40 protein-coding genes and 1 riboswitch are annotated in these 43,402 nt (G+C 44.3%); of the genes, 3 read left to right on the top strand and 37 right to left on the bottom strand.

Translation table 11 applies throughout. The annotated features are described in order from the left end of the window. Positions 1-391: 391 nt before the first annotated feature. Positions 392-1,375 carry a rhodanese-related sulfurtransferase gene (locus ACMZ6Z_RS05000; protein ID WP_416131509.1) on the bottom strand — a complete coding sequence of 328 codons (984 nt, stop codon included), beginning with the start codon at positions 1,373-1,375 and terminating at the stop codon, positions 392-394. 253 nt (positions 1,376-1,628) lie between these two features. Between ACMZ6Z_RS05000 and ACMZ6Z_RS04995 the strand changes: the two genes are divergently transcribed. After that, the gene (locus ACMZ6Z_RS04995; RefSeq protein WP_416131505.1) at positions 1,629-1,934 is read left to right on the top strand and encodes a hypothetical protein; all 306 of its coding nucleotides are present in this window, start codon (positions 1,629-1,631) and stop codon (positions 1,932-1,934) included. Positions 1,935-2,058: 124 nt separating this feature from the next. On the opposite strand, the gene ACMZ6Z_RS04990 is transcribed toward ACMZ6Z_RS04995, so the two are convergent. The 33 genes from ACMZ6Z_RS04990 to ACMZ6Z_RS04830 all read right to left on the bottom strand — a co-directional run bounded on the left by ACMZ6Z_RS04990 (position 2,059) and on the right by ACMZ6Z_RS04830 (position 40,279). Further along, positions 2,059-2,712 (bottom strand): TIGR01906 family membrane protein, encoded by a 654-nt coding sequence (locus ACMZ6Z_RS04990; protein WP_416131504.1) that lies wholly within the window; start codon positions 2,710-2,712, stop codon positions 2,059-2,061. 32 nt (positions 2,713-2,744) lie between these two features. Then, the gene (locus ACMZ6Z_RS04985; protein WP_416131503.1) at positions 2,745-3,512 is read right to left on the bottom strand and encodes a TIGR01457 family HAD-type hydrolase; all 768 of its coding nucleotides are present in this window, start codon (positions 3,510-3,512) and stop codon (positions 2,745-2,747) included. A gap of 261 nt (positions 3,513-3,773) precedes the next feature. Beyond that, positions 3,774-4,523 (bottom strand): acyl-ACP thioesterase domain-containing protein, encoded by a 750-nt coding sequence (locus ACMZ6Z_RS04980; protein WP_416131502.1) that lies wholly within the window; start codon positions 4,521-4,523, stop codon positions 3,774-3,776. A gap of 11 nt (positions 4,524-4,534) precedes the next feature. Then, on the bottom strand, positions 4,535-5,677 hold the full coding sequence (gene hemW / locus ACMZ6Z_RS04975) for a radical SAM family heme chaperone HemW (RefSeq protein ID WP_416131501.1): 1,143 nt from the start codon (positions 5,675-5,677) through the stop codon (positions 4,535-4,537). A gap of 87 nt (positions 5,678-5,764) precedes the next feature. Further along, positions 5,765-7,084 carry an accessory Sec system glycosylation chaperone GtfB gene (gene gtfB, locus ACMZ6Z_RS04970; RefSeq protein WP_416131500.1) on the bottom strand — a complete coding sequence of 440 codons (1,320 nt, stop codon included), beginning with the start codon at positions 7,082-7,084 and terminating at the stop codon, positions 5,765-5,767. After that, positions 7,068-8,585, bottom strand: coding sequence for an accessory Sec system glycosyltransferase GtfA (gene gtfA, locus ACMZ6Z_RS04965; RefSeq protein ID WP_416131499.1), 1,518 nt, complete (start codon positions 8,583-8,585; stop codon positions 7,068-7,070). Before gtfA ends, gtfB begins: the two co-directional genes overlap by 17 nt. A 31-nt stretch (positions 8,586-8,616) precedes the next feature. Then, positions 8,617-9,837 carry a tRNA uracil 4-sulfurtransferase ThiI gene (gene thiI, locus ACMZ6Z_RS04960; RefSeq protein ID WP_416131498.1) on the bottom strand — a complete coding sequence of 407 codons (1,221 nt, stop codon included), beginning with the start codon at positions 9,835-9,837 and terminating at the stop codon, positions 8,617-8,619. A 14-nt stretch (positions 9,838-9,851) separates the two neighbouring features. Further along, a complete protein-coding gene (locus ACMZ6Z_RS04955) occupies positions 9,852-10,994 on the bottom strand; it encodes a cysteine desulfurase family protein (protein ID WP_416131497.1) in 1,143 nt (380 codons plus the stop codon). 437 nt (positions 10,995-11,431) lie between these two features. Then, on the bottom strand, positions 11,432-12,394 hold the full coding sequence (locus tag ACMZ6Z_RS04950; protein ID WP_416131496.1) for an ABC transporter substrate binding protein: 963 nt from the start codon (positions 12,392-12,394) through the stop codon (positions 11,432-11,434). A 510-nt stretch (positions 12,395-12,904) separates the two neighbouring features. Beyond that, a complete protein-coding gene (locus ACMZ6Z_RS04945) occupies positions 12,905-14,410 on the bottom strand; it encodes a CHAP domain-containing protein (protein WP_416131495.1) in 1,506 nt (501 codons plus the stop codon). Between the two features lie 127 nt (positions 14,411-14,537). Then, positions 14,538-15,890 (bottom strand): glutathione-disulfide reductase, encoded by a 1,353-nt coding sequence (gene gorA, locus ACMZ6Z_RS04940; RefSeq protein ID WP_416131494.1) that lies wholly within the window; start codon positions 15,888-15,890, stop codon positions 14,538-14,540. Between the two features lie 195 nt (positions 15,891-16,085). Continuing rightward, positions 16,086-16,625 (bottom strand): bifunctional pyr operon transcriptional regulator/uracil phosphoribosyltransferase PyrR, encoded by a 540-nt coding sequence (gene pyrR, locus ACMZ6Z_RS04935; protein ID WP_416131493.1) that lies wholly within the window; start codon positions 16,623-16,625, stop codon positions 16,086-16,088. 62 nt (positions 16,626-16,687) lie between these two features. After that, positions 16,688-17,587, bottom strand: a complete 900-nt coding sequence (locus ACMZ6Z_RS04930) for an RluA family pseudouridine synthase (protein WP_416131492.1) — start codon at positions 17,585-17,587, stop codon at positions 16,688-16,690. Next, positions 17,571-18,035, bottom strand: coding sequence for a signal peptidase II (lspA, locus tag ACMZ6Z_RS04925; RefSeq protein ID WP_416131491.1), 465 nt, complete (start codon positions 18,033-18,035; stop codon positions 17,571-17,573). Before lspA ends, ACMZ6Z_RS04930 begins: the two co-directional genes overlap by 17 nt. Positions 18,036-18,044: 9 nt before the next feature. Beyond that, on the bottom strand, positions 18,045-18,950 hold the full coding sequence (locus ACMZ6Z_RS04920; protein ID WP_416131490.1) for a LysR family transcriptional regulator: 906 nt from the start codon (positions 18,948-18,950) through the stop codon (positions 18,045-18,047). A gap of 541 nt (positions 18,951-19,491) precedes the next feature. Beyond that, a complete protein-coding gene (locus tag ACMZ6Z_RS04915; protein ID WP_416131489.1) occupies positions 19,492-20,049 on the bottom strand; it encodes a histidine phosphatase family protein in 558 nt (185 codons plus the stop codon). Positions 20,050-20,312: 263 nt separating this feature from the next. Continuing rightward, the gene (locus ACMZ6Z_RS04910) at positions 20,313-21,263 is read right to left on the bottom strand and encodes a nucleoside hydrolase (protein WP_416131508.1); all 951 of its coding nucleotides are present in this window, start codon (positions 21,261-21,263) and stop codon (positions 20,313-20,315) included. A 253-nt stretch (positions 21,264-21,516) separates the two neighbouring features. After that, positions 21,517-21,933: a F0F1 ATP synthase subunit epsilon gene (locus ACMZ6Z_RS04905; protein ID WP_416131488.1), complete on the bottom strand. Its 417-nt coding sequence runs from the start codon at positions 21,931-21,933 to the stop codon at positions 21,517-21,519. A gap of 12 nt (positions 21,934-21,945) precedes the next feature. Continuing rightward, positions 21,946-23,352, bottom strand: a complete 1,407-nt coding sequence (gene atpD, locus ACMZ6Z_RS04900; protein ID WP_416131487.1) for a F0F1 ATP synthase subunit beta — start codon at positions 23,350-23,352, stop codon at positions 21,946-21,948. Positions 23,353-23,465: 113 nt separating this feature from the next. Further along, a complete protein-coding gene (locus tag ACMZ6Z_RS04895) occupies positions 23,466-24,338 on the bottom strand; it encodes a F0F1 ATP synthase subunit gamma (protein WP_416131486.1) in 873 nt (290 codons plus the stop codon). A gap of 15 nt (positions 24,339-24,353) precedes the next feature. Then, positions 24,354-25,859, bottom strand: a complete 1,506-nt coding sequence (gene atpA, locus ACMZ6Z_RS04890) for a F0F1 ATP synthase subunit alpha (RefSeq protein WP_416131485.1) — start codon at positions 25,857-25,859, stop codon at positions 24,354-24,356. Positions 25,860-25,874: 15 nt separating this feature from the next. Beyond that, on the bottom strand, positions 25,875-26,411 hold the full coding sequence (locus ACMZ6Z_RS04885; RefSeq protein ID WP_416131484.1) for a F0F1 ATP synthase subunit delta: 537 nt from the start codon (positions 26,409-26,411) through the stop codon (positions 25,875-25,877). Continuing rightward, positions 26,411-26,908, bottom strand: coding sequence for a F0F1 ATP synthase subunit B (gene atpF / locus ACMZ6Z_RS04880; RefSeq protein ID WP_416131483.1), 498 nt, complete (start codon positions 26,906-26,908; stop codon positions 26,411-26,413). The genes ACMZ6Z_RS04885 and atpF overlap by 1 nt, the downstream gene beginning before the upstream one ends. A 14-nt stretch (positions 26,909-26,922) precedes the next feature. Further along, complete coding sequence (gene atpB, locus ACMZ6Z_RS04875) at positions 26,923-27,636, bottom strand: F0F1 ATP synthase subunit A (RefSeq protein WP_416131482.1); 714 nt, start codon at positions 27,634-27,636, stop codon at positions 26,923-26,925. A 47-nt stretch (positions 27,637-27,683) separates the two neighbouring features. Beyond that, complete coding sequence (locus tag ACMZ6Z_RS04870) at positions 27,684-27,887, bottom strand: F0F1 ATP synthase subunit C (protein WP_416131507.1); 204 nt, start codon at positions 27,885-27,887, stop codon at positions 27,684-27,686. A 520-nt stretch (positions 27,888-28,407) separates the two neighbouring features. Next, positions 28,408-29,841 (bottom strand): glycogen synthase GlgA, encoded by a 1,434-nt coding sequence (gene glgA / locus ACMZ6Z_RS04865; protein WP_416131481.1) that lies wholly within the window; start codon positions 29,839-29,841, stop codon positions 28,408-28,410. Further along, positions 29,838-30,971 (bottom strand): glucose-1-phosphate adenylyltransferase subunit GlgD, encoded by a 1,134-nt coding sequence (gene glgD / locus ACMZ6Z_RS04860; protein WP_416131480.1) that lies wholly within the window; start codon positions 30,969-30,971, stop codon positions 29,838-29,840. Before glgD ends, glgA begins: the two co-directional genes overlap by 4 nt. Continuing rightward, positions 30,961-32,100 carry a glucose-1-phosphate adenylyltransferase gene (locus ACMZ6Z_RS04855; protein WP_416131506.1) on the bottom strand — a complete coding sequence of 380 codons (1,140 nt, stop codon included), beginning with the start codon at positions 32,098-32,100 and terminating at the stop codon, positions 30,961-30,963. Before ACMZ6Z_RS04855 ends, glgD begins: the two co-directional genes overlap by 11 nt. Before the next feature lie 62 nt (positions 32,101-32,162). Beyond that, positions 32,163-34,040 carry a 1,4-alpha-glucan branching protein GlgB gene (gene glgB / locus ACMZ6Z_RS04850; protein WP_416131479.1) on the bottom strand — a complete coding sequence of 626 codons (1,878 nt, stop codon included), beginning with the start codon at positions 34,038-34,040 and terminating at the stop codon, positions 32,163-32,165. A 123-nt stretch (positions 34,041-34,163) separates the two neighbouring features. After that, complete coding sequence (pulA, locus tag ACMZ6Z_RS04845) at positions 34,164-36,431, bottom strand: type I pullulanase (RefSeq protein ID WP_416131478.1); 2,268 nt, start codon at positions 36,429-36,431, stop codon at positions 34,164-34,166. Then, the gene (locus tag ACMZ6Z_RS04840; RefSeq protein WP_416131477.1) at positions 36,418-37,452 is read right to left on the bottom strand and encodes a diacylglycerol kinase family lipid kinase; all 1,035 of its coding nucleotides are present in this window, start codon (positions 37,450-37,452) and stop codon (positions 36,418-36,420) included. Before ACMZ6Z_RS04840 ends, pulA begins: the two co-directional genes overlap by 14 nt. A 113-nt stretch (positions 37,453-37,565) precedes the next feature. Continuing rightward, positions 37,566-39,524, bottom strand: a complete 1,959-nt coding sequence (gene ligA, locus ACMZ6Z_RS04835) for an NAD-dependent DNA ligase LigA (protein WP_416131476.1) — start codon at positions 39,522-39,524, stop codon at positions 37,566-37,568. 248 nt (positions 39,525-39,772) lie between these two features. After that, positions 39,773-40,279, bottom strand: coding sequence for a QueT transporter family protein (locus ACMZ6Z_RS04830; protein WP_416131475.1), 507 nt, complete (start codon positions 40,277-40,279; stop codon positions 39,773-39,775). After that, positions 40,277-40,375, bottom strand: a riboswitch (PreQ1 riboswitch). It overlaps the preceding gene by 3 nt. 131 nt (positions 40,376-40,506) lie before the next feature. Here ACMZ6Z_RS04830 and ACMZ6Z_RS04825 point away from each other — a divergent pair. Further along, positions 40,507-40,767, top strand: a complete 261-nt coding sequence (locus ACMZ6Z_RS04825) for a type B 50S ribosomal protein L31 (RefSeq protein ID WP_416131474.1) — start codon at positions 40,507-40,509, stop codon at positions 40,765-40,767. A 97-nt stretch (positions 40,768-40,864) separates the two neighbouring features. Here ACMZ6Z_RS04825 and ACMZ6Z_RS04820 read toward each other — a convergent pair whose 3' ends face one another. The 3 genes from ACMZ6Z_RS04820 to ACMZ6Z_RS04810 all read right to left on the bottom strand — a co-directional run bounded on the left by ACMZ6Z_RS04820 (position 40,865) and on the right by ACMZ6Z_RS04810 (position 42,607). Further along, a complete protein-coding gene (locus ACMZ6Z_RS04820; RefSeq protein WP_416131473.1) occupies positions 40,865-41,026 on the bottom strand; it encodes a hypothetical protein in 162 nt (53 codons plus the stop codon). Positions 41,027-41,034: 8 nt separating this feature from the next. After that, a complete protein-coding gene (locus ACMZ6Z_RS04815; RefSeq protein WP_416131472.1) occupies positions 41,035-41,493 on the bottom strand; it encodes a Fur family transcriptional regulator in 459 nt (152 codons plus the stop codon). A 145-nt stretch (positions 41,494-41,638) separates the two neighbouring features. Then, on the bottom strand, positions 41,639-42,607 hold the full coding sequence (locus tag ACMZ6Z_RS04810; RefSeq protein WP_416131471.1) for a magnesium transporter CorA family protein: 969 nt from the start codon (positions 42,605-42,607) through the stop codon (positions 41,639-41,641). A 254-nt stretch (positions 42,608-42,861) separates the two neighbouring features. On the opposite strand from ACMZ6Z_RS04810, the gene ACMZ6Z_RS04805 reads away from it, so the two are divergent. Then, entirely contained in the window at positions 42,862-43,134 is a 273-nt protein-coding gene (locus ACMZ6Z_RS04805; protein WP_416131470.1) for a hypothetical protein, read from the top strand. The last annotated feature ends 268 nt before the right edge of the window (positions 43,135-43,402 follow it).

Genomic DNA, 43,402 nt, shown 5'->3' with positions numbered 1-43,402 from the left:
CTCCTTTTTTAAGCTAGGCTATTGGCTTCAATAGCTTATAAGATTATAAGTCCCTATTTTACCCCCCCCCCCCCCCCCCATTTTGTCAAGTATAACGCTTGATTTGACGGGGTTTTCGATGGTTTTTACTGACCATCTTTGACCTTTTTTAAAGGGGAGAGGAGACTAGCAAAAAATCGCCAGCGGAGCTGGCGATGGAGAGGGGGATGGGGTGGCTTATCCTTTCATGGAAAAGGATGGTTGCTTGAGAGGGGGGCTAGTTGTTGTGTAGGGGGCTGGCCTTGCTATCCGCTAAAAAAGTAGCTAAATCTCTATCCAGCTACTTTTTCGTCATATTTCTAACCGACTCTCTTTTTCGATGATTCTGACTACAGACTTTATGCCGTTTGGCTTAGGCTTTGACGTAGTCAGGCAGGCTTTCACCGATAGCCTCTAGGCGGTCCTGCCACTCCTTGCGTGTCAGGCCATTTTCTTGGACATAGCGGTTGCGCTCATGCGCACGGCACTCTGCAGAGCAGCCACGTAGGTACTTGGCTTCATTTTCTTTTGACGCAAAGATTTGCTCGTTGCAAAAAGGGTTGGCACAATTAACATAGCGATCACAAGGTGTGCCGTCAAAGTAGTCTTTTGAGATGATGGTTGGGTTGACATGGTTGATGGGTACTGAGATGCGGTCGTCAAAGACATACATAGCCCCCTCCCAGAGGTCGCCTTGGACTTCTGGATCTTTACCATAGGTAGCAATCCCACCGTGAAGTTGACCCACGTCCTTAAAGCCTTCACGCACCATCCAGCCAGAGAATTTCTCACAACGAACGCCTCCAGTACAGTAGACAACGACCCTTTTTTCCATGAATTTGTCTTTGTTGTCACGCACCCACTGTGGTAGCTCGCGGAAGTTACGGATGTCTGGGCGAATAGCGCCCTTGAAATGCCCGAGGTCATACTCATAGTCGTTACGGGTGTCCAAAACGACGGTGTTCTCATCTAGGAGGGCTTCTTTAAATTGCTTGGGATCAAGGTACTCTCCGGTTGTTTCCAGAGGGTTGATGTCGCTGTCAAAGTCATTGTCCTCTAAGCCTAGGTGGACGATTTCTTTTTTATAGCGCACAAACATCTTGCGAAAGGCCTGCTCATTTTCCTCATCAATCTTGAACCAGAGGTCCGCAAAACGCTCATCACTATGCACCCAATCCATGTACTTTTGCGTGGTTTCATAGTCACCAGAGACCGTACCGTTGATCCCCTCATCAGCGATCAAGATACGTCCTTTGAGGCCGATGGATTTGCAAAAGGCCAAGTGTTTTTTGGCATATTCTTCAGCATTTTCAATGGGAACATACTTGTAATATAGTAAAACGCGAATGGTTGACATTTTTATCTCCTTTAATCGCCTTTGCAGTAGGCGTTTGTCTTTATTATTGTAACCTTCTTTGCAAGGATTTTCAATAGCTAGCCCCTTAAAAAGCATCAAAAGACCTAAAAAAGCTAACTTTTGGTAAACTATAGTCACATGAATTAACTTTCAGACAAGGAACTGAAACGCAGACAGTACTGGAGTACGGCAAGTTGAAAGTGACGATGTATCAAAGTTAATTCAAAAGATTATATAGTCTAGGAGGGCTCACATGACTTACGAACTATGCTTAGAATACGGGACTTATCCTTTAAAGGATAGGCTTGCTGACCTTGATGAGGGAAATGAAGCACCTGATTTTATCAAGGAAAACACCCTTTTGATGGCACAATTGGATCAGCTGAATGCGCATTTCCATCAGCTGTTTTTAGTGATTGAATCACAATTCTTCTTTGTCGGACATGATAACCCAGAAGTCTTAGCCTTGGTCAAACAAGAATACAAAGACATCGCAACCACTCTCACAAATGACTATCCAGAAGAGGACATCCACATTGAGCGATTTTACTGGGAATGATGCCATTCATCCAAAAACTTCGCAAATCAAAAAGCCTTACATCAAGAGTTGAGACACCCTTGATATAAGGCTTTTTTAAAATTTTTTAAAGATTTTAGCCTATCTGCTCATTTGCTATCATCTCTTAGCTAGTCTTGGTCATGGCTTGAGCCATCTTTCGACTAAAAAGGTAGCCAGTGATCATCAGGCTCTCATAAAAGCAGCCAAAAATCAAGAAACAATGGTAGAAAAAGGCTTCTGGCAGGGCTGTGATGATAGGATCGGTCTGGGGATCAAAGAGCCAGCTACTATCTCCTGGGAAGAGCAAGTGATGAAAGAGGGTGAAAAAATCACTAAAACCAATCATGAGACCAAGCCCCAAAAGCAGCAAGGGGGCAAGGGCTGCGATGAGATAAACCCTCTGGTAGGCCCATAAAGTCCTCTTCCTAAAGCCCTGTCTAAAAAAGGACAGGGTCTGCCAGCTCGTTCCTAGAAAGACTAGCTGGGCTAGATGAAAGAGCCTCTTGACATCAGCAAAGTGCTTGAGACCCTCCTTTGAGGAGGGGAAGTCTTGCATCTGCAAGGTCTGGACCAAAGGGTTGGTCAGATAGGTCAAGAGCTTATGGTAGTTGTGCCATAGGACAGGCTTAGGGAGACCTGTAGCGGTCTCCAAGCCAAGCCAATCTATCTCTAAAGGATAGACCAGCCAAGCCACCAAAATGGTCATGAGGAGGGCTAGGGCTAAGAGCCAGATGAGGCTGGGGAGGGCTTTTAGGGAGTGACTAGGAGATGGTTTCATGCTTACCTCGGGGCTGGGGTGGTGGCTAGGGGCTAATCAAAGGACCAGTCGGCTAGGCTGTCTAGGACATAAGTCGGTGGGATGGGAAGGTTTGGGAGGTCTTCTTTTTGGGTGAAGCCAGTCAGCACGAGGAGGGTGTCCATGCGCTGATTGATGCCAGCCTGGATGTCGGTCAGGTAGTTGTCTCCGACCATGATGGCGTCCTCTGGCTGGACACCTAGTCTTGCTAGGGCCTTGGTCATGATGATGGACTGGGGCTTGCCGATGATGACGGGAGAGACACGGGTCGCTGCCTCTAAAAAGGCTAGAAGTGAGCCTGCACCTGGCAGGAGGCCTTTTTCGGTGGGGATGTTAAGGTCAGGGTTGGTCCCGATGAAGTGAGCCCCTTCTTGGATCGCTTGGGTAGCGATGGCTAGCTGCTCATAGGTCACCTGACGATCGAGCCCGACGACGAGGTAGGCTGGAGCTTGCTCCTTTTGACTAAAGCCTGCTTGTGTGAGGGCTGTCTTGAGGCCGGTCTCGCCGATGATGTAGGCCGTCTCTCCTAGACCTAGATCTATCATATAATCTCGTGTCGCCTGGGTGGCGGTGTAGATGGTCTCAAGAGGGGTCTTGATTTGACACTGGCTGGCTAGCATCTCTTGGATCATCTCTGGTGTTCTTGTGGTGTTGTTGGTGACTAGCAAATAGGGAATCTGACGTTCTTGCAGGTTACGGATAAACGCTTGGGCTGCTGGTATGGGCTGAGTGCCCTTATAGAGCGTGCCGTCTAAATCGATCAGGTAGGCTTTGTAGGTCATGGGGTCTTGGACTCCTTCTAGTTGGGGAGAGGTAATGAGGCCGGGACAAAAATCGGTCATTCGTCAGAATTCGATTTCCCTCACTCTTTTATGTCTAGGTTGGGGCTGAAACGGTCTATCCCCAGACCGCTTCACTCCCACCTCCGCATAGTTGAGTAGGACTTTAAAAGCTGATGAAATCAGCGTATTAGAGTCCACTTAACCACTTCGTCTCAATTGACAATTCAAAAAATAATTGAGAGGCTAGGAACTTTGTTGTGACTAACAGGTTTTTTTCGTGATGGGAAAGGGTTGCCATTCGATACGGGCTTGGGCCTTGATGTTGCCATCTGAGGTGATTTGATGATGGCTGGTGGTGTCTGTTAGTTGCACTTGAGAGACGATGGTAGCGCCGTGATAGACTTCTTTGAGGTATTTGAGGTTGATTTGCTTGGGGTAATGCTCCTTGAGAAAGTCAAGAGGCATGGCATCATAAAGCCACTCTAGGTATTTGCTATTGTTGACGTGACCATTCATGTCCAAGTCAAAGTAGCGTACGGGACAGGTCATCTCTTGAGTCTCTGTCAGGAGGGGATACTTGGGAGAGCGGTTGATTGATTTGACAAAGTCAGCATCGTAGATGGTCATGAGTTCTTTGGGGATAGGGGCAGGTCGTCGTGTCTCAAAGTCTATCAGGACAAAGGTCGCTGAGATGGTCATGAGTTTTTGACCATCTTGTGCCAAAATCTGGGTCTCACGGTTGGAAAAGAGCTTCGTGTAGGACTTGGCCTCGGTCTCGATAATGATGGTTTCTGAAAAGACAGGGAGTCTATCGATAGTGATGGCATAGTCGGTGACCACCCAGACCAAACCGTAGTGGTCTAGGAGGTACTGGTCTGACAGTCCTAGTTGGGCTGACTGTATACCTGAGACTTGCAGGACGACTGATAAGAGATGGGAGATTTTGGCACAATGGCTAGCATCTGTCTCATAAAAGGGGATGGTATATGTGGTCTTGTAGCGTTTGCCCATGGGTGTCCTTTCTAGTCGTTAGGATCTAGGATAAATTTCTCCGCGACGGTATCTCCTAAAAAGAGGCCTTTTTTAGTCATGCGGATCCTATCTGCCTCCTGCTTTAAGAGCCCATCCTCTACCAGCTCTTGGACGATATGCCCATAGCGCTCCTCAAAAGGTAGACCAAATTTGGCTTCGAAGTGGCTGATGGAGATGCCTGACTTTTTACGCAGTCCTAGGAAGAACTCCTCCTCCATCATTTGGTCCTTGGTCAGGATGTCCTCTCCTAGGCGAGAGTGACCCTCTTGAGCAATGGCTTTGAGGTAGTGCTGGATAGGGCCTCGGTTGCGATAGCGAATGCCATTGAGGTAACCCGAAGCACCTGCACCAACGCCGTAATACTCTACATTATCCCAGTACATGAGGTTGTGGCGGCTTTCAAAGCCTGGCTTGGTGAAGTTGGAGATCTCGTAGTGCTCAAAGCCATGTTTCTCAAGCTCATCGATGATGTAGGTAAACATGTCGGCCTCGATGTCTTCGTTGGGGAGGTGTAGACGGCCTCGGCGCTGCTTGTTCATAAAGACAGTATGGTCTTCTAGGATCAGGCTGTAGAGGCTTAGGTGGGGGATGTCTAGGGCTAGTGCCTTGCGGACATTTTCTTCGACTTGTGCCATGGTTTGATTGGGGAGGGCATAGATCAGGTCAATAGAGATATTGGTCAATCCAGCAGCTTTTAGGGCATCGATGCTTTCGTAAATCTGGGCTTCATTGTGGCTGCGACCGATTTGCTTGAGCTGCTTGTCAAAGAAGGTCTGAACGCCTAGAGACACTCGGTTGACCGCTGAATCTTTCAAAACAGCAATCTTTTCAGGCGTGAGGTCTCCTGGGTTGGCCTCAATGGTGAACTCTTCTAACATGGTGAGATTGATGTTTTTTTCGAGACTAGTCAGGAGGTAGTCTAGTTGCTGAGCGGTGATGGCTGTGGGCGTGCCTCCTCCGATGTAGAGGGTCTTTAGGTCCTTGATCTCATAGTATTCAAACTCACGAATCAAGGCCTTGAGGTAGTCGTCTACAGGTTGATTTTGAATAAAAACTTTTGAAAAATCACAATAATAGCAAATCTGGGTGCAAAATGGGATATGCACATAAGCTGAAGTTGGTTTGTTAGGCATATTACTATACTAGCATTTTTCGGCAAAATTGCCAGAAAAAAATCACCAAAAATAGGGTGACTTTTGGTGATGTGAAGCGTTATGACATCAGCCGATGACTGCTTGATAGTCTTCTTTAGTAGCGACGTTGGCGCTCTTTTCTTGGGCGATCAAGGCTTGAACCATGCTGGCTTCATGGTGGGAGATGGCTATGAGATGTTGGCAAAAGGTTACTGTGTCACTAGGTTCAAAGGTATTGCTAGGGGCAGTGTAGGCCTTGTTATGGCTGGTGTTACTAAAGGCTAGGATAGCCATGCGATTCTCAAAAGCCGTGCGTAAGGCTGATAAGATTTCATTGCTGTGATTGATGTCCAGATAGATCGAGCAGGTCTGAAAGAGGTGATCAACCTTGGCTTGGGAGATGTTGGGATAGAGGCTGACATTTGGGTGTCTGCCCAGATCCAAGAGCTTGGCTGACATTTCCGTCAAGGCGCCTATATGAAAATGCAGGTCAGGAACCTGATCAATCAGGGCTTGGATGCCTTCTAGTTGGTCTGAGTTGGTGAGGATCAGAGCTTCCTTGGTCAGGTGATTTTGACGCTTAAAGGGATAATGAAAGCCTAAAAATTGAGGCTTTCGTGGGGCATCGTTTGGCAAGAGATTGACTAGCTTGGTATAGGCTGGCTCTTTTTGGACCACTACCTTGGTAGGTCTAGCCACCGAATCATCAAGGAGCAGCTGCATATTGGCTGGGATGGTATCTGCCATATCCTCCTGCCAAAACAAAACATCCTCTCCAGCTAGTCCTAGCTGATGGGCGACATGAAAGGGTGTCGAGAGTGAATTGTAAAAGACACGATCCAGCTGATAGCCTGCTAGCTTTAGGTAGTGGCAGACAAAGGCCGCTCGGCTTTTAAAAATCATCACTTTTACGCCATTTAAGATCACATCTCCTGTCGTGTGATTTTCAACAATGACTTCTTGATTAGCCTGATTAAAATAGGTGGTCAGGGTGGCTTGACTGTCTTGATTGTAGCTGGTCTGGGCAAAGCGGTAGCCTTGCTTGTTGTAGCGATCGCTTAGGCGTAATCGTCCTCTATCATCGTACCAATCAACTGCCTTGACCCGTCTGAGATGCCCAGGGTTGGCATAGTGGATATGCCCTCTTTTTTGCTGGTAATCATGGATCTCGGCGTAATTATTATTACCAGAGATTTCCCAGTAGTCAGGTACTCTGACTTGGTTAAAATAAAGAGGATCTGATGGCAGATCTGAAAACCCTGTAAAGTAGAGATAGGGCGAGGTCACATCCTCAGGCAAAAAGCCATCATCATCAATGGCTATGGTAGGATGCTGATAGCCAGAAACAATCAGTGAGTAATGCAGATCCCAGCTGGCTTGATTATAGGTGTCAAATAAGGTTATCATGTGTCATCTCCTTAATGAAATCTTGCCATTTTTGCTCGATGTGCTGGCTGAGGTAGGGTTTGGCGAGTTCATAAGACGCTTGGTGCATCTGTGATAGTTGCCCTTCTTTAAAGATTTTTCGGATATACTCGGCAAACTGGCTGATGATTGCTGTCTCGTCATCAGTATCAGGCATAGGAATTCGGTAGCCATTATGAGCTTCCTTGATAAAGGTTTGATTGCCATACCTGGCATCAAAGCCGATTAGCGCCAGACCTGCTCCTACTGCCTCCATCAGAGTCAAGCCAAAACCCTCACTCTTTGAGGCGCTCAGATAGACTTGGTAGTTAGGGTAGATAGTGGCTAGATCATGATGCCCTTTTAAGTGAATAAAACTCTCGGCCGATCCTTCTTGGATGATCTCTCTTAGCTTGGCTTCTTGGCTACCTGCACCGTAAATATCAAAGACAAGCTCTGGCAAGGTTTTTTGAGCTTCGATGACCGCCTTGACCAGCCAATCAACATGCTTTTCGGTCGCTAAGCGAGAGGCGGTCACAAGACTAAAGGGGCGTCTGCTTGTTTTAGGGTAGCTTAGTGCTGGTAGGCTACCGACTGGTATGGTGACTATTCTTGGTCGGTGGGGGCTAAAGGCCGCAAAATGGCTGGTCATTAGCTCTTTTTGCGCATCTGTCGCTGTGATAAAGGCATCGACCTTATCAGCATTGGTAAACTGATACTCGTAAAAATTATTCCATAAAAGGCTCTGCTTCGTAGAGGCATTGTCACTAAAGTGGTCGGCGTGAACCACCACTGCTAGTTTGGCTGGCTTGACATGACGAAACACCGCTTGACCTGTCCCTGTCGCTCTGTCTAAGATGACAAGGTCTAAAGCACTCAAGCTCAAGCTCTTCATGTAATGGGCTATCAGGCTTTCCTTAGAGTAACCAATGAAATCCTTGGTACGATAGACTGTCGAGTCACCGTCGATGATTTCTTCTAAGGCCGTAGAGCCATCCTCGTTAAAAAACCGTCGCTGATAGAGATGGGCCTTGCCGTCTCTAGGGGTATAGTATTCGGTAAAGCTCCTTAGGTAGGTGAAAAAGTCCTTCCGAATCAGCTTGCCTCTTGAGACATACTCCACCCGATGCACAATGTCTTCTTGCTCATCCTTGAGGTAGGCAGTGAGAAAGACGTCTTGATCTGGGTAAAAGTACCTGATTACCTTGTGATCACGCTCAATACGCTCAAGTTCTCCATCAAAACTGGCCTTTAAATCCTCTAGGGTAAAGGTGGTTGGGGCTATTTTTTGGTCACTAAAGTGGGTGTACAACCAGTCTACCTGACTATCCTTAAAGCCAAGATTTCGGGTCAGATCACAGAGGTTATCTTGAGAGATAAAATCCATGAAAACAAACTTGGCATCAATGCCTAAGCGCTCAAAGGCCTTGGCACGATAGGCTTGAGCATACTCGACACCAGAGCTTGCCCAGCCAATCCCCAAATTGATATTATAAACCGTCATGCTTGCTCACTTTCTTTGTGCTTTGGATTGATTATAAGAGATCCTCGATTAAGTCTGAGATGGCATCGGGGTCTGCTTGTGGTGTGATTTCGGTTACGGTAATGCCTGCTACTGCTCGATTGACCAAACCTTCAATATCAAGACGGGCTTCATACTGCTCAACCTTTTCTAGTTTGGGACTGGTTTTGGGATGATCAGGAGCAAAAATAGTGCAGCAATCTTCAAAAGGTTGGATGGAAATCTCAAAGGTATCAATCTTCTGGGCCAGTTCAATGATGTCTAGCTTATCCATTGCCACAAGTGGGCGGATAACAGGAGTGTTGGTCACGGCATTGATGGCCTGCATGGACTCCAAGGTCTGACTAGCAACCTGACCAAGACTCTCCCCATTGATAATGATGAGACCATTGCGGTCTTGTCGAAGGCGATCGGTGATCCGCATCATAAAACGACGGGTTAGGGTCATCAAGTAAGCATCAAACACCTTGTCTTTAAGCTCTTCTTGGATTTCTGTAAAAGGAACTTCAATAAAGCGTATATTGCCACCAAATTTGGTCAACTGGCGGGTCAAATCACGCGCCTTTTGAAGCGCTGCTGGGCTGGTGTAGGGAGGACTGGCAAAATGCACCGCCTCGATGGATACACCTCTTTTGAGTGCCAGATAACCTGCCACTGGAGAGTCGATCCCTCCTGACATCATGAGCATCCCCTTGCCAGAGATGCCTGCTGGAAGACCGCCTGCGCCTTTGATTTCCTCATGATAGAGATAGGCAGCCTCCTCACGAATTTCTACCCTAAGAGTGACATCAGGCTTTTTCATCTGAACCTTAATGTCTGGTAAAACGTCAAAAACAGCACTTCCCAAAACCTGATTGAGCTGTCTGGAATCCAGCTCAAAGCTATGGTCACTGCGTTTGGTGCTGATTTTAAAGGTCAGCCCATCCCGGTATAAGTCGGTCATAATGGCTTGCACCGTTTCTGTTAGGATAGCCATATCTTTAGGCAACTGGTAGGCTGGGTTTAGGGCTTGAATGCCAAAGACTTTTTCAAGTGCCTCCAAGACCAAGCCATGATCAGCGCCATTTAAGAAGACATGGCAACGGTCATAGTCAGCCCTAACTGTGACTTGTGAAAAGGGGGTTAGAACAGCTTGAATATGCTCTTGCAGCTTGTTAATAAAACGTTTGCGATTTTTCTTTTTAGTTGATAGCTCACCGTAGCGAACCATGATTTCTGAATACTGTAATGTCATTAGTTGTCTTATCCTTATCTGACTTTTTTGGTCTTGTCATAAACCTGCTTAAAGATGGTCAAAAACTGCTCCACCTCACTCATATCATTGCCATCTCCTAGGCTAAGACGAACAGCTGTTTGAGCATGCTGCTTAGACAGTCCCATAGCCATGAGGCTACTGGCTGCCTGACCTAATTTTGAGGAGCAGGCTGAGGTGGTGGAGAGAAAGATATCATGAGCTTCAAAGGCATGGACACTCACCTCACCACGGACACCCTTAATACCAAAGGTAATGATATGTGGCACGCCCTTTTCTGGAGATGAAAAGAGGATGAGGTCCTCATATTTGGCGAATTCGGCTAAGATAACCGCTCTCATTTTGGCAATCTTGCCCCAGACTGCTTCTTCTTTTTCCATGAGCAGGCGAAGAGCCTTGGCCATGGAGGCAATCGCCGCTACGTTTTCCGTCGTTGAACGGTGGCCTTTTTCTTGACCGCCACCGTGTAGGAGAGGACTGATGGACTTTCCTGATTTTTTATAGAGAAAGCCAACGCCACGAACAGCGTGGCATTTATGACCCGAAAAAGAAGCCAGATCCACGCGATCGGTCAAGTAATCCTTGGTTGCTAGCTTGCCAAGCGCCTGGACAGCGTCCACATGGAAGGTCACATTTGGATAGTCTGCTAATAGCTCTGATAGGGCAGGGATGGGTTGAATCGTACCGACTTCATTATTGACAGCCATGACCGAGACCAAGATGGTGTCTGGTCTTAATAAGGCTTTAAAAGCTGTTAAATCCACAAAACCACTGGCATCAACTGGAGCAATAGATACTTCAAAACCCTGCTGGCTCAACCATTTGGCGGATTCCCTAACCGCTGGATGCTCAATAGCTGAGATAATGATGTGCTTGCCGTAGGCCTGCTTTTCAAAGGCCGTCCCCTTGATCGCCCAGTTATCGCTCTCTGTCCCACCAGAGGTGAAAATGATGGTGTCGGCATCTTTGCCTAAAAGTGCAGCGATTTGCTGACGAGAGGCCGCTACAATACGGCTAGACTGGCTACCAAGACGGTGTAGACTAGAGGGATTGCCCCAGATTTTGGTGGTGACCTCCTGGTAGGTCTTGAGGGCTTCTGGATAGACCGGAGTGGTGGCTGAATGATCAAAATAAATCACAAAATGACCAACTTTCTCTAACTGTTTCAGACGAGATAGCCGTATTAAGAAGGCCGTTCTTGTCTTTTCGATTATCTATTATAGCATAAATTTTTATCAAATAGAGCAGATCAGCGGTCATCCACTAGAAGAAAGAAATCAAATTCTTTTTCCCACAGGCTAGTGCTATTTCAAGCAGCTACTGCTAGTTTTTTTATCCTAGTATCGTATCTACAAACCATAAACCATGCTAAAAGCATAAAGAGAAGCTGGGACAAAAGTCCTAGCCTCTCAATTATTTTTTGAATGGTCAATCAAGACGCAGTGGTTGAGAGAAATCGAATTCTAACGAATGACCAATTTCTGTCCCACTCTCTCTTTTGAGATGATATGACTTGCTCTAGACAAGCACTTCAAATAGAATGACTTGGCTAGAAAAATGACATAGCCTGTCAGCCTTACTGGTCTTGAACAAGCGATAGGTCAATGCCTAGCACTTTTGCCATGTCCTTATTGACCGCCAATTCTAAAGCCTCTGGGTACTGGGCTTGGAGGGTTGATACGCGCTCACCCTTGATGACTTTAACAGCCATTTGGGCTGTCTGACGCCCTAACTTTTCATAGTCAGGGCCATAGGTGAAGAGTATCCCTCCCTCAACCATGTCCTTAGAACCACCAACAACTGGGATTTTGGTCTCTCTTGATAGGTCTCCTAAGAGAGTGACGGCGCTAGCAATGGTATTGTCTGTTGGCACAAAGACCACATCCACATCCTTCATCAAGCTTTTGGCAGTGTCTTGGACATCATTGGTTGATGAGATACCTTTTTTAAGGACCTTAATACCAGCTTTTTGGAAGAGCTTTTCAGCCTCTTCAACCTGCACCTCAGAATTACGCTCGCTCGTAGTATACATGATACCTACCGTCTTGGCTTGAGGGAGAAGCTTTTGGAGCAGGCTGACCTGCTGATCAATCGGCGACATGTCACTGGTTCCTGTGGCTAAACCTGAAGGCTTCTCCATACTCTTGACCAGTTTGGCTGAGATGGGATCCGTCACCGCTGTAAATAAAATAGGCGTCTTTGAACTTGCTGCTAGCAAGGATTGGGCTGCTGGCGTAGCAATCCCAAGCACCACATCATTGTCTGAAACGAGTTTTTCAGAGAGGGATTGGAGATTGGACTGGTCACCTTGGGCATTTTCATAGGTGATCTTGATCTCCTTACCATCGTGATAGCCTGCCTGCGCTAAGCCACCCTCAAAGCCCTTTCGTGCTGCTGTCAGGGAGTCATGCTCCACATACTGCAAAATCCCCACCCGTGGAAGAGCCTTTTGATCTGCCTTATCACCCGATGCCGAACATGCCGTCAGTAGGAGCGTTGCTGCTCCAAGTCCCATGATGGTTTTCCATGATTTTTTCATTGTTAAATCCTCCAAATAATATTCAGTCTCCATTGAGGTTTAGGATTGTCCACCCAAACACTCTACAACTCATCCCCAAGAAAAGTCAGTAAGGTGTCTCTTGATTTTTAAAGTGTATGAGGTCATCATCATAAGCAAAAAGCCATCTAGATATGATCTAACTGGCTGACATAGACTGACGAAACCGTCACTCACTAGGGCTAGGACACCTGACCAATTAGATAATCATCTATCAGCCAAGTCCACGTCAAAACGCTTTAGCCTCATAGATACAAACTTGCGCACCGTTTGTACCTACAAAGCTACAAACGGCTATCTAAAGAAACTAAAGTTAAAGAAAGTGACTGGTTTCATCTGAGTTAGCCGATTTAAAAGCATTCTTCCTTCTCCTTTGATTATGATTGTTAACAAGTATACTAAAGCCCCAAGGACTTGTCAAGACTTTTTTTGTTATTTTTAGACAATTTTGTCAATTTCGCCTATTTAAACTGCTTCAGCAGTGATAAACGACTAATGTCCAATGACATAGGTTAACTGTTTGGCTTCTTTGGCTGAAAATATCCTAAAGGAGACTTTACCAAGACCAGTGACGTTAGACTCTGAAATCAGGATACTGCCGTCTTCTCGGACATCCTCAACAAAGGCGACATGCCCATAAGTAGCGTCAGCTCCTGCTTGACCTGGTGCAAAGGACAGGGCTGCGCCTTTTTTAGGCTCATGACGGGTTTCATAACCCAGCTGCAAACGCCAATCACCACCATTTCCCATAAATGGGCTAAAGGAAACGCCGAGCTCTTTGGCACGATTGTAAACATACCAAGTACACTGACCCCATGGGTAAGAAGCAGAGATATAGTTGGTAGGATTGATAGGCCTATCTAGCTTAAAGCCTTCAGGCACAATCGCTGTCATCAAACCACTAGATAGGTTCTGAGACAGGGCTGGGGCTTTTGGTGTACCCCCATGCTGGTCGATAAAGCGGTCCAAATCTTCCATGATTTTGGCACGTCTTTGACCACTTCCTGAAGTGTCCGTAAAGTAGACACCACCATCTTTAGCAACATCGAGCTGACCCTTGGCTAGCAACTGCGCCTTATCATCTTGACGTTTAAAGCTATGATTTTGCTGCTTCATGATGGTAACCTTGGTCAAGGCTTTGATGGCATCCTCATCCTTAAACTGCTTGGCATTATCAGGATTGCTATCAAAAGCACCATAGCCAAAAGCGTTGGCTTGATTGTCCTTAGCCACTCCAGCAGTTCCTAAAGAACTCTCTGCTATGGCTATGGCTACAATAGCGCGGACATCAAGACCACTCTCTTTCTCCCATTTTAAGAGGGTTTGACCGTTAAAGCGACTGCTATCATAAGCAATACCTGTCGACTGGAGATAGCCATCTAGCTGCTCTGCGGAGATCCCAAAGCGTTTTGAGAGCAAATGGTGGGTGTAAGCATCCTGACCAGACCAATGCTCAACATAAGTATTGGTGACACTAGGTCTGATATCCAAGCCAAGAGGGCTCAAGTCATCACCTAATGGTGCCGACCAAAGACTGCTATCAGTCGTTATAGCTGTGAGGTCCTCTGATGGGGCTTGTTCTAGCTCAGATGCTTCATCTAAAGTCTCTTCTTCTGCTTGCTCTGAAAGGTTGGCGTCTTCTGCCAAGTGAGCAGCCTCTTTGGTGCTTGCCTTAGTGACTGGCTGCTCTGTTACGGTTGACGACTTAAGATTAGCACCATTGGTAGCTTTGGTAGTATGCTCCCCTGCCACGACTGCATCTGTAGTCTCTGGGCTTTTGGTCACAAGGTCTGACTCAGCTACTAGGGGAGCATCCTGTGACAAGTTTTTTGTCAGCCAGGCTTCCCTAGGCTGAGTTTGGTGATCAGTGACTTGCTCAGCATGAGTCGTCGCCTGCACAGCGCTGGTCACTACCAAAGCGTCAGACAAAACCATGCCAGATACCAATATTAAGGATAATAACTGACGTTTTCGCATCTCTACTAACTTCCTATTCATTTTTTTCTCTTTATTATAGCACAACTCTAATTGTCTGACAGGATTTTACTGTCAGACATATTGCTCAATCAATGGATTCTTTTTCTAATCTACTCACTTGAAGTAAGACCTGGAATAGCTACAAGCCTTAACGCATGGTGACAAATTCTTCTGCCCCTGTTGGGTGGATGGCTACTGTCGCATCGAAGTCTGCCTTGGTAGCGCCCATCTTCAGAGCGACCGCAAAGCCTTGGATCATCTCATCAAGACCATAGCCAATGCCGTGTAGCCCGATGATGGTCTCCTCATCTCCCAGCGTTACCAACTTCATCATTGAGGGCTGGCGATGATCTGCCAGGGCGGTATACATGGGGGTGAAGCTTGAGCGATAGATGGTGATTTTGTCTTTACCGTATCGGCTAAGGGCAGCCTCTTCTGAAAGGCCTACTGATCCGATAGCAGGGTGGCTAAAAATCACCGTTGCCACAGTGTCATAGTCCATCTTGGCAGTGGCCTTGCCATTGAAGAGACGCTCTGCCAGCAGACGACCTGCCTTGACAGCGACTGGGGTCAACTCCACCTTGCCATTGACGTCTCCCAAGGCATAGATGCCTTTGACCGTGGTGTTTTCAAAGGCATCTGTTTTGATGTAGCCTTTTTCAGTCAGTTCAAGACCTGTTTTTTCCAAGCCAAAGCCTGTCACATTTGGTCGACGGCCAATAGCCCAAATCAGGCAGTCAATCGTGTAGGATTGCCCATTTTCCAAGACCAGCGTCAGAGAGTCATCAGCATTTTTGAGAACTTCCTTGGGGATAGAGTGGGTGTGAAGACTAGGACCGTGCTTAGCCATCTCATCGGTCAAGACGGTGATGATCTCCTCATCAAAAGTCCTCAACGGACGCTCTTTACGGACAAACAGATGGGTTTCAGACCCCAAGGCCTGCAAAACACCTGCTACCTCAACAGCGATATAGCCTGCACCAACGACAGCAGTCCGCTTGGGAATCTCGTCAAGCTCAAAAAAGCCATCTGAGGTGATGCCATACTCTGCACCTGGGAGATCTGGGATGATGGCGTGACCTCCTGTTGCCACCAGGATATGAGGGGCTGTGTAAGTCTCATCACCGACAGCTACCGTATGGGCATCTACAAAGTTGGCATACCCATAAAGGCACTCGACACCATTTTGCTCAAAGCCACGCTCATAAGAGCCATGGATGCGCTCGATATAAGCCTGACGATTGGCCTTTAGACTGGCAAAATCAAAGTTCTTGAGATCAAGATCAAAGCCATAATCACCAGCATAGCGCTTGATCGTATCAGCAACTTGAGCGCCATACCACATGACCTTTTTAGGAACGCAACCAAGGTTGACACAAGTACCTCCGACCTCGCTTGCCTCAATGAGTAGGGTCTTAGCCCCATGCAGGGAAGCACGATTGGCTGAGGCGATGCCACCAGATCCTGCACCAATCACAATGTAGTCATACTGTTTTGTCATAATATCCTCTTTTCATTTCTTCTGATACTTTTTAGCTTATCACATTCTCAAGCGGTCCTCAACTTTTGGCTACGTTTTGGCAAAGAAGTCTTTCTTTGAGAGATTATTGATGCGCAAAAACCTAGCCGATGAGCTAGGTTTTTGACAAACAATTTGGTCACAAGAAGCTGATTTAAGGGCTGTACCTTATGGTATCTAGTCCTGATTTCGTTCATCGTCTGGTGCTACAATACTGACACTGTCTCGTCCATCAACTTCTGTGACGGCGACAACAATGTCTTCCCTACGAGAGGTGGGGATATTTTTACCCACATAATCCGCACGAATGGGCAACTCACGGTGACCTCTGTCGATGAGTACCGCTAGGCTGACACGGGCTGGGCGACCGTGACTGACGAGGTTGTCGATGGCAGCACGGATGGTTCGTCCTGTGTAGAGGACATCGTCGACCAAAATCACCTCCTTATCCGTCAAATCCACCGGTAGATAGGTCGTGTCCTCTGCGACGGTCATATCGTCACGAAAGGGCTTGGTATCAAGCTCTCCTAAGGGAATCTCCAGACCTTCTAGCGCTTTTAGGCGCTCTTGGATGCGGCGTGCCAGATGGACACCTCGGGTTTTGATCCCCGCCAAGAGGAGATTATCTATCTCTTTATGGCGCTCAATAATCTCATAAGTGATGCGGGTGATGGCACGTTTCATGGTCAGATCATCAATAATCTCTTTGGTTTTCATCGTCGCAAGTTCCTCTCTAAAAGTGCCACCAAGCTATCTAGGTCAAGCACTAAAAAATACCCTTAGTTGGTTGACTGCTGGCGTAATCTGTCTAAGGTTGTTTGGAAAATCTCTGGTAGTTCGGCCTCAAAGGTTAGCAAGTCACCCGTTTTAGGATGCGTAAATCCAAGCCTTCTGGCATGAAGAAATTGCCCCGCACCAGCTAGCGTCTTACGAGGACCGTAGGTCAGATCACCTGCGATGGGATGACCGATATAAGCCATGTGCACACGGATTTGGTGGGTGCGTCCTGTCTCTAGTTGTAGCTCAAGCAGGGTAAACTCCCCAAAACGCTCCAAAACGTGAAAACGTGTCACTGCAGGCTTGCCTTTTTCAGTCACTGCCTGTTTTTTACGGTCCTTGTCTGAGCGACCAATCGGGGCTTCGATCAGCCCACGATCATTTGGGAGATTGCCATGGACTAGGGCTACATACTGGCGTAGCGACTTTTGAGCCTTGAGTTCCTCAGCCAGGGCTTTGTGGGCTTGGTCATTTTTAGCAATCATCAAGAGTCCTGAGGTGTCCTTATCAATCCGATGCACAATGCCTGGTCTGACAACACCGTTGATAGAGGACAAATCCTTGACATGATACATCAGGGCATTGACCAAGGTTCCTGAGGAGTGTCCCGCTGATGGGTGAACCACCATGCCCTGAGGTTTGTTAACCACTGCCACATCCTGGTCTTGGTAGATAATCTCTAAAGGGATCGGCTCAGGACGATACTCTACCACCTCTTCTACTGGCAATTCATAGGTGATCACATCACCTTCTTGGACAGGGTATTTGGCCTTTGCAGGCTGACCATTGACTAATATACGACCTGCCTTGATGTCTTCATTGGCTTTTTGTCGTGATAAAACGGTCAAATCCGCCACTGCCTTATCGAGGCGACTGCCCGATTCTCTAACGATTACTTCCATTTTCCTCTTTCCATAAGGCGATCATCAAGAGCATGACCCCAACTGTTAAGTAAGCATCCGCCACATTAAAAATGGCAAAATCCACAAAATCCAAATGCACCATATCAATCACATAACCCAGACGTACACGATCAATAAAGTTGCCAATGCCACCAGCAATGATCAAGAGCAAGCCACTTAAAAACCAAAGAGAGCCTGTCATAATCGTCTTGTAGGCATAATAAATCGCTGCTCCCACAACAGCAAGGGTTACAAGAACAAAAAACCACTGCTGATCTTGTAAGATCGAAAAAGCTGCTCCTCGATTTTGCAGGTGAGTCAGGCTAAAAAGGCCAGGTAAAAAGGGTCTCACATGCCCCAAAGGTATCTGCGCCACTGTCCACAGCTTGCTGGCTTGATCTAGGATGATCAAGCCCAAAGCTAATCCACTAAATAAAAGTCGTCGCATCTCTACCTCCTATGGCTGATACTTGTCAAAATAAGCCATCATCACATCAATAAAGGCTAGGGCTGATGGGCTTAGGTGTGTGTCTTTACGCTTGACGTAGACCATTTTATTGACCAGATTGTCCTCCAAAGGCACGACTGTAATCCCGTTGACACTGCGTTCATCTAAAAAGCCAGAGCCTGTCGCATAAGCATCTGTACGTTCAAGGATGCCATTTAGGGTGGCACGATCCGTCACGTAGTATCTGACGGTGCTATCAGAAGTGTCTACCAGATTTTCTGAGTAGTAGAGGTAGCCATCTCTTTCTTGGGCAAATTTCACCGTGGACAAACCAGACAAGTCCGACATTTGAAGTTTTTCCTTATTTGCCAGAGGATGGGTCTTTGAGAGATAGATATGCGTTTTGAAGGAAATCAAGTCAACCGATTCCAAGCCTAGCTGCTGCATGCGTCTGAAGAGCCCACTTTCGTTTTGATGATTCATGTAAATAATACCGATATCACTGCAACCTTGTGACACCTCATCCAGAATCTGGATCGTTGTTGATTCAAACAAGCGAAAGTTTTTGAACTCTGGATGCTCTTTGGCAAATACTGTCATTAGGGGTGGTAAAAAATCATAGTGCTGGCTAGCTATTGAAAACTGACCAGGGGTTTCTTCTGCTTGCCCAAAATGCTTTTCAAAGGCATCAAAACTTTTGACCACTTCAAGCGCTTTCTCATAAAAGGTCATCCCTCGGGCTGTTAAAACAGTCCCTGTTGCTGTTCGGGTAAAAATGTGAAAGCCAAGCTCTGTCTCTAAATCCTTGATGGCCACTGATAGACTGGGCTGGCTAACATAGAGCTTGCTGGCTGCTTCACGAAATGTCCCGCTATTTGCAATGGCAAGGACATAGCGTAATTGTTGGATGTTCATGGCAAGAACCCCTTTCCACGACTTGAGTAGGTCTCTATTATAGCAAAAAAGACCCTCTGATGGCTAGCATTCCTTACTCTGATAGCTGTACAACCTGTACTTATCATTTGGCACTGCCATCTGAGGCTAGTTTTGGAACGACTCAGCCTTCGCTTTTCAAAATATAGTCAAATGAATTACCTTTCAGACAAGGATCTAAAACGCAGATAGCTCAAAGCCTCGTGATGAGGTTTTGAGGTCTGAACCTAGAAATCAAAAAGCGAAGCATATCAAAGTTAATTCAAAAGACTATACCGTCCGTATTTCCTCAAAAAACTTACCTTGATTAGCGACAAACCATCGTTTATATCAAAGCATTTGACTTGTCAATACAGGTTCTTACTTAGTGGCTGACCAAGGTTAGATATAGCTAGCTTTCTTTGACGGACAACCCTTTGTCTGTATTGTCCTGCCTTATTTTTTAAGTCACATCAGCCTAAAAGAGGCTGGGACAAAAATCCTTGCCTCTCAATGATTTTTGATTTGTTGAGCAAGGCTTTGCTTAGGCATTTGGATTGATGATGTGATTGACCTGAAACTGCCCATCTTGGTAAGTCAGATCAACAATCGCGCAATTTCCTAGCAAGGCGTCTTGATGATCATGAGCGATTGCTGTAAAGAAACGCTTAATCGCCATCCCGTGTGAAACTACTAAGACCGTCTGGTCACCAGCTTCTTGAGCGATTTTGAGCATGGTTTCATAAAAGCGTGTCGTAAAGCCTTCAAGGCTTTCTCCGCCGTATTTGACAAAGTAATCGCCGTAGGGGTAGGTTGGATTCTCGCTATTTGGACTCGCCTCTTTGGTTCCTAGGTTAATTTCCTTTAATCCCTTTAACTTGTCATAAGGCAAATCCGTCACCAACTCCGTGGTATCCATAGCCCTCTCAGAAGATGAGGTATAGACCTTGTCAAACCTAATCCCTTGAGAGACAAACCACTCTTTGGCTCTTTTGGCTTGGGCAATGCCAGAGGCTGTCAGCTGGGAATCGCAGTGACCTTGATTGATATCCATCACATTAAAAAGGGTTTGACCGTGACGCATGAGGTAAATTTGTGTCATTTTGCTTAAACTCCTTATTTTAGTCTTACCTTTATTATACCATATCCATGATTTTTTCATCTAATGGACGAAAAAAAGCTAGGTCAACCAGATCATTTAAGGAAAAAGCTAGATCTTTTCGATGAAAAAACCATCCCATCAAGACTGTGAAAGACCTGATGGGATGGGGATTGTCTGATATTGAACTTTTTGCCCATTTCTAAGGCATCCTTATCAAAGCTAAAGCCTAGAGTTGACTCACTTTGAATGACTGACCTGTCTGATCAAAATGATGCTTGCTCAGCTAAGGCTGTGATATAGTCGAAAAAGCCATCACGATCCACATGATAAACCAAGTCCACAGGACGGCCTCCCTTTAGGCGAATGGTCCTGCCTTTGCTAGCACCAGTCGTTAGAACATCTGACTCAACAACTTCACGCTTGACCAACTCCTCCTTGCCAAAAGAAGCTGTGGTTAACACATCCCATAAAAAATAGGTCGAGTTGGTCACAAAGTGTGTCAATGGAGGCACAATGGCATAGCACTGCCCCAAGAAATCCAGACCCTCTTTTTGACGACCTTTAGCCCAACGGTCACGAACATCAAGCGTCAATGGCACCATACGTGTGCTTTCAAGGGCTACTAGCTCAATTTTGATTGAAGAGTCCCACACACGTTTAACCGCATAAGGATCCCAAAAAGCATTCCACTCCGCAGTCCCATCATGCTCTGGCTCTTCAATATTGCCCTGATCAAGGAAGGTACCGCCCATCCAGTAGAGCTTACCAATCTTATCCTCAATAGCCGGCTCTAAGTCAAGAGCACGCGCCAAATCAGTCAAGGGACCGACAAACACCAAGTCAATCTTTTCTTTGGAGGCCATCAAAACCTCTACCAAGTCTTCATGTGCTTTTAGGGGAGAATCTTGAACCTGAACTGGCTTATGCTCATTAAGGATTGGCAAGGCATCTATGGTAAAAGCGTGCATCCGCCATTCCTTAGGAAAGGGATGGACAGGGCGTGAATCAGAAGAGGCTACACGAATTGTTTTGTCCTTGTCAGAGCCAAAGGTCTGAATGATTTTTTTACTGGCTTCAACAGCTGGTAGCAGGTAACAGTCAGCCTCAATCACACCAACACCGACTAATTCCACATCTTTCATCTTTAACAGTAGGTACAAGGACACTAAATCATCAACCCCACCATCGTGGTTCAAATAAACTTTACGCATAATAACTCTCCATGTTTGATATTGATACTCTTAACAAAATCAAAAGGATCATACCTTGACCGGCTTTGATGCACCACAATTTGATTGTTATGAAGTATGATAAGACTATTATAGCGTAAAAAAGGCCTAAACCAAACTTTTTTTGTCAAAATCATCATCAAAAACAGACCCTCATCAACAGGATAAGAAAGTGGGACAATCATCGAAGGCTATAAGGCTCGACAACTGTCCCACTCTTCTTCAAAACGGAATCACTCTATTTATTACCAACGTTGATACGGTTAATCGCACGTTGAAGTGCTACCTGAGCCCGACGGACTTGGTCTCTACTGTCCTGAGCTTGGGCTTCTTCTAGCTCACGCTCAGCACGGGCTTTGGCACGTTTGGCACGCTCAATGTCAATATCACGCTTTCTTTCTGCCGAATCAGCAATAATGGTAATATGATTGTTTTTGACTTCAAGAATACCACCATTGATAGCAACCCAGTTAATGGTCTTAACCTGATCAGCACGATAAACCTTCATTTCATGGACAGCCAAGGGAGCAATGACATTGATATGATTAGGCATAATACCCATTTCACCCTCAATTGTTCCAACCACAATCATCGTGGCGCGATGGTCATATTTGATACCGTCTGGGGTAACCACTTGGACTCTTAGTTCTGGCATAGTATTACCTCATCAATAGCCCATTTTTTGGGCTTTTTCAAGGACGTCTTCAATAGGACCTACCGATCGAAAAGCATCCTCAGGAAGGTGATCATAATGCCCTTCAAGAATAGCCTTAAAGCCTCGAACAGTGTCAGCTACAGGAACATAAGAGCCTGGAAGACCTGTGAATTGCTCGGCAACGTTAAAGTTTTGCGAGAGGAAGAACTGGATGCGACGCGCACGTCCCACCAAGGTTTTTTCTTCCTCTGACAACTCGTCCATCCCCAAGATAGCAATAATATCTTGCAACTCACGGTAACGTTGAAGGACACGCTGCACTTCTGTTGCCACATCGTAATGCTCTTGACCAACAATTTCAGGCGAAAGAGCACGTGAACTAGAGGCAAGGGGATCAACAGCTGGGTAAATCCCCATTTGTGTTAATTTACGTTCGAGATTGGTTGTGGAGTCCAGGTGAGCAAAGGCTGTTGCTGGCGCAGGATCGGTGTAGTCATCTGCAGGCACATAAATGGCTTGAATAGAGGTGACTGATCCTTTTTTGGTCGAGGTGATACGCTCTTGTAATTGACCCATTTCAGTTGCCAAGGTTGGCTGATAACCAACAGCAGATGGCATACGCCCTAGGAGGGCTGATACTTCAGAACCTGCTTGTGTGAAACGGAAAATATTGTCAATAAAGAGCAAGACATCTTGACCTTCGACATCACGAAAGTACTCTGCAATGGTCAAACCTGTCAGAGCGACACGCATACGCGCTCCTGGCGGTTCATTCATTTGACCAAAGACCATGGCCGTCTTTTCAATAACACCTGACTCTTTCATCTCCCAGTACAGGTCGTTTCCTTCACGCGTACGCTCTCCCACACCAGTAAAGACTGAAATCCCACCATGTTCTTGGGCAATATTATGAATCAACTCTTGGATAAGCACGGTTTTACCAACCCCAGCACCACCAAAAAGGCCTACCTTACCACCCTTGAGATAGGGAGCAAGGAGGTCAATCACCTTAATACCAGTTTCAAGGATTTCCGTTGAAGTTGATAGTTCGTCAAAGGTCGGTGCGCTTTTATGAATGGGATAACGTTCAATACCCTCATCAAAGGGTTCTTGAAGGTCAATGGTATCACCAAGAACATTAAACACACGACCAAGGGTTTCTTTGCCCACTGGCACGCTAATAGCACGACCAGTGTTAAGCACCTCCAAACCACGGGTCAAGCCATCTGTTGACGCCATAGCAATCGTACGAACAAGGCCTTGACCCAGTTCGAGAGCTACTTCAAGAACGATTTTTTGTTTTTTCTCATTGTCCTTATAAACAACAAGCGCATGATTTATCTCAGGTAGTGGGTCATTAGCATTGAATAAAACATCAACGACTGGACCGATAACCTGAGCAATTTTGCCTGAGCTCATGTATGTCTCCTTTTTCGATTTTTGGAATAAGTCCTTTTTGGGGATAGGTTGAGAAGAAATCTCTCACCTCTATTTGATAGCATATCAGTTGCAAGATGTTATGATGAGACCACTTAGTTTAGAGCACTAGCTCCTGCCACAATTTCAGTGATTTCTTGCGTAATGGCTGCTTGACGGGCACGATTGTATTGGATGGTCAAGTCATTGATGACTTGTTTGGCATTATCAGTTGCTGTCTGCATAGCACTCATTCCTGCTGCATGCTCTGCCGTTTTGGCATCAACAATAGCGCCATAAATGATGCTCTTTGCATACTGAGGCAAGAGCTGATCTAAAATGGCTTCACGATGAGGCTCTAACTCAAAGGAGAGGTCATCTGTAGCCTCGTTGGCATCCAGGTCTGTGAGTGGCAACATTTGCTGCATACGGACTTGGCTGGTCAAGCTATTGACGTGATGATTATAACAGATATATAACTCATCAAAAAGTGCCTTGTCATACATGTCAATAGACTTGGAAATGATAGGCGCCAAATCATCAAAACTAGGCTGGTCTTCTAAGCCACGCAACTCAAAGGCCACATCAATGCCACGTGCCTTGAAGAAATCTGCCCCCATGCCTCCGATAGCAATAATTTCAAAATCATGATCATCTGGATGATACTCATGAATGGTATCCATCATGGATTTTAAGATGCTTGAATTATAGCCTCCAACGAGGCCTTTGTCTGATGTGATGACAATATAGCCTGTTTTGGTGACAGGACGAGAGAGCAACATGGGATTGGTTGACTCTGTCAATAACTCTGATTTCATCAGATCTGTCGTGATTTGCCGAACCTTACTGGCGTAAATCTGAAAGTCTTTAGCAGCTTGCTCAGACTTTGTTAATTTAGAGGCAGAGACCATCTGCATGGCCCCTGTAATCTGCTTGGTTTTTTTGGTTGAAGCGATTTTCCCTTTTATCTCACTAAGAGAGCCTGCCATAATGCGTCCTCCTCTTTAATGAAATGATGACTGGTCTTTGAACTCTTGAATCAGAGCATCTAAGACAGACTCTTCTGGTAAATCTTTTGTCGTACGAATGGTCTCAAAAATAGCCTCATGATGCGCATCAAAGTAAGCATAGAGAGACTCCTCAAAGCCTAAGATATCCTCTACTGGGACACTATCCAAGAAACCACGGATCAGGGCATAAAGGATTAGCACTTGCTTTTCAACTGGAAGTGGCTTATGAAGCGGTTGTTTTAAGACTTCTACCGTACGACGGCCTCGGTTTAATTTGGCTTGGGTCGCAGCATCCAAGTCAGAGCCAAACTGGGTAAAGGCTTCTAGTTCACGGTAAGATGCCAAGTCAACCCGAAGGGTTCCTGCTACTTTTTTCATGGCCTTAATCTGGGCTGAACCGCCTACTCGTGACACTGATGACCCCGCATCAATAGCTGGACGAATCCCTGAATTAAAGAGATTTTCTTGTAAGAAAATCTGACCATCAGTGATTGAGATCACATTTGTCGCAATATAGGCTGAGATGTCACCAGCTTGGGTCTCGATAAAAGGTAGAGCTGTGATGGAGCCGCCTCCTAAAGCATCTGAGACTTGGGCTGAACGCTCTAGTAAGCGTGAGTGCAGATAGAAGACATCACCAGGATAAGCTTCGCGCCCAGGAGGACGACGAAGCAAGAGAGACAACTCACGATAGGCGACCGCTTGTTTAGACAAGTCATCATAGACGATAAGGACATGCTTGCCCTCATACATGAACTCTTCTGCCATCGCCACGCCAGCATAAGGCGCGATATAGAGTAAAGGCGATGGTTGTGACGCTGAAGCTGTTACAATGATGGTGTAATCAAGTGCACCATAGCGACGAAGGGTCTCAACCTGTGTCCGAACGGTCGATTCTTTTTGACCAATAGCGACATAGATACAAATCATATCTTGCCCTTTTTGGTTTAAGATAGCGTCAATAGCGACAGAAGTCTTACCTGTTTGACGATCACCAATAATCAACTCACGTTGCCCACGCCCAATAGGCACAAGGGCATCAATGGCCTTGAGACCTGTTTGTAGTGGTTGGGAGACCGATTTTCGTGCCATAACGCCAGGCGCATTTTCCTCTATTGGACGTGTTTTACTGGTTTTGATATCACCAAGACCATCTACAGGAACGCCTAGCGGATTGACAACACGACCAATCAATGCTTCACCAACTGGGACTTCCATGATTTTGCCTGTACGTTTGACCACATCACCTTCACGAATGGTGCTAAAGTCACCTAAAACGATGATACCGATGTCTTGTGACTCTAAATTTTGAGCCATACCAAAGGCGCCATTTGAAAATTCGAGAAGCTCACCACTCATGACCTGATCCAGACCACGAGCACGTGCGATACCGTCACCAACATAGGTGACGTTACCAATTTCTGTGACGTCAAAATTTGGCTGGAAGTTTTCAATTTGCTTTTTGATTAAAGCGCTAATTTCTTGAGCATTTATTGCCAAATGTCACACCACTTTCTATTTCAGATTCATTTTTAATTGTTGTAGTTGAGATTTGATACTGGTATCAATGATTTTATGATTAGCTGTCAAGATAAAACCTCCAATCAAGTCTGCATTGATGACTTCGATGATCTGATCAACGGTAAGGTTAAATTTCTTTTCAGCCACTTTTTTAAGACGCTGTCTTTGCTCATCTGATAGAGCTGTCGCTACTTGAATTTCTAATGCAAAAGCATTGGAAATCGTTGACAGTCTCTCCTCAGCCAAACGTAAAATCGGCTCTAAAAGAGACTCACGCTGGTTTTGCACAATGACTTTTAACAAGTTCGCCACAAAAACATGACTGTCTTTTTGCAGTTGATCAATCAAGGCTGCTTTCTCAGCATGGCTGATTCCTTGATGAGACAAGTGTTTTCCTAGGCCTGTCGATTGAAAAACCTCTAAAAGCGATCGCAAGTCTTGTTTGATTTCTGCTATCAGATGATTTTGAACCGCAACATCAACCAAGCTTTGGGTATAAATCTCGACTAAGGTTACTGTTTGTTTATCCATTAAGCCTCTCCTAATTGATCAAGATAGTCATCAATCAGTTTGCTTTGGGCTCTTTGATCAAGCTCTTTGACCATGATTTTTTCAGTCAAAAGGAGGGTCAAGTCTGCCACATCATCTTTGACATCAGCCAAGGCTTCTGCTTGAGCTTGTGCAATGTCAGCTTCTGCTTTATCTTTGAGATGACTCGCCACCTCACGAGCTTCTGCTACTATTTGAGCTTCTTGTTTTTGACCAGTTTCTTTGGCAGAGGCGATAATAGCAGTAGCTTCTGTACGTGCCTGTGCCAGCTGCTCTTGACTTTCTTCGACCAACTCTTCAGCTCTTTGACGGGCTAGTTCTGCACCATCAATATCCGCAGCGATTTTTTGCTCACGCTTAGCAAAAATACCTGTCAGCTGATCCCAAGCAAATACTTTGATAAGAACAAGCAAGAGAACAAATGACCCCGTCACAATAATAATATTACCAAGACTTGTCTGGTTAATCAATGTCGACATGATTGTCTCCTTTCCTATTCTTTGTCATTAGTCACTTTATTGCCAATGTAGATTGTTGATAAAAGAACAAAAACATAGGCCTGAATCGCCGATATAAATGCTGAAAAAGCCGTCCAAATCACATTTAGCATGAAAGCTAACGGAAATGTAAACAGATTAACATGTGCTAGTTGTACCAATAATGATAAGACCACTTCACCAGCATAGATATTACCATACAGACGCAGAGCCAGTGACACCACATTCGTCACTTCTTCTAAAATGTTCATCGGTAACATAGCAGGATTAGGAGAGAGATAGCCTTTGAGGTATTTCTTAAAGCCATTCTTACGAATTCCTTCAAAATGAACAATGACCGCAACGATTAGTGACAAAGAAAAATCAACGGCAAAATTAGCTGTCGGCGATGTCCACCAATTATAGCCATCAATGTCTAACTTTGTCACCAACCCAATATTATTAGCTACTAAAATAAAGAGAAAGAGCGAAAAAGCCAAGAGACTGTAATGGCTCGTGTAAGGCCCCAAATTGGGTCTGATGAGATTTTGAACAAACTCATACAGCCATTCCAGAACATTTTGCTTGCCTTTTGGCTTAATGGTCATTCGACGACTTGCCCAAAAGACAAACAAAAAAGTCACAAAAACCGTCAAGAGACACATGGCCAAAATGGTGAGATCAAAATCAATTCCGAAAAAAGAAACGACTGGATTGTTTAGTGCTTCCATGACATTCTCCTTATTGCTTTTACCATATGAGATGATTTAACGTTTTCTTATTTGATCAAGAAAGTTGAAGCAAGAAGAATAAAGAATGTTCCTTCGATAAAGGCAACACCTGTAAACATCAAGGTTTGCAGTTTTCCAAACAGTTCAGGCTGACGAGCGGCAGCCTTGGCAATATTGGCCACCAAAAAGCCTTCGCCCAAGCTAACGCCCAATACTGCAATCCCAAGTGCTAAAATTGCTAAATTCATAATAATCGAATTCTCCTTTTTAAAATTTTTTACCCTGCTATTTTAGTCCTATTTTACAATGATGTCAATTAAAGGAAATCTTAGTTAGCGCTTTCTAAAAGAATACTTAAACCAAGTCTGACCATTGTTTGACTAATACCATCTCTTTTCTTCCTATTTAATATTGGTTTGCCAAATCAAGTCATCTTATCCTTCAAGATCAGATGACTAGAACGTTTTTATCTGACTCACTATTAGAGTAATCATGGTAACGCATAAGAGGCTGACTTATTGTCTCAGCCTCTTAAAATGATTTTAGAACATCAGATTTTTAAAGCCTACTAAACTGTTCAGCACAGCGGTGGAAATGGATCGCTCTGGGGTAAATCATTTCAACCCGAGCTGAAAGATAAAATAGCATTCAGCTTTGCTTTTTTTAGTGGTCGATTTTTCCCACTTTTTTGTATCCTCTTATTCAGCTGAAATAGGGTGAGTTGATATTTGCCTAGTATTTCTTTTTTGGTTAGACCTTGTGTCTTTTTACTCACTGTCCTAGTTTTTCATAAAGGATTTGATAGGATTGGCTAGCGGTATCCCATGAAAAATCACGGCTCATGGCTTGTTGTTGCAATTGCCGCCAGGCTGCCTTATCGTTGTGAAACACAGATAAGGCGTTTTCAATGGTTTTTGTCATCCAGTAGCCTGAAAACGCTGCAAAGCCAAAGCCTGTTCCTTCACCAGTATAGTGATTATAAGGGTCGACAGTGTCCTTTAACCCCCCAACTTGACTTACAATCGGCAATGCGCCATAACGCATGGCCATCATTTGCGACAAACCACAAGGTTCAAAGGCAGATGGCATCAAGAAAAGATCCGAGGCAGCATAGATCGCCTGCGCCAGAGCCAAATCAAAGGTGATATTGGCAGATAGCTTATCAGGATACTGACTCGCATACCACGAAAAGGCTCTCTCATAATCAGCATCACCCGTTCCTAAGACAACAATCTGGACATGTTGTTTTAGGATATGACTCAGCTCACTAACCACTAAGTCAAAACCCTTTTGGTTTGTCAATCGTGAGACAATCCCAATCAAAGGGATAGCCTCATCCACTGCTAATCCTAGACGCTCTTGAAGAGCCGCCTTATTTTGCGCCTTGCCTGTCAAATCATCTTTTGAGAAAGGATAGGGAATCAGTGGGTCAGTCTCTGGGTTTAACAAGTCAGTATCAATACCATTGACAATTCCTGAGAGTTTCAAAGACGCCATACGCATGACTTGGTCAATTCCTTTACCAAATTCAGGAGTTTGAATTTCCCTAGCATAAGATGGTGACACTGTTGTCACGAGATCAGCATACAAAACACCTGCCTTCATCCAGTTAAGGCAATCATGCCACCGCAAGGTCCCATCTTCATAACGCTCGCTCCCTGCTCCAAAAAGATCTCCGAGCATTTCTGGACCATACTGTCCTTGAAATGCAATGTTATGAATGGTGAAGACCGTTTTAATACTTTGATAGGCTTGAATCCAGTGATACTTTTCTTTTAAAAGATAGGGCATCATGGCGGTATGGTAATCATGGACATGGAGAATATCAGGAATAAAATCGATTTTTTCCATTAACTCTAGAGCTGCTAACTGGAAGAAGGCAAAACGTTCCCCATCATCCCAAAAACCATAAACTGAACCACGAAAGAAATAATAATGATTGTCGATGAAGAAGAACTTAACGCCATCGCGTTCTAGGTATTTAACACCAGCATATTGGCGACGCCAGCCCACATTGACCGTGAAAGCAAAGCAGTCCTCAACTTCTTGTCCGAATCTTGCCTCCACACTATCATAGTAGGGTAGGATAACCGCAACTTCATGCCCATGTTTGACCAAGGATTTTGGAAGAGCGCCAATAACATCTCCCAAGCCTCCTGTTTTAGAAAAGGGCGCTCCTTCTGCTGCTACAAATAAGAGTTTCATTGGACGATATCTCCTGTAATGACTTGTCCCTTACCGATAACCAAGGGGTTTTCAGCTGTCCCTTTTAGGGTCACTCCTGCTGGCACAATGACATTTTTATCAATAATAGCATACTCAACCACTGCCCCTTCTTCGATGATTACCTTAGGAAAAAGAAGAGAGTGATCAACACGACTGCCCTGTGCGATATGGCAGGATCTTGAAACAATGGCATGATTGACCTCCCCATAAATCACAGAGCCTGAGGCAAATTGAGCCGTATTAACTGCTGATGATGGGGCAAAATAAGTGGCCTCTTCATTTTTGACCTTGGTATAAACCTTTTGATTGGAATACAAGAGAGAGTAGCATTTTTGAGGATCTAACATGTCCATGTTGGCATCATAATAGGATTTGACGGACGAAATATTAGCCAAGTAGCCCGTGTACTCAAAAGCCAAGGCTTTTTCGCTCACGATAAGTTCACGAAGGAGGTAGCGAAGTTTACGTGAGACTTCTTTTTGAGCTTCTTTTTCCAGTTGGTCAATGAGCCAAGCGGTATTGACCACGTACATATCTGCTGACATTGGGACAGAGCCGTCCACATCTTCAAGGCTTTGTTTGCCAATGACATTGTCTGCTTGGTCAATGGCTAAGATCTCATTGGCCGACGAAATAGCCTCTTTCGGTAATTTTTTATAGACGACGGTGATGGTACGTTGATTAGCATTGTGGAGATGAATCACTTGCTCTAAGTTGATGTTGGATAGTATGTCACAGGACATGTAGACCGTTTGGTCTGAGCCAGAGCGTTTGAGGTAGGTCAGAATCTGACCATAGTAATCCTCATCTGCCATACTGGTTTCGCTATCGCTATTATAAAAACCAAGGAAATAATGACTCATGAGGGTGTTCAAGCCCCATTCACGTCCACTGCGGATGTGGTCAAACACAGAACGGATGTTTTGTCCACGAAAAATCCCATAAACACTGCGAATGCCCGCATTGGCAAGGCTCGATAACTGAAAATCAATCAAGCGGTATTTGCCATCAAAGGGGAGATTGGCCAAGGGGCGATTACGCGTTAGCGAATCCATATCGTGGTAACCTACGGCGTTTCCTAAAATGGCTGTGTATTTATCAATCTTCATTTGCTAACCCCACTACTTCATTGTATCCTACGACTTGAACATCATCTGTGCCATCAATGACGACACCCTCTGCAATTCTCGCTCCCTCGCCTATGATAGCACGCTTAATGACAGCATTTTTACCAATTTTGACACCACTCATGATAAAGCTGTCCTCAACAACAGCCCCTTCTTTGACCTGAACATTTGTGGCTAAAATCGAGTGCCTCACCTTGCCATCAACAAAACAGCCATCCACTACTAGCGAGTCCTTGACATCTGCTTTGGCAGTGATAAAGTTTGGTGGTGCAATGTCGTTTTTAGAGTAAATCTTCCAAGAGCGATCTCGGCTGTCTAGCTCATTATCCACAGGGATGTACTCCATATTAGCCTCCCAGAGAGATTCAATCGTGCCGACATCCTTCCAATAACCATCGAAATGATAGGTGTAAACACGCTCACCAGCTTCCAGATAAGCTGGAATAACGTGCTGTCCAAAGTCAGACAGGTCTAAGCCATTTTTCTCACCCTTGACCAGCATGTCACGTAAGGTTGCCCAGTTAAAGATGTAAATGCCCATGGATGCCTTGGTTGATTTTGGATGCTCAGGTTTTTCTTCAAATTCAACAATACGATCATTTGAGTCAGTATTCATAATTCCAAAACGACTAGCTTCTTTTAGCGGAACATCAATCACAGCCACCGTCAAGCTAGCCCTATTATCCTTATGAGTCTGTAGCATATCGGCATAGTCCATCTTGTAGATATGGTCACCAGACAAGATCAAGACATACTCAGGATTGATGCTGTCAATATAGTCGATGTTTTGATAGATGGCGTGACTCGTTCCTTGAAACCATCGGTTGCCTTCTGTGGCAGAGTATGGCTGCAAAATCGTTGCACCAGCATTGATACCATCTAGTCCCCATGATGAACCATTGCCAATGTGTTGATTTAGCCCAAGAGGCTGGTACTGGGTAATCACACCAACCTTTTGGATGCCTGAATTAGTACAGTTGGATAAGGCAAAATCAATAATACGATAGCGACCACCAAACTGTACAGCAGGTTTAGCAATGTTTTGGGTCAATTTGCCCAGCCTAGTCCCTTGACCACCGGCTAAGATAAGGGCTAACATGTCATTTGTCATTCGTTTTCCTTCTTTCTGTGTTAAGGTTTGGACAGGATTATTACTGGAGATAGCCTGTCTGCTTATCGACCACGCCTTTTGAGTTTCCAAATACTAGCTCCTAGGGCTGGCAGGGTTAGGGTTAGGGTTTGCTGATAATGCTTCCAGCTATTTGGAGTTGTTTTTTGAGGAGGATTCCCTTTTATCCATGTCCCACCGTAGCCTTCAAGTTCAGTGTTTAAGACTTCTTCGTAGAGCCCCGAGACTGGGACACCGATGGTGAAGTTCTGACGTTCTACCGGGGTCATATTAAACATCCCAATCAACAGCTCCCCCTTATCTGTTTGACGAGCAAAGCTTAAGACCGACTCATCCTTATTATCTGCATCAATAATATCAAGACCTTGGTAGTCATCATCTATCTGCCAAAGAGCTCTGTGATCTTTGTAAAATTGATTGAGCTGACGAGTGAAAACCTGCATTTTGTGATTGAGGGAATCTTCAAGGTCTTGCCATTCCAGTTGTTGATGAGACTTCCATTCTAAAAATTGACCAAATTCTCCTCCCATAAAGAGGAGCTTCTTTCCAGGATGAAAAATTTGATAGGCATAAAGGTTGCGAAGCCCCGAAAACTGATGATAACGATCCCCCCACATCTTATGCATCATGCTTTTCTTCCCATGAACCACCTCATCATGAGAAAATGAAAGCAAATAATGTTCTTTAAAACAATACATAAAACTAAAGGTCACTAGCTCAAAGGCATGCTTTCGATCAATCGGATCCATCTCATAAAAACGAAGGATGTCATTCATCCAGCCCATATTCCATTTGTAATCAAAGCCCAAGCCACCTTGATCAACAGGCTTTGTTATAGGTAGTTCAAAAGAGGATTCTTCTGCCATCCAGAGGACTTCGGGATGATAGGACTTGACGACCTGAGTCATTTTTTGCAAGAAGGCAATGCCTTCAAGATTACGGTTGTCACCATAGCAGTTGGGTGTCCAAGGCCCTTGGTCAAAATCACGATAGAGCATATTGGTTACAGCATCTACCCTGATGCCATCCAGATGAAAGTGTTCAATCCAATAGAGAATGGATGAGATCAAAAACGATTGGACTTGATTTTTTCCCAAGTCAAAGTTTAAAGAACCCCAGCCGACATTTGTTGCCCGATCAGGATCTTGATATTCAAAGGTTGGAGTCCCGTCATAGTAAGCCAAGGCATCATCATTTTGCGTGAAATGACCAGGCACCCAGTCAACAATGACACCGATATTATGCAAGTGACAAGCCTCAACAAAATCTTGAAAGGCCTCAGGACTGCCATAAGTTGGCTCGAGGGCAAAATACCCCATGAGCTGATAGCCCCAGCTCTTACCAAGTGGATGGGCCATCACTGGTAACAATTCAACATGTGTGTAATTCATATCAACGAGGTAGGGAATGAGTTCTTCTTGAAGCCTCTCAAAGGTATAAGGATTACCCGACTCATCTGTCTTCCAAGATCCTGTGTGAACCTCATAGATGTTGATGGGGCGTGACTTGAAACCAAAACGCTTACGACGACCTAACCATAGGCTATCTTGCCACTTTTTAGGAGTTGACTTTTGTAAAATAGCGCCGGTACTAGGTCTTTTTTCTAACAATCGCGCAAAGGGATCGATTTTTTCCAGCACCTGCCCGCCATGACGCTGGACTAAAACCTTGTAAATCTGACCTTGACGGGCATGGGGACTAAAGCCTTCCCAAATGCCTGAAATATGACGCTCTAAGGGCAAGGGCGCATCATACCACCCCGTAAAATCACCAATGATTGAAACCTGTTCTGCATGAGGTGCCCACACCCTAAAGTAATAGCCCTCTACCCCATCACTGGTTCCCTCATGTGCCCCTAAAAAATCTTGAGCATGATAATTTTCACCTATGCCAAAAGTATAACGATGTCCGTCTCTATCCATAGCACCACCCCTCCTCTATCATGATGGTTAAAACCGTGTCAAGATAACAAAAATAACCCTCAGTTTTAACCGGGGTTATTAGTATCTGTCAAAGATCTAAAGACCAAGCTTATCCTTAACATCTTAGTCTTTTTTAGTTGACACTAGTATATCACAATTATCCTCTTTTGTTATTGAAATACCTAAGTTTTTATCATTTACTTCAAAAATAATTCGGTATTTATCATCTCCCTCCAGAATATAGCTAATATAACCAGAGGAGGGCATTGCTGTTTCGATATAGACATGACGCCGAATGTCTTCAAAACTTGTCCAAGAAAAGGCGGCATTATTTGTTTTAAAATGGATCAATTTCCGAACAAAATCGACAGTTTCTTTATGGTAGGTCACCAAATCCCAATCAATTTGATTCACGCTATCAGGAGCATTGTAAGAATTCATCGCATAATGCAAGTCTTGATCACTGAATTGCCCATCAGCACCAGTCGCCACTAGCTTGGTTCTTAAAAACTCCTGCCCTAACTGCATAAAGCACATGCCTTGCGATAAAAGATTGATACCTGTGGCTACTTCAAGACGCTTGGTATGGGTGGTCTGATCATCCGCAGGGTGTAAGGTCCATAAGAGATCGTTTAAATTGTAATTATCATGAGCCTCGACATAATTGAGAACCTGATTGGGAGCTCTATAAGCCACCAACTCATCACTCCCTAAAATGGCCTTGGCTACAATAGCTTCTGTTGCTGCACCTGATACAAAGCCGTGGGTGAGATCACCATAGACTTCTGCACCCTTGACAGCATCCCGCTGATCATCATTGAAAAAACCAATGCCTGGCATTTGATGAGCATTTGTCTTTTTGGCCTTATCCTCAGGCATCAGCCCAAGGCCCATATCCCAGCCCTCACCATATAAAAGGATTCTTGGGTCGATGCTGTCAACCATTTGTCGAATGGCATTCATGGTAGCGACATCATGGATGCCCATCAAGTCAAATCGAAAACCATCGATATTATAGGCCTCAATCCAGTACCTGATGGAGTCCAACATGTATTTGCGAAACATTTCTTTCTCGCTAGCTGTCTCATTGCCGACACCTGTTCCATTTTGGAAACTACCATCGGGGTTCATGCGATAATAATAATCTGGAACCGTTAATTGAAAAGCCGAGTCCACATTTGAAAACGTATGATTGTAAACCACATCCATGATGACACCAATCCCGGCATCATGATAGGCTTGAATGAGCTGTTTTAGCTCATGGATACGAGATAGGGGTTCATGAGGGTTACTGGCAAAACTAGCTTCTGGAACATTATAATTTTCAGGATCGTAGCCCCAGTTGTAGGCATAGTGCCCATCTTTATCAAAGGTCTGATGATGATCAAAGATAGGTTGTAATTGAATATAAGACGTCCCTAATGCCTTGATATAATCAAAACCTGTCTTATCACCAAAACGGTTGGTCGTTCCTTTCTCAATAGCCCCCAAATAATGACCTCGGTCTTCTGCTCGAACGCCTGAGGATGGCGACTGGGTAAAGTCTCGAATGTGCATTTCTGTAATAACGGCTTGATTGGGATTGCTCAAACGCCAGTGAGCCTCCTTGCCATGCTTGACACTGAAGCCTTCTGGCGACATGAGCTCTGGATTGATGATGATAGAGCGTCGACCATTGGCTGTTGTGGCTGTCGAATACGGATCCCTAGTCTCTGAAAAAGTGCGCTTACGATGATGAACACGGTAGACATACGCTCGGTAATTCAAATCTTCAAAAACCGTCAACTCCCAAAGCCCGTGGGTATTGTCTTGATGATGCTCAGGATTTCTAAGACGGCCTCGATGCATGGGCAGAACCCTTTCGACACTGGCTGTCTCAGACGTGGCGTCATACAAGACGAGTTCAACCTTTTCAGCCGTAGGAGCCCAAAGACGAAAACTGGTTGAGCCTTCACTATACTTGGTTCCTAACCAACCATCAAAGCCCCATTCCCTGTCAAAAGCTGTCGCATTGATAGCCATGTCAAAACCACGCACCTTACGTCTGGCATACGCCTTGCTGGCAACAGCTGCCTGACGTGAATAATACAGGGTCGCATCACCATCCACCAACCAGACTTCCATTTTGGGGAGTCCTTCTGGCATGTGAATGCCATACTCTAAGCTCTTGTAACTCCAATCTTGACTCTTGACCATCACATAGATAGGACTGGCGACAGATTGAGCATCTAGGTCTATGACGGCTACAGCACCAAAACTATCGTATCTTAGAAAGGCTTCGTCTTGACCCCACTCCTGATCAGACCATCGCCACAGGCTTAAGTCAAAGTACCTTCCCTGACGCCTATGGTAGTGAATGATCAGTGTTTTTTTGATATTACAAGTCATCATCATTTCTCTCATGTTCCTCAAAATCTTCTACTTCGTGTGCGAATTTTTGTGCGATAGCCTCTAAGGCTAAATCCTCTGTTTCAAGCATCATGGCATCATCAGAAATAGCATCTGTATTGGCAAAAAAGGTGATATGATTTTTTAGATTCTTCAGTTTGATGGGAGCATCTCCACCATACTCACCATCAAGGTTAATCATCATGCGATGACTGGTTTTTGGCTCAATCAAGATTTGACTGGTCTTGATGTAAGCCAGCAAGGGATGGTCAATATGCTTACCGCCTTGCAAAATCAAGCGGATGAGGTGCACAATCTCAAACAAATTAGCTGTTTTGACGATGATTAGTGTAAACATGCCATCATCTAACTTAGCATCTGGTGCAATAGCCTCAAAGCCACCGACAGAGTTGGTAATCGCAACGAAAATCATGGAGGCTTGACCTTCAAAAACACCATGATCATGCTTTATTGTGACCAGGCTATTACGAAGACGAGGCAAGAGCTCAACCCCTTTAGCCAGATAGGCTAAATAGCCGAACATGGTTTTTAATTGACTAGGAACGCTATAGGTTAATTCTGTTAGGGTGCCAGCTGCTGCGATATTGATAAAATACTTATCTGAATCAGCCAATCCAATATCCATGTTTAGGGTTTGGTGCTTGCCGATGAGTTCTGCAGCCTTAACTGGATTACCCCGAGGAATTTTTAAGGCTCTCGCAAAATCATTGGTTGTCCCAGTGGGAATGATGGCTATTTTCGGACGAACCTTTAAGGGAGCAATACCAGAAACAACTTCATTGATAGTGCCATCCCCACCTGCTGCAACAATCACATCAAAACCATCTCTAGCTGCTCGGTTGGCCTCATCACGGGCTGAGTTTGGGGTAGCCGTTGTTTGAAAGGCTGAAGTTTCATAGCCATAACCTTCTAAGATATTGAGGACTTTAGCCACATTTTTGGTCATGATTTCTTGACCCGAGGTGGGATTATAAATCAAACGTGCTCTTTGCCGTTTGGTCATCTTGTCTCCTTTCTTTACTCAAATCAATATGAAACGAGACGCCGTCAAAAATAAGACTAGCGGTCAAGAACACATCTTTTTGAGTTTTAAAGCGTATCAAGCGGTGCTTTGACTTATAAAGTTCTTAGCCAGCTTTCAGATTCGATGCGAATCCCTAAAGACTGAGCCTTTTTCAGTTTACTTCCAGCATCCGAGCCGGCAACGACTAGATCTGTCTTTTGAGACACTGAGCCGCTTACTTTAGCACCTAAAGCCTCTAATTTGTCTTTGGCCTCGTTTCGTGTTAACTGCTCTAGTTTGCCAGTTAAGACCACTGTCATGCCGGATAATGGCGCATCTTTTGAAACGGTTTGACCAAGATAAGCCAGATTAAGACCTGCTTCTTGCAAGTGGGTTAAGAGTTTTTTAGCCTGGTCTGTTGCAAAATAACGATGGACAGACTCTGCAATCACTCCTCCTAAACCATCAATAGCAGCAATAGCTTCTTGGTCAGCTTGTGCCAAGTTAGGCAGGGTTTCAAACACTTCCAACATGAGACGGCTAGCCTTAGCTCCTACATGGCGAATTCCTAAACCAAACAGTAATTTGTCTGCCGAATTGTCTTTTGAGGCTTGAATGGCTTGATAAAGTTTTTCAGCAGATTTTTCCTTGATCTGAGGCAAGGTTTGTAAATCATCAACCGTAAGATCATAAAGGCCAGCTACATCGGTCACTAGCTTGGCAGCGTACAGTTTTTCCACAACTGATGGCCCCAAACCTGCGATATTCATGGCCTGACGACTGGCAAAATGTTCCAAACTGCGTTGGATAAGATTAGGGCAAAGAGGATTGATGCAACGAAGAGCAACTTCTTCTTTGAGATGCACCAAATCACTGGCACACGACGGGCAAGTCTTGGGAATGAGCAAAGGTTCTTGACTCCCACGCTTATCTTTATTAACCCTTAAAACAGCTGGTATAATATCGCCTGCCTTGTAGACAATAACCGTATCTCCTATACGAATGTCTTTGTCAGCAATATAGTCAACATTGTGTAAGGTGGCGCGACTAACGGTCGTTCCAGCCAATTGGACCGGTGTCAAATTAGCCGTTGGTGTGACCACACCTGTACGACCAACCGTCCAATCAACCGACAATAACTCGGCTTCTTTTTCTTCTGCTGGAAACTTATAGGCAATCGCCCATTTGGGAGCTTTGACAGTGAAACCGAGTTCCTCTTGGAGGTGTAATTCATTAACCTTGATCACAATGCCATCAATATCATAGGGAAGTTGGTCACGCTGGTCTGCTATGGTGTTGATAAACTTCCAAATCTCAGCCATAGACGAGGTTTTTAAATAGCTTTTATTAACTGAAAAACCCAGTTCCTGCAAATGATTGAGCACCTCTTCTTGACTGGTTTGTTGACTAGGACTGGCCTCCTGATAGAGAAACGTTGCCAACTGTCGCTTGGAAACAATGCTCGTATCTAGCTGACGAAGTGTTCCTGCTGCGGCATTTCTAGGATTGGCAAAAGCCATCTCTCCATTTTCTTGACGCTCAAGATTGATGGCAGCAAATGATGCCTTGGGCAGATAAGCTTCTCCTCTAACTGTTATATCAACAGGTTTTTTCAAGGTTAATGGCATATCTTTGATACGTTTGAGGTTTTCTGTGATATTTTCACCAATCGTGCCATCACCACGTGTCGCACCTACTATCAACTTGCCCTTTTGATAGCTTAGAGAAATGGATAACCCATCAATTTTTAACTCCGCCACATAGCTTGCCTGAGGAAAATCTGCCTTAACACGACGATCAAAACGCTCCAACTCTTCTTTTGAAAAAGCATCTTGTAAACTGTACAGTGGATAAATGTGCTGATACTTGTCAAATCCTGATAAAACAAGCCCTCCAACTCGGTGGGTGGGACTATCATCTTGAATCAGCTCTGGGTATTGGCTTTCAAGATCAACCAAGGCTCGATAAGCCCTATCATACTCCGCATCAGAAACTGACGGATTATCTTGAGTGTAATATTCTTTAGCGTACTGATTAAGTTTTGCCACTAAGGCCTTCATCTGATTTTCCATACTTCTATTTTAGCACAAATATAATCTTTTTTTGAGACGAAATCATCACAAATAGACATAAAAAAAGGTTAAGACGACTGTCCTAATCCTTTCATTTTGGAATTGTTAATCAAGATGCAGTGGTATCCTCAGTTTGGCCATTATCAGAGAGATCACCTAGAAATAAACTATCTCAACCTAAATATCAAGATGATATCTAAGCCAAGATCGACACATCACCTAAAATCTCTTGATTCAAGCCCTCTCTTTTATCTTAGTTCAATACGCTTTAGGACTGTGCCAATCACCAATGACCCGACAAGGAGTGACGCGAGCTCACCAAGCCCTGTTGTCAACCAGGTTACAAAGAATGGTGCCTGAGCAATCACATGTAACTCTAAAGCTACCGTAATCATAGATGCTGCAAAAAAGAAGGAAAAATAAAAGAAGGCTTTGTTGAACAGACCGTTTAGGATGGTTTCTGCTTGATACTTCTTAAAGAGTTTCACACCAAGTCCAACAAAGACAAGGGTTGATAGACCTCCGACCAATACATCAATCATGCCAAAACTATAAAAATTAGCCATCATACACCCTAAAGTCACAGCGATAAGGTACTTGGGATGGTAAAATGCTAAAAAATTAAGCATTTCTGAGATACGAAACTGATAAGCACCATAAGAAATGGCATTTAAAGGGGGCGTGATGGTCAAAACGACATACAAGGCAGCAACCATGGCTACATGCAGGTAATCACGAAGGGTAAAATCTTTCATAGCTTTCTCCTTTAACGGTTATACCGTGTTTAATATGCTTGGTGAAAGGAAAGTAAGCACCAAGGGTTGTCAAAACAACTCTCTTAGTGTAACACAGAGAACCTTAAAAAGATAGGTTTTTCCAAGAAAAAGCATAAAAAACTTGTCAACATTAGCCCTTTTTGGTAAACTAATGTAGTTAATAACTATGGCAAGTAAATTGCTATGGCAGAAAGGACTCATTAACAATGAAAAAAGATATTCATCCTAGCTACCGTCCAGTTGTTTTCCTTGATACAACGACTGGTTACCAATTCATCAGTGGCTCAACAAAGCAAACGAATGAAACTGTTGAAGTTGATGGTGCGACTTATCCGCTTATCCGTGTCGAAATCTCTTCTGATTCACACCCATTCTACACAGGACGTCAAAAATTCACACAGGCAGATGGACGTGTGGACCGTTTCAACAAAAAATACGGTCTCAAAGACGCCAACGCTGCAGAATAATAGAACTCTTACCAAAAACCACTTTCGAGCAATATCGAAAGTGGTTTTTAGTATTGAAAGGTGGCAAGCAAAAGAAGATCGTGATAAAAAATCACTACTACTGCTGATCACCCAAATCATGATCCTCTAAGACCTCATCTATCTCTTGAGGTTTATCTTTAGAGATTGGCTTAAAGAGTTGAAATACCTTGAACAAAGCAACCGCTTTGACTAATGAAAAAACAAGTAAAATAAGGGCAAGTACTTGAAGAGTTGACACTGTTTTCACTACCTTTCGCGTGTTTGTTTTTGGCAAGTCTCACAAATGCCATAAATCATAAACTGGCTTTTGGTGATGACATAACCTGTCTGTTGAGCTACCTCATGGGCAATATCTGGTAGCTCAAGATCCAAATCACTGATTTTCCCACAAGACTCACAAATAACATTGATATGATCATGTCCTTTATAATCAAAGTAGGTGGTCTTGTCATTGGTTACTTTAATTTCAGAAACAAAGCCTTCATCTACTAAGACACGAAGATTATTATAAACAGTTGCTAGACTCAGACCAGGAAACTGCACACTAAGGTCTTCATAAATCTGTTCCGCACTAGGGTGATGATTGGCAGCGATCATATAGGCTAAAATCGCTTTCCTAGACGCTGTAATGCGACTATGATTTTGTCGAAAATGAGCTAAAACAGCCTGATACTCTGCTTCTAGCTCTTTGCTTAAGTCAATCATTACTCCTACCTCGTATGATGTTATTGTTCTATTATACGCCATTGCTTCCAAAAAAGAAACCTGAAAGCACATCTCTCTATGGAAAAACAGTCCCCCTAAGAGCATTCTAAAGAGTGTCTCATTGATTTAATGCCTTTGTTACTTCTTATGATTTGTGTCTACCTTTGAAAGCCATTTTAAAGAATTGTTTAAAGCTCATCAGGAAAGACTGTCCCATCATGTAGGTCAATATTTTAGACATGATCATCCATAAGACAATGGACAAGAGAATCACCAAAATCCAGCCGTATGGACTATCTGTAAAGACCTTGGGCAGGGGCACATTGATCCCAAAGAAGCCAGTTACAATACTTGGAATGGTCATGAGAAGCGACACAATCGTTAGCATGGTCATTGCATCGTTAAGGTCATTGTTTAGGATATTGTGATAGCTCGCGGTTAACTGTCCTAAAATCTCTGATGTTATCTCGGTCATCTCAACCAACTGTTTGGCCTCAACTAAGGCATCGTCTAATTGCTCTTGCTCTGTTTCATTTAGCTGAGAATGAAGCGACTGATGTTTGATACGTTCAATACTCGCAGCATTCTGACGGCAAGCTGATGCTAGAAAGACATTTCCGATCTCAATATCTGACAGGGCTAGTAGACCCTGTTTCGTCGTCTTAGCGCGTAATTGCTGATTGATGACCTGACGTTCGTGAGTGAGTTTTTCCATGACAGAGAAATAATGGCTCGACACTTCTACCAAGCCTGTAAACAAAAAATCATACAAACTCATGTCTTGATTACCATCCGCCAAAGCTCTCAAGCGTCTCACGATATAATCTGTATCCTTAGTCGACATGGTGATCAAGCGATTGCCTTGAGCGATAAAGGTGATGGGAACCGTCTGAAAGCTGTTATCTTCCTTGATCAATTTGAGAACATTGTAAATCAAAAGGAGTTGACCGGTCTTGCGGTTATACTCTGTATGTGCCAACTCGTTTTTATCAAGGGCATAGGCTGCCACTTCAGGATCTAGCCCATAATCCATGGCGATTTTTTCAGCATCTCTCTCCTCATCAATATCAATATCAATCCAACTAAAGCTATCGAAATGTTCTCTTGTAATCATTAGAAACCTCATTGCTTTTTGTATTAGTTTATCATACTTCCACCAATTTTTCTGCTCTCTTAGTTTAGAAAAATGAACCCCTTGATTGTCCCTCACAACACTAACATTATCTCTGTTTGTCATAAACTAGTTAACACTACACTTTAGTATTTCAAAAGCGCTCTCATTACGTACTATTCTTTTATAAAGGGTTTATTCTATCGATAAGAGCAACATCTGGAATTGGCTTTAACTATGTCAGCTCTTCTTCTATTTTGGTTTTACAGCTAGAAAAAGTATTTAGAAATCATAACCACCCACCACCCCCCCCCAAAAAAAAAGCATTAACAGCATTAGTCGTTTACTTTAAGGAGGTAACTTCATTTAAAAAATATTTATTACTTTTTGAGCTTGCTGAAAAAGCCATCAAAACGATGATCTTTTCAGTAAACTCCACTAAAAGTAATCGTCCCATAACGAAGTCTAATGAAAAACATTCCAAAGTCTGGCTTGACTCTGGAATGTTTTTCTATTTACAGTTGTTTTGAATCGTTTCCGCCCATGGTAAATAAGCTTCTAGCACGTCCTTATTTATGAGGGTTTCCTCATTTAGTAGATGGTCTAGAAGATAAATCGTGTATTTCTCTGAATGCAATACCTGTCACCTGGCTGTTTCTAGTAAACTTCTGATGATGGCAGTCGCTTTGGCTTCTTCAAAACTTTGAGAATTTTTGGGTTTGTTTTATCACAGACCAAACAAAACCCATTCCTGTTTGATTAGGAATGGGTCTTATTCTCAATATGGAAAGCTAGAGC

The organism is Streptococcus pluranimalium, assembly GCF_047785705.1.
GTDB classification, from domain to species: domain Bacteria; phylum Bacillota; class Bacilli; order Lactobacillales; family Streptococcaceae; genus Streptococcus; species Streptococcus pluranimalium_A.
Note: the sequence above shows the minus strand (reverse complement) of the source record. Positions and strands in the feature narration are given on the sequence as shown.

Bases quoted from the DNA above. Each gene is read 5' to 3' on its own strand.
- ACMZ6Z_RS05000 (WP_416131509.1), bottom strand. From the start codon at position 1,375: ATGTCAACCATTCGCGTTTTACTATATTACAAGTATGTTCCCATTGAA.
- ACMZ6Z_RS04995 (WP_416131505.1), top strand. From the start codon at position 1,629: ATGACTTACGAACTATGCTTAGAATACGGGACTTATCCTTTAAAGGAT.
- ACMZ6Z_RS04990 (WP_416131504.1), bottom strand. From the start codon at position 2,712: ATGAAACCATCTCCTAGTCACTCCCTAAAAGCCCTCCCCAGCCTCATC.
- ACMZ6Z_RS04985 (WP_416131503.1), bottom strand. From the start codon at position 3,512: ATGACCTACAAAGCCTACCTGATCGATTTAGACGGCACGCTCTATAAG.
- ACMZ6Z_RS04980 (WP_416131502.1), bottom strand. From the start codon at position 4,523: ATGGGCAAACGCTACAAGACCACATATACCATCCCCTTTTATGAGACA.
- hemW (WP_416131501.1), bottom strand. From the start codon at position 5,677: ATGCCTAACAAACCAACTTCAGCTTATGTGCATATCCCATTTTGCACC.
- gtfB (WP_416131500.1), bottom strand. From the start codon at position 7,084: ATGATAACCTTATTTGACACCTATAATCAAGCCAGCTGGGATCTGCAT.
- gtfA (WP_416131499.1), bottom strand. From the start codon at position 8,585: ATGACGGTTTATAATATCAATTTGGGGATTGGCTGGGCAAGCTCTGGT.
- thiI (WP_416131498.1), bottom strand. From the start codon at position 9,837: ATGACATTACAGTATTCAGAAATCATGGTTCGCTACGGTGAGCTATCA.
- ACMZ6Z_RS04950 (WP_416131496.1), bottom strand. From the start codon at position 12,394: ATGAAAAAATCATGGAAAACCATCATGGGACTTGGAGCAGCAACGCTC.
- ACMZ6Z_RS04945 (WP_416131495.1), bottom strand. From the start codon at position 14,410: ATGAATAGGAAGTTAGTAGAGATGCGAAAACGTCAGTTATTATCCTTA.
- gorA (WP_416131494.1), bottom strand. From the start codon at position 15,890: ATGACAAAACAGTATGACTACATTGTGATTGGTGCAGGATCTGGTGGC.
- pyrR (WP_416131493.1), bottom strand. From the start codon at position 16,625: ATGAAAACCAAAGAGATTATTGATGATCTGACCATGAAACGTGCCATC.
- ACMZ6Z_RS04930 (WP_416131492.1), bottom strand. From the start codon at position 17,587: ATGGAAGTAATCGTTAGAGAATCGGGCAGTCGCCTCGATAAGGCAGTG.
- lspA (WP_416131491.1), bottom strand. From the start codon at position 18,035: ATGCGACGACTTTTATTTAGTGGATTAGCTTTGGGCTTGATCATCCTA.
- ACMZ6Z_RS04920 (WP_416131490.1), bottom strand. From the start codon at position 18,950: ATGAACATCCAACAATTACGCTATGTCCTTGCCATTGCAAATAGCGGG.
- ACMZ6Z_RS04915 (WP_416131489.1), bottom strand. From the start codon at position 20,049: ATGACACAAATTTACCTCATGCGTCACGGTCAAACCCTTTTTAATGTG.
- ACMZ6Z_RS04905 (WP_416131488.1), bottom strand. From the start codon at position 21,933: ATGCCAGAACTAAGAGTCCAAGTGGTTACCCCAGACGGTATCAAATAT.
- atpD (WP_416131487.1), bottom strand. From the start codon at position 23,352: ATGAGCTCAGGCAAAATTGCTCAGGTTATCGGTCCAGTCGTTGATGTT.
- ACMZ6Z_RS04895 (WP_416131486.1), bottom strand. From the start codon at position 24,338: ATGGCAGGCTCTCTTAGTGAGATAAAAGGGAAAATCGCTTCAACCAAA.
- ACMZ6Z_RS04885 (WP_416131484.1), bottom strand. From the start codon at position 26,411: ATGGATAAACAAACAGTAACCTTAGTCGAGATTTATACCCAAAGCTTG.
- atpF (WP_416131483.1), bottom strand. From the start codon at position 26,908: ATGTCGACATTGATTAACCAGACAAGTCTTGGTAATATTATTATTGTG.
- atpB (WP_416131482.1), bottom strand. From the start codon at position 27,636: ATGGAAGCACTAAACAATCCAGTCGTTTCTTTTTTCGGAATTGATTTT.
- glgA (WP_416131481.1), bottom strand. From the start codon at position 29,841: ATGAAACTCTTATTTGTAGCAGCAGAAGGAGCGCCCTTTTCTAAAACA.
- glgD (WP_416131480.1), bottom strand. From the start codon at position 30,971: ATGAAGATTGATAAATACACAGCCATTTTAGGAAACGCCGTAGGTTAC.
- ACMZ6Z_RS04855 (WP_416131506.1), bottom strand. From the start codon at position 32,100: ATGACAAATGACATGTTAGCCCTTATCTTAGCCGGTGGTCAAGGGACT.
- glgB (WP_416131479.1), bottom strand. From the start codon at position 34,040: ATGGATAGAGACGGACATCGTTATACTTTTGGCATAGGTGAAAATTAT.
- pulA (WP_416131478.1), bottom strand. From the start codon at position 36,431: ATGATGACTTGTAATATCAAAAAAACACTGATCATTCACTACCATAGG.
- ACMZ6Z_RS04840 (WP_416131477.1), bottom strand. From the start codon at position 37,452: ATGACCAAACGGCAAAGAGCACGTTTGATTTATAATCCCACCTCGGGT.
- ligA (WP_416131476.1), bottom strand. From the start codon at position 39,524: ATGGAAAATCAGATGAAGGCCTTAGTGGCAAAACTTAATCAGTACGCT.
- ACMZ6Z_RS04830 (WP_416131475.1), bottom strand. From the start codon at position 40,279: ATGAAAGATTTTACCCTTCGTGATTACCTGCATGTAGCCATGGTTGCT.
- ACMZ6Z_RS04825 (WP_416131474.1), top strand. From the start codon at position 40,507: ATGAAAAAAGATATTCATCCTAGCTACCGTCCAGTTGTTTTCCTTGAT.
- ACMZ6Z_RS04815 (WP_416131472.1), bottom strand. From the start codon at position 41,493: ATGATTGACTTAAGCAAAGAGCTAGAAGCAGAGTATCAGGCTGTTTTA.
- ACMZ6Z_RS04810 (WP_416131471.1), bottom strand. From the start codon at position 42,607: ATGATTACAAGAGAACATTTCGATAGCTTTAGTTGGATTGATATTGAT.